The organism is Bacillus sp. 3255 (assembly GCF_031456485.1).
Taxonomy (GTDB): Bacteria; Bacillota; Bacilli; order Paenibacillales; family NBRC-103111; genus Paenibacillus_E.
On record NZ_JAVDUS010000015.1, the window covers coordinates 1 to 57671 of the forward strand.

Here is a 57671-nt window from a genome sequence, read left to right on the forward strand (position 1 = left end):
AATCGCCCTCGCAAACGGCAAATAGCGCCGCTGGTGTCCGTTAGAATCAGCAATCGGCGGAAACCAGCCGAATAAGCGACGCTGTGTCCGTTAGCTCCCGGCGCGGGCAGCCCGTGCTCTAACGCCACATCTACGCGCCGCTATTCGCCTGCTTTGAGGCGATACGCCCTCGCAATCGTCAAATTCAAGAAGTTGCGGCCATACCTGCTACTTCTTAATCAGCTTCAATTGAATCGCTTGCTCTTCCGTGAGGATGAATTCCTCTTTCGGCCAGATTTCCTCGTCTTTGTCGCGGCCGAACAGTCGAAGAATGTCCTTCCAGACGCCCTTCTCAATGGCTTCCGCTGCAGTGATCATGATCTTCATAGCAACCGCCTCCTTAAGTGCTTTCTATTAAGCTTAGTTCCTCCGTTTGCTTAATATGCTGCTCTCCCCAAGCACACATCGCATCCAGGATCGGCTTGAACGACCAGCCGTACGGCGTCAAGGAGTAGACCACCTTAGGCGGTACCTGGTCGTAGCTCGTACGCTTGACCATCCCGTCTTCCTCCAGCTCGCGGAGCTGCTGGGTCAACATTTTTTGCGTAATGTCGGGCATAAGCCGCTTTAATTCGCTTGTTCGTTTGTCACCTTTGTCCAAATGGCACAGGATAACGACCTTCCATTTTCCGCCGATCACCTCGAGCGTTGCTTCCACCGGTACGTTGTATGGCATCGGATAACCTCCCGTATAATTTTTATAGGTACTTAATAGTGCCTATAGTACTTATGAGTACCTATAGCACTTCATGGTATCTATGATACTTCAAAGTGCGTACTTATCAAAAAGTTTCTGTGATCCTATAATAGCACTCAGACAACAAATCATAAAGTGTTGCCGCCGGATCACATTCATATACAGGAGGTAATTATGAGTCAAACCATGACAACATCATCTTCAACCATAGAGCAAACAAGTAAGGTTCAATCTGGAAAATGGGCGCTGCTCGCGCTAGCCATCAGCGCATTCGGGATCGGAACGACAGAATTCGTTCCAGTCGGTCTGCTGGCATCAATTGCTGATGATTTGCACATCGGCATTACGCTGGCCGGGCTGCTCATTTCCGGTTACGCCATAGGAGTCGCGCTGGGCGCACCTATTTTGACGGCATTGACGAATCGGATGAACCGCAAGACGCTGCTGATGCTCTTAATGGTGATCTTCATCGTCGGCAATTCAGCGGCCGCGCTTTCCTCATCGTTCTCGCTGCTGTTGATTGCACGCTTCATCACCGCTTTCTCGCACGGCGTTTTCTTCTCCATCGGAGCCACGATCGCCGTTCAGCTCGTACCGCCTTCCAAGAAGGCCAGTGCGATCGCCCTTATGTTCACGGGACTAACGGTGGCAACCGTAACTGGGGTTCCACTGGGCACGTTCATCGGGCAAATGTTCGGATGGCGGGCGACATTCTGGGGAGTGGCCCTGCTAGGCGTCATCGCGGTTTTGGCCAGCGCCGCCTTGATCCCCAAAAATTTGAAGCAATCGCCTCCCGCCAAAATGTCCGATATGCTTCGTCTGGTAACGAATAGCCGCTTAGTGCTTGGCTATGCCATCACAGCGCTCGGGTATGGAGGCACGTTCGTCGCTTTTACTTATTTAACCCCGATATTGCAAGATGTAACAGGGTTGAGTCAGCATGTTATCTCCGTTGTGCTGCTGGTGTACGGGATCGCCGTGGCGATCGGCAATTCGGTCGGCGGCAAGTGGGCTAATGGCAATGCGCTGCGCGCATTATTCTGGATGTTTATCGGCCAGGCTGCGATCTTGATTATGCTGACTTTCATGCTGCCGTTCAAGACGGCCGGCTTGATTGGGGTCTTCCTGATGGGTCTGCTGGCCTTCATGAACGTGCCGGGCTTGCAGCTGAACATTGTACAGCTCGCCGAGAAATACGTGCCTTCGGCAGTCGATGTCGCTTCTGCACTGAACATCGCTGCGTTCAATATCGGTATCGCAGTAGGCTCTATTGTCGGAGGTGTGGTTGTCGACACCATCGGTCTCGGACATACGCCATGGATCGGCGGATTGATGGTTGTGGCTGCCGCACTTCTTACAGGCATTTCCGCCAAACTGGAACGAAAATAATGAAATGTAAAACCGTCACACGGGCTGTGGCGGTTTTTTCTCTATCATTCTTAAGAAATTTGTCATATTTTTAAATAGTTATTTGTAAATGTCATCCATTACTATAGGAATAGGGATGAACGTTTGCCGCGGCAGCATCCATTTCAGAGATGAGAGGTTAGAGCATGCAGAGATACAACATTCTCGTCGTGGACGATGAGCTCGAAATCCAGGACGCGATAGAGATCTATTTGAGAAACGAGAATATGAATATTTTCAAAGCCAATAACGGAAAGCAAGCCCTCCAAATGCTGGAGGAGCATGACATCCATCTGATGATTCTTGATGTTATGATGCCTCAAATGGATGGGATTCAAACGGCGTTTAAAGTGCGGGAGAGCCGGAATATTCCGATTCTGATGCTTTCGGCCAAGACGGAGGATACGGACAAAATCATAGGTTTGAACGTTGGCGCCGACGATTATATGGGAAAGCCGTTTAATCCGCTGGAGCTGGTGGCGCGGGTCAAATCGCAGCTGCGGAGATATATCCGTTTCGGAAATTATCAGCCGAGCGACAACGAGCTGGAGGTGCGCGGGCTGGTCTTGAACAAAGCGACTAAGAACGTATCCGTAGACGGCGAAGAAGTGCGCTTGACGGCAACGGAATATAAAATTCTTGAGCTGCTGTTGGAGAACAAAGGACGGGTTTTCTCAATTGAAGAGATTTATGAGAAAGTTTGGAAGGAAACCTGCTTCAATGCGGAGAACACCGTGGCCGTCCATGTGCGGCGAATTCGTGAGAAGATAGAAATCAATCCGCGGGAGCCAAAATATTTGAAGGTGGTATGGGGCATTGGTTACAAGATTGAGAAATAAATATGTGCGGGGGTTGTTGTGGGTTTCGTATATGTATGCGGCTGTTTTCGCCGTCTGCACAGCAGCCGACTTGCTGGTTCATAACGAGCTGTTGAGGAAAGAAGCTTATCTGCACAGCAAGGCGTTCAATGACGAGTTGGCGCTGCATTGGAATCTGATTCGTTACACGGTGGAAAATGCGAACTATCCGTCGCTTAAGGACGATGAGAAGATCGGCGATAAACGCATGGCAGCGTGGCAGGAGCAATACGCGGCGATGGAGCAGCGGGGAATCAACCGGGCACAAAGTCTGTATGAGGATCGCATTGCGGAAGCGAAGAACCGTGAAAAGCCGGAAGAAGTCAGACAGCTGGAAGAGCAACGGGACCGGCAGCTGGCGCAGATCCCCCTCGAAATTCCGAAATTGATGGAGATCCGAAAGGCGGAATATTTGGCGTACAAAAATAAAGAATGGAACGACGTGAAAGCCAGTCTCGCTGCGCGAAGCGGCGGCTTCCAGTATTACATACGTGACAAGAACGCCCATCGCACTTATACCAATTTGTCGAAGGAGCCCTCCGGCGCGGACGTGACGCAAGCTTTATTTGGATTAAAACTGCCGCAGGCGGATGCGAGCAGCCTGTTGCTGTCCGGGATCAATAAATATTTTCAGGCGAATGGTCTCGAAGGGTATCTGCTTATTCCGCGAACCGCCCCCGGCTTCAGCCAAATCCATGCCGATTATGCTTATTTGAACAACATCCGCGACCGGCTGCTTGTGGAGCTCGGCGTACTTGCTGTGAATCTGGCCGTTCTGGGACTGCTAACGTGGTATTTCGTAAGGGTACAGGAATTCCGCATCGTACGCGAGGAGCTATCTCTGACCTGGATCCGGCGTATGCCAGTCGATGTTCGTTTGTTGGCGGCTATCTTCATTATGGGCATCGGGCTGCTGCAGGTCGGCGGCAACTCGTTCTTTCAATTGCCGATCCGGTTCGGTCAATTCGTCGAATGGACTTGGCTGGTCATTACCGCGACACTGTTCATCTTGTTCGTTATCGACGCCATGCGCATGTCAGCCGGGAAGGGAGAGTGGCATGACCAGTGGAGCCGCAGCCTAGTCCGAAGAGCGTCCGCTCTGGTCGGGAGGCGGTTCATTAGCCAATCGGTTCTGTTCAAGGCCGGCTTCGTCGGCGGAGCGACGGTTCTATTAGGCGGATTTCTCATCATGGCTTTCATCGGAATGGCTGAAATAGACAGTGCGCCTGAACTTTTATTTTTCGGACTCCTCTATATCGTGCTCTACAGCGCTACGATCGTGCCGTACGTGTACCGAAGGTTGGTCCGGTTTCAGCGCATCATAACAACCGCCGAGCAGATGGCCTCAGGCCATATGACCGAGTCGATTCCCGAGAAGGGCCGAGGCCATCTGGCGCTCCTGGCAGGCCAATTGAACAATATGAAGGCCGGCTTCAAGCAGCTGCTCGATAAGGAAATGCGGAGCGAACGGCTGAAGACGGAGCTGATTACGAACGTTTCCCATGATCTCAAAACGCCGCTCACCTCCATCATCAATTATGTCGATCTGCTGAAACAGAAGGATTTGACGCCGGAGACCACAGAGCGCTATGTGGAGGTCCTGGACCGCAAGACGCAGAGGCTGAAGGTGCTCATTGACGATCTGTTCGAAGCTTCCAAAATGTCGAGCGGAGCTGTCGAGCTGCAAGTGGAAACCGTTAACGTTTCCTCCTTACTGAGCCAGGCTTTGGCCGAATTCAGCGATAAAATCGAAAGCTCCGCAGCCGGTTTCCGCATACATATTGAACATCCGCAGATTACCGCGGCTCTGGACGGACGTAAAACGTGGCGCATCTTTGAAAATTTGATTTCCAACGCATTGAAGTATGCGATGCCGCACACGAGAGTGCATCTGAACCTGCGCGAAGAGCAGGAGAACGTTATTTTCACGATCAAAAACGTGTCCGCGTACGAGCTCGATTTCGAGGCGGAGGAGCTGTTCGAGCGCTTCAAGCGCGGGGATCAGTCCCGCCATACGGAGGGCTCCGGATTGGGGTTATCCATTGCCAAAAGCATCGCCGAGCTGCAAGGCGGTGAGCTGCACATTGAGATGGACGGCGATTTGTTCAAAGTGACCGTGTTATTTCGGAAGACGAAGGTATGATTCGGTAAAAAACGGGTAAAGTATTCCATGAGTAAACTTGGAAAGGATAAACTTTGTGGATCAAACAACAACCTTATATGATAAACTTGGCGGAGAACAGGCCATTGGCAAAGTGGTGGACTATTTCTACGAACTCATTCTAGCGGATGATACGATCAATGACTTCTTCAAAAACACCGACATGGAGAAACAGCGCAAGCACCAAACGAAGTTCATTTCCTTCGCATTAGGCGGGCCGAATCAATATTCCGGGCTCTCCATGGCGAAGGCGCATACGGGGATGAATCTGCAGCCGGAGCATTTTCAGGCGGTTGCGGGGCATCTCGCGAATGCTCTTGCACATTTCGGTGTGCCGCAGTTAGACATTGATCAAGTGATTGGGCATGTGGCTGCGCTGAAGGATGATATTCTGTACAAATAGGCGAAGGGCTCCCGCCAAGTTAACACGACTTGGCGGGAGCCCTTTTGATTTTATTTATGAATCCAGATTAACCCGGCGGAATTATCTTTCGCTTCGCCGACGACATGGAACTTCAGGCCGTAGTTCGGGACAAGGCGTCCGGCATCCGGGATTAATTGATCCATATACACTTTGGAGTCTGAGAACTGCTCGACACCAGGCTGCGATTTGTAGGTATACTCGCCTCTCAATTCATTGTTCACATACCAGGATGGTGTTTTGTCCAAAGAGAAAGCGGCATCCGCAACTTGATAGCGGGTCGTTTGGGAGACGGAGTCCTGACCGTCCTTCTGGAATATCATGGCTTTCGGATGGGAATCGACGACCCCGAGGAACCCTTGGCCGGGATGGATGCCGACCCAGTTGTCGAGGTAGCTGTCATCCGCGTACCAGACGACGAGTCCTGTATTGTATTTGACACCGCGGCTGAATGCCAATGCTTTATCCGAACCCGCATAATTTCGCCACTCGAGGTAGTAATAGTGCTTCTTCATTTCCACTCCATTCGATTGGATGAAGCCGTTCAAGGCAAAGCCGGATGGGCCTTCCGCATCGTCGGAGAAGACGGTTTGGCCGTCTACCGTTAATTTGGCATTATCCATGGCGAATCCGTTCAGAGCCAGACCGCCGTCCGTGACATAATCGAAGTGCAGGGACACTTTGGAGCCGGCGAACGGCGTTAAGTCGTAGGACTTGTCGACCCAAGTCCCGTTCGTCGTTTCCGCTTTGGCATCGCCATTCGTATCCTCGTCGCCGATCACATCCAGCGTCACTTCCTGCCCTGTGTAAGTGACTGCTGTAACGGTAAGATAATCGTATTCGAATTCAACCTCGTATAAGGATTTAAAATCAAATGATGCCGTTTGGGCATGGGTCAAATCGAACTCAGGTGTAGAAAGCGTCGTGTGCAGATTATCGCCTTTCGTACTGTAATAGTAGCGCGAACCGAACGCCGGCTGTATGCCAGGCACCGCTTTATCCGGCAAATTCACCTTGACGATTCCCGGATTGTTGGATTTCGTCACGCTTTGATCGATGATCGCCGCAGTGCCCAGCTGATTAATGTCGGATGCGTTGATTTCCGTCACCTTCGCCCAATTACCGCCCATCGTCCTCTGGAAGAAATCTTTGTTCTGCGGGGAGAAGGAGGTCGGAGTCGTGCCTGCAATGTTCCCGTTCCAGCTGCCGCCGCTCATGATCGACCAGGATGCAACGGGCTCTCCTTGTCCGGTATATTGGGTGTCGTATTCATCCGGAAGTCCGAGATCGTGACCGAACTCGTGGGCGAATACGCCTACCGCTCCGTCTTCGGGCTGGATGGTGTAATCATAGGCCGCCATGCGGCCGCCCCAATAATCTACACCGGCCGTCGTGCCGGGCACCGGGTATACGCCGTTCAAGGTCCAACGATGGGACCAGATGGCATTGTCGCCCAAGGCGCCTCCGCCGGCTTCTTGTCCGGTTCCGGCGTGAATGATCATCAAGTGATCGACCAAACCGTCCGGTTCGTTCTGATTACCGTCGCCGTCGAGATCATAGAGATCGAACTTGTCGTAATCCGCCAGATTAAGCCCATTGGCAACAGCGGCATTGAGCGCATCCTTCACAAGATCGCGAGGGCCTAGCGGATTTAAGTTGTCGTGGCCCCCGGCCGGATTGTCGTCCCCGTATTGCGCAGCGCTGCCCGGCACCGTCAACCAGTCGGACACATAGCCGTCCACCGTATAGCTGCCGCCGGATTGTTCCTCATAATACTGCTTGAACGTTTGAATTTTGGAGCCGTCGAACAGTTTGAAATCCTTATCTCCGAACATCAAATTCTGGTAGTGCTCGCGGTTGAAATCCTTGGCATACATGAAGCCGGGCTCCTGCTTCACATTGTTATGCTTCAGATCCGCGAATTCCGCCAAAAGAACAAGCACCTTGTCTTCGCGCACGGGGCCGTTATAGCCGCTTTGCTTGGCCGACGGGATCGGGATGCCGTTACCGTTGCCTTTCTTCAGGTTATCGAGGCCTCGGTTCATTTGCGAGGAAAGCTGAGCTTTCTGCTTGGCTAGGAACGCCTTCGACTTTTGGTCGATTTCGTTGTGAAGCCTGCTTTGCGGATCCGTTTTCGGATTGGCAAGTTTATTATTTTTGATAGATAAATAGGATTTTACCGCTTTGGATATTTGTTCCGGAGTTGCTGCTTTGCTTAGGATCCCGCGGTCCATCAGTCCCTTGGCCAGTCTCTCGTCATTGACCACCATCGCGTCGATTGGCGGCGATTCGAGAGCTTCCAGCGATTCCGGGGTGCCGGCTTCCGCTCCGGCAGCGGCTGCTGCGGTGGCGAAGAGGCCTAGCGTTAAGCTTGTTGCGAACAGCACGTTAGTCATTTTCAAGATGCGTTTTGTCAAATAAGGCAACCTCCTACTAGTGGATTTAATTGACCGTTGTACAGTTAAATTAAATAATAGATTGCCAAATCTAGTAAGTGCTGCTAGACCTGCGCAGATAGGCCTACCACATATTTCCTCTTTCGACTTTTTGTGAGCGGAAAAGGAGGAATTTGTAGAATAAATAGAGGGAGAAGCGGATAATTTATCCAAAAGAGGTTTTTCAGGAGGCTATGATCATGTCAATCGAATCGACTAAGCCGGCACTGCCGCAGTTTCCCAAATCGCTGTGGCTAAGCACGGCCCATATAGACAGCTATCCCAAGCTGGACAAGGATTTGCAGGTGGACGTGACCGTCGTTGGAGCGGGTATAACGGGGATGACAACGGCTTATCTCCTCGCGACGAAGGGGCTCAAGGTCGCTCTGCTGGATGCAGGGCGGATTTATCACGGCACAACCGGCCATACGACGGCAAAAATCACGGCGCAGCACAATCTTGTGTACGATGAATTTATTTCTCACTTCGGAATGGAGAACGCCCGGCTTTATTACGAGGCGAATCACGAAGCGCTGCAGTGGGTCAAGCAGCTTGTCGCCGAACATCACATTGCGTGCCAGCTCAAGGAGGAGGATGCCTATATCTACACGGGCTCGGAGTCCGGCGTCAAGAAAATCATGGACGAGTGCAGCGCTTACGACAAGCTGGGTATTCCCGGCGGATTGGCCGAGCATGTGCCGCTTCCTTACGAGACACGTGCGGCTGTCGTCATGAGAAAGCAAGCGCAATTCGATCCCATACCATTCCTGAACCATCTGAAGGAACATTTCCTCCGGCTGGGCGGGCAATTGTTCGAACAAACGACCGTCACAGGCATGGAGAAGGGACCTCCGGCTGTCGTCAAAACAAGCGACGGCTTCCGCGTCACGAGCCCCTATGTCATTGTCTGCTCGCATTTCCCTTGTATCGACAAGGGCGGCTTCTACTTTGCACGGCTGCACGCGGAGCGCTCCTATGCACTCGCAGCCCGGACAGGGAAGAAGCTTGCCGGCGGCATGTACCTTAGCAGCGACAATCCGGCCCGCTCGCTCCGCACGGTGACGGCGAACGGCGAGGAGCTGCTGCTGATCGGCGGAGAAGGCCACAAAACGGGGCAAGGCATCTGCACGTTTCAATATTATGAGAAGCTCCGGGAGTTCGGAGCGGAACATTTTGATCTGCAGGAGGTCGTATACCATTGGTCGGCACAAGATTTGTTTACGCTCGACAAGCTGCCTTATATCGGCAAGGAGCTGAAAGATCAGCCTCATATTTTACTGGCTACAGGCTTTAAGAAATGGGGCATGACCACAAGCGTTGCGGCCGCTTTATTAAACGCCCGCTTGGTAACCGGTGAATCGAGCCCGTATGAGGAGCTGTTCTCGCCATCGCGTTTTCACGCAGATCCCGACATCAAGACGTTTGTCGTTCAAAATGCCGATGTCGCCAAGCATCTGATCGCAGGCAAAGTTGATATCGTTCACCGCAAGGCGGAGGAGCTTGCTCCCGATGAGGGAGCGGTTGTCCGTGTGAACGGGCGCAGAGCCGGCGCCTACCGGGATGCAGCCGGCGAGCTGCATGTCGTGGATACGACTTGCACGCACATGGGCTGCGAGGTCGAGTGGAATGAGGCGGAGCGGACGTGGGACTGTCCGTGTCACGGGTCGCGGTTTGCGTATAATGGCGACGTCATGGAAGGGCCGGCCAAGAAACCGCTCAGCCAAGTGAACATGGCGTCCGCGCAAAATAAATAACGATGTGCCTCCATATTTTCGGTATAATAGGTGCAGGAAGTGGACTTATGCCTATTTATGGAGGACTGATATGAACGTTGTCAAGAAAGTAACCTGGCTGGAGTTATTTTACGATTTACTGTTTGTTGCGGCGGTTTCCAAATCCACCCATGTGCTGCTGCATGCGGATCACGGGACGATTCATCTGGAATATCTCGTCAAATTCGTGCTGATTTTTATCCCGATCTGGTGGGCATGGGTTGGACAAACACTGTTCAATAACCGGTATGGCGAGGATGTTTTCGCCCATCGTATTTATATGATTTTGCAGCTGTTCTTCGTGCTGATCATGACCTTTAGCTTATCAACCGATTTCGATCGCTACTATGTGCCGTTTTTCATAGGGTATATCGGATCAAGAGTGCTTACCGCACTGCAATACTTAGCTGTTCAAAAGGGAGAAACCTCCCACCGGGCCGCGACCGCACGGTACCTGGGAAGCCGGTTCTGGATCGGTATCGTAATCTCGAGCGCTTCGCTTTTCTTCGATTCGTGGGTCCGGTATTTAATTCTTTACGCGGGCATTGCCGTTGATGTGCTTCTGCCTGTCATCGGAAGACGCATTCTGGTACATACACCCATCAACACGCATCATTTGTTGGAACGCTTCGCCTTGTTCACGCTGATTTTGCTTGGCGAGTCCGTGGTCAGTACGTTGGCCGTTCTGCAGTCGAGCAATGGGTCATGGTCTTCCGTTGTGTTCGCGGCTCTGGCATTCGTGGTCGTGATTGCGATTTGGTGGCAGTATTTTGAAAATATCGAGAGGAAAGTGGACAAGGGGCTGCAAACAGCGGGCCAAACGATCATCTATGGGCATTTGTTCGTTTATTTATCGCTAAGCACCGTAGCAGCGTCCATTCAGCTCTTATTTATGGAGCAGTTGTCCTACAGATTTATACTGGGCATGGTGTTTCTCTCCGTGCTGCTATATTTCGCGTCGACGACAGCCATATTCCACCGTTACAGGCATAAACATTTACAGCTGAAGCCTGCTCATTTGTTTCTTTTTCTTGGCGTATGGGGCGCGTTCCTGCTGTTTGATTGGTTTGTCGTTGTCCCCAGCTATATCATTCTCGGTGAAGTGGCCGTTTTCTTCATGCTGTACGCGCGAATAGCGACTCGCTGAACGCTTGATGGCAGTGTCATGACAAGGGAGGCTGTTGTGAAATGATTTCTTATCCGAACTTATCGCAAAGTAAATTGCTGGAGCGTTTGTCCCGTCCCGATCCAGGCCGTCAACTCCGCATGGTGCTGGACACGGATACCTTCAATGAAATTGATGACCAATTCGCGGTCGTCTATGCGTTGAAATCGCCGGAAAAGCTGCGGATCGAAGCATTCTATGCGGCGCCGTTCCATAATGAATTGTCAGAGGGACCCGAGGACGGCATGGAGAAAAGCTACCAAGAGCTGTTGAAGATCGCTGCGCTTCTACCGGAGATGTCAGGCATTCCGGTTTACCGGGGGTCGACAGCTTATTTGGCGGGGCCGGAAGCTCCGCAGAAGAGCGCTGCGGCCTTGAATCTCGTGGAACGGGCGATGGCTTCGCCTGACGATGACCCGCTCTATGTCGTAGCTATCGGCGCTATCACGAATGTGGCATCCGCCATATTGTTGGAGCCCCGCATCATCGAGAAAATCGTCGTCGTCTGGCTGGGCGGGCATTCGCTGCAGTGGCCGGATACGAGGGAGTTCAACCTGGCGCAGGACTTGCATGCTTCTCGAACCGTGCTGAATTGCGGCGTTCCGCTCGTGCTGATTCCTTGCATGGGTGTCACCTCACACCTGCTGACTACACTGCCGGAAGTACGCGAGTTCGTGAAGGACAAGGGAGAGATCGGCAACTATTTGTATGAAACGTACGAAGGTTGTGCCGATGACCATTTCGCTTATTCCCGCGTCATCTGGGATATCGCTACGATCGCCTACCTGATCGATGAAAGCTGGCTGCCCAATGAGCTGGTGCACAGTCCCATTTTATCGGAGGATTTCCGGTACAGCTTCGACGCTTCCCGGCATTTTATCCGCTATGTCCATTTCGTCCGGCGGGACCGGGTGTTTAAGGATTTGTTTCAAAAGCTGGCGAGGTGAAACCTCAACCAGGAGCAGCAGGCGCTGCCGCATGAAGCGCGATGCTTCGTTGATCGGCAGCGCGCTAAGACAGACGCGGATCATCGGCAGCCCGGCCGGTGCTGCGCGTTGTTGCTCCGACGCATGAAGGGGGGCGTGGCGTGGCTTCGTCCTGTAGGCGGGGGCGTAGCTTCGTCATCTATATGATTTTTCGAATACAAAAAGAGATAACCGGCCAGAAGCATATGATTTTTCATATAGAATCGAGCGAGTAGGGACTGACACCTGACAATTTTGAGTTTCCATGTGAACCAGCTGCGAAGCACAACGCGCGACTGGCACTGAGCGTTATAGCGCTGTCTTCTCGCCAGTAAGAAAGTAACAATCCCCGATTATTCACCTCACATCTGCCATTGCAGAGCGTAACTTCACCAAACACCAACGACACTATCACCACCCAAGTAGCTAATCTCCCAATGTTACACAAAAAACAACAATTGCAGCTTCCCGCAGCCCGGAACACAGTAGAACAGCCAGAACGCAGTAGGACAGGCCAATTGCAGATACCACAGAAGTCCCATATGGAGCACAAAGCCCCGAGGTCGGCCCCCCCTAGATAGCAGTCGCTCCCCTCAGATCCCTCCCTAGCCGGAGCGGAGTAGAACAGCCGGAAAACAGTAGGACAGACCAATTGCAGATACCACAGAAAGTCCCATAAGAAGCACAGAGCCCCGGAGTCGGTCCCCCCTAGATACTAATCGCTCTCCTCAAATCTCTCCCCAGCCCGGAACGGAGTACAGCCGAAACGCAGTAGGACAGGCCAATTGCAGATACCACAGAAAGTCCCATATGGAGCACAAAGCCCCGGAGTCGGTCCCCCTAGATAGCAATCGCTCCCCTCAGATCCCGCCCGCAACCCGGATTCAGTAAACCACCGTATTAGTCACTTAAGGGGGCAGCAGCATAGGTAGCGCGAGTGTAACTACCGCTCTCGATTTGTGTCGGATTATCTAGTATATACGCGGTTTCTTGAGGGTTGTTCGCATCAATACCACAACAACACATATGTAAGCGCTTAAGATTTTGTTGACATCTGAGGGATTGTGGGTAATATATAGCTATAGGCTTCATGAAGCCACATTGGAAGCGTTTAACTTTGTGGGGTTCTAAACTTCTGTTGTGGGATCCGTCATCCATGATGTGGAGTTGATCCGTATGTGGCATTAGGTGTCTAACCATTTTATTAGGGGGAATGAAACCGTATGAAGAGAGCAAACAAGTCCATGTTGGTTCTAATGAGTACAGCGCTTACAACCGGGATCGTGTTGACGGCATGCAGCTCGAACCAAAGCCAAAGCCCGAGCGCAAGCGCAGGCGCAACGACGGCAGCTCCGGCTGCGAGTACAGCCGCAGAGAAACCGAAGGGCAAAGTGACATTGGATTTCTGGACGCACTGGGGTTCAACGACACGCCGTCCGATCATTGAGAAGATTATTAGCGATTTCAATGCATCTCAAGACCGCATCACGGTGAAACACACTTTCCTGCCATACGGAGACGGTTGGACGAAAGAGCTTGCGGCCATCGCAGCAGGCAATCCGCCTGATGTTATCATTCACGATATTTCGCAAGTCGCACAGCGCGCAAGCAAAAAGCAAGTCACGAACCTAACGCCTTACCTGGCCAAGGATAATATTCAAGACCGCTTCTTCCCGAACTTATATAATGCTATGAAATACAAAGACGAAGTATATGCGCTGCCATTCGTAACGGACACACGCGTATTGTTCTACAACAAAGCGATATTCAAGGAAGCGGGACTGGATTCGGAGAAGCCGCCGAAAACTTGGGCTGAACTCGAAGAGTACGCCAAGAAAATCGATAAGATCAACAATGGCAAAATCGAGCGCTTAGGTTATCACCCGCGTTTGGCAGGCGGTCAGGATATTTTCCTGAACAATGCCGATGGCGGCAGACCTTGGTTGGATGACAAAGGCATTTATATCAACTCGCCGAACCGCATCGCCGCTCTGGAATGGTATAACAGCTGGGATGCCCGCCTAGGCAAAAAAGAAGTCGATGCCTTCAAAGCAAGCTTCGGCAGCAAAACGAACGATCCGCTGATCGCCGGCAAGCTGGCAATGAAAATCGATGCGGGCACGTTCTGGACACAAATTCGCGACTTTGCCCCTAAGAAAGAGGATTTCGGCATCGCGCCAATACCTGAGTTCAAAGAGGGAAGCGGCAACTGGAGCATCGGCGGCGGCTTTACGATCGAAATCCCGTACGGTGCCAAGCATCCCGAAGAAAGCTGGGAGTTCATGAAGTATATGACGGATGTGGATGCGCAGAAGTATTGGGCTCAGTTCAATTTTGATAACGTTTCCAATATTAAAGCGTCCAATGATCCGGAATTGATTAAGGATCCCGTATACAAATTCACAGTCGATAACTTGAAATCCACTGTACTTGCACCGGTTCCCGTCGCAGCGCCTGATTTCTTAAATCTGGTGAACCCGCAGATCGATGAAGCGATCCTGGGCAAGCAGTCTGCCAAGGATGCGCTCGACAAAGCGCAGAAAGCGGTCGAGGACCTCGTCAAGTCAAATACGAAATAGGCTGAAGTCACAAGGGTGGAGCAGGTAGGATTACTTCTCCGCCCTTTCCTTATAGCTGAAGACTACGTTTAGGAGGGACAACTGTGAATCCCCAATTGATGGAAGAGAAGGCTGCCCAGCCAAGAAAAAGAAAATGGTCGCTGGAGAAAAGGGAAGCGCTTGAGGGCTACGGCTTCGTGGCTCCGTGGTTTATCGGATTTCTGATTTTTACGGCAGGGCCTCTATTGTTCTCTTTGTACGCCAGCTTTACGAACTATGACATTACCTCCCGTATGGACTTTATCGGGCTTGATAACTATAAACGCATGTTCACGGAGGATCCGCTGTTCTGGAAATCGCTCCGAAATACCCTGTACTACGTAGCCCTTGCCGTACCTTTATCCACGATGGGCTCGGTGGTTCTGGCTGTTCTGCTCAATGTGAAAATCCCCGGTATGCGCTGGTTCCGGACGATCTACTATCTCCCGACCGTCTTGTCCGGTGTAGCTGTTTATATGCTTTGGATGATGCTGCTCAATCCGGATTCCGGTCTCGTTAACACGGTGCTCGGTTGGGTTGGCATCGAAGGCCCGTCCTGGCTGACGGATCCGGCATGGACGAAGAATGCGATCATTATGATGAAAATGTGGGCGGTCGGCGGAGGCATGCTGCTGTTTCTGGCAGCGCTGCAGGGCGTGTCCGATCATCTGTACGAAGCCGCCGAGATCGACGGCGCTTCCAGCCTTCGCAAGCTGTGGCACATCACGGTGCCGATGATCACGCCGGTCATTTTCTTCGATGTCATTACAAGTTTGATCAGCGGATTCCAAATTTTCCAGGAAGGCTATGTAATGGCCGACGATCCTGGGGCACCGGGCTCCCCGGCGAACTCGCTTTTATTTTTCAACCTGCACATGTTCTTGAAAGCTTTCAAAATTTTCGATATGGGATACGCCATGGCGATGGCTTGGTTCCTGTTCGTTATCGCCATTATCGTGACGATCATTAACATGGTGATGTCCAAGTACTGGGTTCACTATGAAGGAGGAGATTCCCGATGACGGTTGCCGCAGCAGCTCCCAAAAAATCTTACTACCAGAGCCGCAGAACGAAGCAGAGAATATCGAAATGGGTAGTAACGCTCATCTTGATTGCAGGCAGCTTGTCCTTCCTCATGCCGTTCTGGTGGATGATTCAAACTTCCTTGAAATCGCTTACGGAAGTTGTTACGTATCCTCCGACCTGGTTTCCGAAGAAATTCGAATGGTCCAACTATAGAGAAGCCTGGCAAGCGGGCAACTTCGCCAAATATTCGGCGAACTCGCTGCTCATCGCCTTAGTTGCGGTATGCGCCCATGTCATTTCGAACTCATTCATCGCTTACGGCTTCGCAAAGATCAAGTTTCCCGGCAAAGGGCTGCTGTTCTCCATCATTTTAGGGACGATGATCATCCCGGGCTTCGTGACGCTAATTCCTCAGTATATTTTGTTCTCGAAATTGCACTGGGTCGGGACTTATTTGCCGCTTGTCGTTCCAGGCTTTTTCGGAAGCGCGTTTCACATATTTTTGATTCGCCAATTTTATTTGGGCATCCCGAATGATTTGGTTGAAGCTGCCAAAATTGACGGCGCCAACCACCTCTACATCTGGCGCTCCATTATGCTCCCGCTTGCCAAGCCTGCGCTTGCGACGGTCGCCATCGGGACTTTCACCGGAGCATGGAACGATTTCCTCGGACCGCTGTTGTATGTGAACGATGAGTCCAAATACACGCTGCAGCTCGGCCTGCAGGCTTTCAAGGTCAGCTCGGGCGTGAGCCAATGGCATTTGCTGATGGCGGGCTCGGTGATGGTGATGATTCCGGTTATTGCGATTTTCTTTATATTCCAGAGATATTTCATTGAAGGCATGAACATTAGCGCGGGCACCAAGGGTTAACGCGACAAACAACCGAGTTAAGGAGAGATAACGATGACAGCTGGATTAAGACCGAAAAATGTACTTACTTTGAAACAAGCCTTGGAGGTTGCCGAGAAATACGGCTTCGCGATCGGGTCGTTTTCCCCGAGATATACGCCTATGATTACCCCGGTGCTGCGGGCGGCGGAAAAGATGAAATCGCCTGCGATCGTGCAGATTTCGCATAAAGAATTGGTGCGTTACGGGATTACGCCGAAAGAGTTTGCGGATGAATTTTATGCCAAAGTGGCGGAGGAAGGCATCACGGTACCGCTCGTACTGCATCTTGATCATACGAAAGAGCTGGATACGATTGCAGAAGCGATTGCAGCCGGCTTCACGTCGGTCATGATCGACGCTTCCGAGAAAAACTTGGAGGATAATATCGCGATATCCAGAGAGGTTGCCGAATATGCGAAGGCCCGCGGCGTCTCCGTGGAAGCGGAGCTCGGCATGATCGGTACGACCGATTTCGTGGAGACGGATAAGGACGAAGAGCTGTACACCGATCCGCAGGAAGCCCGCCGCTTCGTGGAAGAAACGGGAATAGATGCGCTGGCGGTATCCTGCGGCACTGCGCACGGCGTGTACATGGTCCGGCAGCCGAAGATCGATGTTGAGCGGCTGCAGGCGATCCGCTCGCTCACGCCGGTCCATCTCGTGCTGCACGGCGGCTCCGGTGTGCCGGCTGAAATGATGGCCGGTGCGATTCGTCTTCCCGGCGGCGGCGTGAGCAAAGTGAACATTGCCACGGATCTCGAGCTTGCCTTCTTAGGGGCTATCGGCCGGGAGGAGCGGCTGACGAACGCCGAATGCCAAGCATTGGAAGCCTCGCAGCTGGAACAGGGCAGAAGCGCCGTAGAGAAGACGGTTATCGATAAAATGAGCCATTTCCTCAGCAGCAAAGATCAAGCGAAGCAATTCGCTTAAGCAAAACGGAGCGGGGTGGGCGGAGGTGAGGCAGCATGGCGCAAGCCGTTAAATTATTGGAACATTTCTATGCCGTCAGCGGTGACAAAATTACGCATCCGTGGGATGCGAGCGCCTATCTGATTACAGGAGACGAGCCGGTGCTGATTGATTGCGGCGGCGCGGACGGTTATCCGGCCTTGAAGCGCAATCTCGCAGAGCTCGGTCTGCAGCCGCGGCAAATCACGAAGGTGATCGCTACGCATGGCCACTGGGATCATGTATCCGGCTTCGCGCCGCTCGCCGAGGAAAGCGATGCGGAGCTGTGGATACATGAGAACGACAGGGAGCAGGTGGAGCAGGGCGACTATGACCGCACGGGGGCTTTCCTGTACGGCAAACCCTTTCCTCCCGTGAAGGTGCACCGCACGCTGGTCCATGGCGAGACGCTGGCGGCGGGCGGGTTCCGCCTTGAAGTCATTCACACCCCGGGGCATTCTCCGGGGAGTGTCTGCTTCCTGCTCACAGGCGGTGCGCACAAAGTGCTTGTTGCCGGCGATACGTTATGGGGCGGCTATCATGACAGGGTCAGATCCGATTTGGAAGCGTGGCAAGCTTCGCTCGATCTGCTGCTGACGCACGATTTCGAGCTGATGACCTTCGGCCATTTGCCGCCGACCCTCGTGTACGATGCCAAGAAGAAGGTAGCGGAAGCGCGCAAGCAGCTTGGCGTGTATTTCACCCCTTGGTTTAAACCGATGTACGAAACCTTTCAGTACTAATTCTTATTAATAGGTGAAAAGGCAGGTAGAGGCATGAAACAGAAAAAACTGTATATGATCGGCAACGCGCATCTCGATCCGGTATGGCTGTGGCAGTGGCAGGAAGGCTTTCAGGAGACGAAGGCGACGTTCCGTTCGGCGCTTGACCGGATGAAGGAGTATGACGATTTCATCTTCACGTCCAGCTCCGCGGCGAACTACGAATGGGTGGAGAACAACGACCCCAAGATGTTCGAGGAGATCAAGGAGCGCGTGAAGGAAGGCCGCTGGCAGATCGTCGGCGGCTGGTGGATCCAGCCGGACTGCAACATTCCGGGCGGGGAGTCTTTTGTCCGTCAAGGCTTGTACGGTCAGCGGTATTTCCAAGAGAAATTGGGCGTCACCGCCAAGGTCGGCTATAACGTCGACAGCTTCGGACATCACGGCATGCTGCCGCAAATTTTGCGTAAAAGCGGGATGCCTTATTACATTTTCATGCGTCCGATGCCGAATGAGAAAGGCTTGCCGGGGCGGCTGTTCCACTGGGAATCGGATGACGGCAGCCGGGTGTTGACGTACCGGATTCCGTTCGAATACTGCACATGGGGCAAAGACCTGGAGAAGCATGTCCGGCGCTGCATGGAAGAGCTGAAGGATCCGTTCGGCAACCTGATGGTGTTCTACGGCGTAGGCAACCATGGCGGCGGACCGACGAAGGAGAATATCAACAGCATTAAGCGCATGGACGCGCTGCCTGAGTTTCCGCGGCTGGAGATGTCGGGGCCGAATGCCTACTTTGCCGACATGGAAGCTCTGCAATTGCCCGTTCCGGTCGTGCACGACGATTTGCAGCATCATGCCAGCGGCTGCTACGCCGTTCATTCCGGCATTAAGCATTGGAACCGCCAAGCGGAGAACACCTTGATGACGGCGGAGAAATGGTCTTCGTTCGCCCAAATGGTCACCGGCCAGCCATATCCGCTCGACTATCACCGGGCATGGAAAAATGTGTTGTTCAACCAATTCCATGATATTCTCGCCGGAACCAGCCTGGAAGCGGCTTATAACGATGCGCGGAACATGCACGGCGAAGCGATGTCGATCGCGGAACGCGGCTTGAATTATGCCATTCAATCGCTCTCTTGGAGCATCGGGATCGAGCAGGAAGAAGGCTTGAAGCCGGTCGTCGTCTTCAACCCGCATGCCTGGGACAGCCGCATTAACGTGGAGCTGGAGATCGGCGGCATGAAGGAGACGGCCATCGTGACGGATGAGACCGGCAAGCAGATTCCGTTCCAGCTGGTGCAGTCGCAAGCGACATCCGGAGGCCGCTACAGGTTGAGCTTTATCGCCGAGCTTCCGGCGATGGGCTACCGCGTGTATAAGGTGCTGACGGCTTCGCAGCAGCCGAAATTAGCCGTACAAGGGATCAAAGCGAACGATTATGCGCTCGAGAACGACCGCTTCCGGGTGGAGTTCGATCCGAAAACGGGCTTCATCGCCAGCTTATTCGATAAAAAGGTGCAGTACGAGGTGTTCCGCGGTCCTGCGGCCCGACCTGTCGTCATCGAAGACAAGTCGGATACATGGAGTCATAATGTGTTTCACTTCCAGCAGAAGATCGGCGACTTCCTCGCGACAAGCGTACAGCGCGTAGAGCACGGTCCGGTCAAATCGGTCATCCGCGTGATGAGCGAATACGGCAGATCGACGTTGGTGCAAGATTTTACGCTGTATAAGGAATTGGATTATATCGATGTCAAAGTGACTGTAGACTGGCGCGAACAGTTCAAAATGCTGAAGCTCGTATTCCCGATTAATCTGGTCTTCACGAAGCAGACGTATGAAATTCCGTACGGCTTCAAAGAACGGGAGCATAACGGTGAGGAAGAACCGGGGCAAAGCTGGGTCGATTACGGCGGCATTACGCGGGATATCGGTGAACATGGCGGCACCTCCTATGGTGTCTCCCTCATGAACGACGCCAAATACAGCTACAGTATAATGAACAAAGAGCTGGCTTTGACGGTGCTCCGCAGCCCGATCTTCGCGCATCATGATCCGCTCGTTCCCGAGCCGCACGGTCATTACTCGTTCATTGATCAAGGGATCCAAACGTTTCATTACAGGCTGCTGCCCCACCAAGGAAGCTGGGAGCAGGCCGGGACTGTGAAGCGCGCTCTTGAGCTGAATCAGCGTCCGACGATGATTATCGAGTCCTACCATGAAGGCGAGCTGCCGCAGAAGGATTCTTTCTTAAGCGTTGACCGGGACAACATTATTGTGACGGTGGTCAAAAAAGCCGAGGAAGGCAGCGACCTGATCGTCCGCGCTTATGAAACGACGCGCGAAACAACGCAGGCCGTCATCCGTCTGCCGCGGCTGAACCGCGAGATCGCAGCGCAGTTCGGCCCCTGCGAGATCAAAACGTTCCGCATACCCGCCGACCCCGGCTTGCCGGTAACGGAAACGGATCTGATCGAATGGTAGGGCGGTGGCTAGGATGAATGCGATGCGAATCGATTTAAACGGCAGCGACTGGCTGTTCAAGGATTTCCTGGGCGAAGACTGGGTATGGCGAAACGCGGAGAAGCCGGACACCAAGGATTCCCGCTGGTGGAGGAAAGGGACGGTTCCGGGAACCGTCCTCTACGACCTTTGGCACAACGGGGAGGTCGCGGATCCTTATTATGAAAGGAACAGTCTGCTCGCGGAGTGGGTGCCGGAACGCACCTGGGTATATAAGAAATGGTTCGATATCGACGGTGCCTTAAAAGGAAGCCGGGTGCAGCTGCATGTCAAGGGGGTTGATCATGAAGCTCAGTTTTTCTTGAACGGCTTGCGGATCGGCCATCATAAAGGCATGTTCACGGCCGCGGTATTCGATGTGACCGACGCTCTCGAATACGGTGCGGCGAATCTGCTCGCTGTCGTCATTGAGAAAGCGCCCGACGAGCAGCCGCAGGTCAGCAAGACGAGCTACGTGCGCGAGCATAAAAGCCGCATGACGTACTGGTGGGATTTCTGTCCGCGCATGATTCATCAAGGCATCTGGGACGATGTGTATTTGGATGTAACCGGCGGAATCCGAATTGAGGATGTCCATGTGAAGACGGAGCTGTCCGATGGTTATCAGACGGCGGATCTATCGATTGCGGCCAAATTATCTGCGAGCCTGCCAGGAGAGGTGCGCGTAGAGACGCGCATTGTTCATGAAGGGGAAACCGTATTCGCTTCGGTGAATGAATACCGCCTTCCAGAAGGGGAAACTGAGCTCGCGTTAGCCGTGCGGCTTAATGAGCCTCGGCTGTGGCAGCCTAACGGATCAGGGGAAGCGCATTTGTACTACGTTCTAATGGAGGTATATGACAAAGAAGCGGCGCCGGAAGGAAACGGACATTTCCCGCTAAGCGCTTCAGAGGCGATCACCTTCGGCATCCGCAAGGTGGCGTGGCAGCGCAACGAGACGCCGGATGCCTCGGCGAGACCTTATGTGATGACCGTTAATGGCCGGCGGACGTACATCAAAGGCTGGAATTGGGTGCCGATGGACGTGATGTACGGCAGGCCGCAGCCAGAGAAGCTGGAGCGGCTGCTGACGCTGGCCCGGGCAGCCGGCGTCAATATGCTGCGGGTATGGGGCGGAGGCCTCATCGAGAAGGATGCTTTCTACGAGCTGTGCGACCGCTTCGGCATTATGGTGTGGCAGGAGTTCATCCAGTCCTCCTCAGGTATAGCGAATAAGCCGAGCGAAGAGCCGGCATTCGTCGAGATGATGGCGCGGGAGGCGGAAAGCATCGCGCCGCGCAAACGCAATCATCCTTCGCTCGTCCTCTGGTGCGGCGGCAACGAGCTGCAGGATGGCGAGGGCCGGCCGCTTGACGATACCGAGCCGGTGCTCGGGGCGCTTCGCGGCGTTGTCGAGCGGCTGCATCCGGGCGCCTTGTGGCTGCCGACATCGCCGAGCGGAAGATGCTTCCTGAACAGTCTGGAAGCGATCGAGCAAGATCCGGAAGGACAGCATGATGTGCACGGGCCTTGGGAATATCAGGGGCTGACGGAGCACTATACGCTGTACAATCAAGGCACCTCGCTCTTGCACAGCGAGTTCGGCGTTGAAGGTATGACGCATCTGAAGACGCTGAATCATACTGTGCGTGCAGACAACCAATGGCCGGCAACGAGGGAAAATCCGGTCTATTTCCACCGCGGATCCTGGTGGAATAACGAAGGCATGATCCAGCGCTCCTTCGGACATGCGCTGACCGAACCCGCTGCGCTGATTCGCGCCAGCCAGCTGCTGCAAGCCGAGGGATTGCGTTATGCCGTGGAATCCAACATCCGGCGGATGTGGCAAAACAGCGGCACGCTGCCGTGGCAGTTCAACGAGCCTTATCCGAACGCCTACTGCACTTCCGCGCTTGATTACTACACGCTGCCGAAGCCTGCGTATTACGCTGTGGCCAGAGCCTATCGCCCCGTCTATGTGTCGGCCAGCTTCAGCCGAATGGCTTGGGAAGGGCAGCAGGCTTTCAAGGCGGAGCTGTGGGGCGTCCAGACGCTTAGTCACAGGACCGGCAAGCTTGTCACGCATTGGAGCGTGACCGGCGCGAGCGGGAACGTTTATGCCGAGGGGAGCTGGCAGGGAGATTTGGAACCAGGCCATGTGAAAAGGTTGGGGGTCATGGAATTGCCGCTCAGCAAGCTGACGGAAGATGTGTTCTTCCTTCGGGTGCAGCTCGCGCAAGAAGATGAGGCCGGAGCTCATGAGCTCGTTAGCGACAGCTGCTATCCTTTTAGCAGGAAAGCGGACTTGACGCCTTATCTGGAGCTGCCTCAGACGCACCTGCAAGCGGAGCGAATACAGTCCGGAGAGGAACCGGGGACTGACTGGCTGGTGCGGATCACGAATACAGGCGCACATGCCGCATTCGATGTGCAGTTGACGGATGCACGTCCTATTCTGGAGGCCGGGTTTGTTTATTTGTCCGACAATGCGTTTCCTATATTCCCTGGCGAAAGCAAGCTGATCCGCGTAACCTGGAGCGCTGTTGCCGAAACGAGCAGACAGCTGGAGCTTACCGCCTGGAACAGCGCCGTGCAGCATTTGTAAAGCTGTTCTATTGACAACTTTTCGAAGAAAAGCGATAGTAGAAACTGCATCTAACGGGAACTATGGACGTATCAACGTACTTTTGACTGAAGCCAAGCAAATCCCCAATCAGAAGTCCCTTTCTGATACGGAAACTAATAGGTGAGAAGGTATTCGAGACAGAGAGGGGGACCAGAGATGATCGCCATACACCGCAGAACCAAAATAAGAGAAATGCTCTTCCAGGAGCGCAGCGTCAAGGTTGCTGAACTGGTGAAGGAGTTCGGCGTGTCGGAAGAAACGATCCGCCGGGATTTGAATCAGCTGGAGCAGGAAGGCATCATTCAGAAAAATTATGGCGGTGCCATCCTGCTCGAAGAATTGCAGAGCGGCGCACAAGCGATCCCGCCGGTCGAGCAGCGGAGGTTTCAATATTATGAGGAGAAGGATGCGATCGGCAAGCTGGCCGCATCCCTCGTGGAAGGCCGGCAAATCGTCATCCTCGATTCCGGTTCGACGACGTGGTGCATTGCCCGCCATCTGCGCTCCGTTCAGGACCTGATGGTCGTGACCAACGGGCTGGATGTGGCGGAGGAGAGCAGCCAGAATGAGGATGCGTCTGTCTTCGTCATCGGCGGCAAGCTCATCAAGAAGTCGAGAAGCCTTGTCGGCCCGCAGGCCGAGCTGGAGCTGCAGAAGTATAACGCAGACTTCTCGTTCCTGGGCGCTTCGGGCATCTCCATGCGGAAGGGCTTCACAAGCTCGGATCTGTATGAAGCCGAGGTGAAGCGGGCGATGATTGCCGCGGGACAGAAGATTGTCATCGTGGCCGATCACACGAAGTTCGAGCGCGGCGGGCTCATTTCCTTCGCGAGCTTTCAGGATGTGGATATTCTGGTTACGAGCGACTTGGTGGAGCCGAGCATGCTCGATGAAATCCGGAATAGCGGGGTTCAGGTCATGGTGTGCCAGGTGAAGCGCGAGATGCAGGGTTTGGAGTAGAAAGTGATGCCAAGAAGTCCCGGAAGCTGTTCGATGCTTCCGGGACTTCTTGGCGTGCTAACGGACACCGATGACCTTATTCGGTGGGAAATGGCTTGTTTTCGAGCGCTAACAGACAGGCGCGCCGTTATTTGCTCTTTACTGGACAGATTCTCCCGAAATTGGCAAATAGGATCCGCTGTGTCCGTTAGAGCCGAAGCGCGGCGGTTTTCGCGAAATAACGTCTGCTGAGTCCGTTAGAAAGAGGAGCCGGGTAAGTTCCAATCGTGCGCGAAATTGAACGTTGACATTCTTCGCGGTAAGCGTTAGCATAGAGATGTGGAAAGCAACGAAACACAAATGGGAACGATCCCAAAAGTTGCAGCAGTTCGTGTATGAGGGTTGTCCTATTTTTTAGCAGCAAATGGGAACGGTCCCACTCCGATTGGATGATCGGCAGAAGCATGGAGAATTCGAAGAGGATTCTGTAATTCCTAGAAGCTGCGTATTTATTTCGGCACATTTGGGAACGATCCCAAATAAGGGAAAGCGTCAATCGCTTCATAATAGACAGTTCCTATTCTTTAAAATGGGAACGTTCCCAAAATAAGCATACGGTGGCGAATCAAACCGCATATGGCGGCGAAGCACACCGAAGCACAACATTGAAATGTAACATTTGAAGAATCCGCATGAAAATTAGAAACCGCAAACAATCGGGATAGCCATGACAGAAACAAATTGAAAAGGGGGCAGGTCCATGGGGCCAACGATACACGATGTGGCCAGGGTAGCGAACACATCGAAGAGCACCGTTTCCAGATATTTGAACGGACAGAAAGTAAAGAAAGAGACGCAAGAGGCGCTGGAGAAAGCGATCCTCGAATTGAACTATCACCGTAATGAAAATGCGAGAAGGCTCGTGATGAGCCGGACGAATACGATCGGTATCGTGGTCGATAATATTTCGAATATTTTCTACTCCGGCATCATTCGCGGCATCGAGGAAGTCGCGAATCGCAAAGGTTATAACTGTATTTTTTACAGTGGAACATCAAACGCTAAACGGGAGGCATCGTTCCTTCATCTGCTTTTCGAAGGTCAGGTAGACGGCATTATTTTGCTCAGCTTCCAGAAGCGTGATCGGAAAGACCTGGAACAAATGCTGGATATGCCATACCCGCTTGCGCTGATCGGCGATCATGGAGAAATGGACGGATTGTTCTCGGTGGACATTGACAACGCCTCGGGCGTGTCGGATCTGGTGACTTACCTGCACGGGTTAGGCCACCGCAAAGTCGCGTATATCTCGGGTCCGCCGCACATGGGACCGATCAAATACAGGTTCAAAGGCTTGGAACAGACGATGAAGGAGCTGCAGATGGAATGCAAGCCGGAATGGATCGTCACCTCGGATTGGAGCAATCAAGGCGGTTACGAGGCCATGAAGGAGCTGCTGAAGCAGGATGGCTATACAGCCGTCATCGCCTCCAACGACGAAACGGCTATTGGCGCGCTGCGCGCGATGCAGGAAGCCGGCATCCAGGTGCCGGAGCAGATGTCGATCGTCGGCTTCGACGATATTACGCAGGCGAGCTGGGTGTATCCGCCGCTCACGACGGTCAAGCAGCCTCTGAAGCAGGTGGGATTAACCGCGGCTGAAGGGCTTTTCGCCCAGATCGAAGGCTTAGATGAGGTTAAGCGAACATCACAATTGTACAAACCGACGCTAATCGTTCGCCAATCATGTACCAAACTGTAGAAAAGGGTTGAGGCCGATGAGTTCCAAAATTAATAAATCGAATTACGGATATCTGTTTGTAGCGCCATTTTTCATAGGCTTCGGTATTTTCGGGCTAATCCCCATCCTATACACGTTCTATTTAAGCTTTACCAAATGGGACGGGTTCACGGACCCGATTTATATCGGAGTTGCCAACTACACGCGGCTGCTGCATGATACGTACTTTTATCAGACGATCGGGAACACGCTCATTATATGGCTGATGTCGATTATACCGCAGTTGACGATTGCGCTCATTCTGGCGATCGTCCTCAATGAGAAATTCATTCGCGGGAAACATTTCTACCGGGCTGTCTACTATTTCCCGCATATTATTACGCCGATCACACTCGGTGTTATGTTCAGTCTCATGTTCGATTGGCAGACCGGCTCAGTCAACAAGGTGCTGATGGACCTCGGCATTGTCGATCAGCCTGTCAACTGGTTCAGCAGTCCTTGGTGGTCCAGAGCGATCGTGTCCGGCGTCATCTGCTGGCAGTATTTCGGCTTCAACTTAATTGTTTTCATCGCAGGTTTGCAATCGATTTCAGACGAGGTCTATGAAGCGGCCAAGATGGACGGCGCCGGCAAATGGAAGAGCACGCTGTACATTACGCTCCCGATGCTGCGTCCGGTATTCTTGTTCACATTCATCACCTCCGTGATCGGCGGCCTGCAATTATTCGATGCTCCGCTCATGCTAGGCGACGGCCCTAACAACACGACGAGAACGATGGTGATGTATCTGTACCAAACCGCGTTCAAAAATTTCGATTACAGCTATGGCGCAACAGTGGCGTACGGCATTTTCATTGTCGTCATGATTTTGACCGCCATTACGGCTAAGGCATCAAAGCTTAATGAGTAGGAGGTGAGGGTTCTATGGTCGGAACAGAAAAGAAAGCGTTTGATTTTCCGATATTTGCTTTAAAAGTCATAATTTATGCCGTGTTGATTCTCATTGCTCTAACTTGTTTGCTGCCATTCTACAGCATGCTCATCACGTCCACGCATACCAATTCGGACATTGCGCGCAAGCTGCTCTTGCTCCCCGGCAACCAGTTCTTCGCCAATTATGAGCGGCTGATGGATACGGTGAATATATGGCGCGGGCTGGCGAATACCGTCTTCATTACCGTCACCGCGACGATCATCAATGTGTATTTCGCATCTCTGGCGGGGTACGGATTCTCCAAGTACAACTTCAAGTACAAAGGCGTACTGTTCATGATCACGCTCGGAACGATGATGATTCCCGGCCAGCTCGGCATTATCGGTTTCTATAAGCTGATGGACGTTTTCCATATGCTCAATACGTACTATCCGCTTTTGCTGACATCGTTATATAACGCTTTCGGTATTTTCCTGGTCAAGCAGTTCGCCGACAGCTCCGTTCCGACGGAAATCATCGAGTCCGGGCGGATTGACGGGTACGGGGAAGTGCAGATTTTCCACCGCATCATTTTGCCGTTGATGAGTCCGGCGCTTGCGACGCTTGCGATTTTCGCCTTCATTGGCAAATGGAACGATTTCCTCGTGCCGATGATCATCCTGTTCGATGGCGATATGCAGACGCTGCCGGTCATGATCGCGAGCGTAAAATCGCAGTTTTCCTCCGACTTCGGCGCGCAGTATGTCGGGATCGTCATTTCCGTCATTCCGATTCTGGTCTTTTTCTCCTTCATGTCCAAACGAATTATTAGCGGAGTAGCAGCAGGCGCTGTAAAAGGTTGATCGGACGTTGCGCCATTGAGAGGGGGAATGCCTGCACGGTTGAAGGATGCCGGGCCATGCACACCATGCAAAACCATGCAAAACCATGAAAGCCAAGCAAGATCAATCGATGTCATGATGTAAACTAACCAAATACATGTAAGGGGCGAATTGTCTTGAAAGCACACAAATGGACTTCTCTTTTAATGACCATGGTACTTACTACAGGCGTTTTGACAGCATGCGGCACGAAAAAAGATACGAACCAAGCATCCTCACCGGCACCTGCGGCATCCGCGGCGCCGGTCGATCCGGCCAAGCTGTCCGGAACGCTGTCCCTCTGGACGTTCTTCGACGGAACGAAGGGCATTGCGACGGCTTTTGAGAAGAAATACCCGAATGTCAAAGTGGACGTCAAAGTATTCCCAGGCGATCAATACCAAATTAAATTGCTGTCTGCGCTGCAGTCCGGCAAAGATGTACCCGACGTATTGGACCTTGAAAGAAGTTATGTAGGCAAATTCATCGAATCCCCGTTCCTGATGGATTTGACATCGATCGGCGCCAACGATCTGGTGAAAGGCTATATTCCTTATGTATCTGAGCTGGGCAAGTCATCCGACGGCAAAATGAAAGCGATCTCCGACCAATCGTCGCCGGGCGGCTTCTGGTATTTGAAAGAGAACGCCAAGAAATATCTCGGTACGGACGACTCGGCCAAAATCAGCGAAATGGTAAACTCCTATGACAAAATGATCGAGCTCGGCAAGAAGGTGGCGAAAGACAGCGACGGTAAAGTCCATCTGATTGCCAATTCCGGCGATTTGTTCGATATTGCGGGGTACAATACGCAGCCATTCTACTTGAACGGCAAGTTGAACATCGATCCGAAATGGGAGCAAGTGTACAACAGCCAGAAAAACATTCGTGCCAATAACGTAGACGCCAAGCTGCCGTTCATGTCGGCAGGCTGGGGCAACGCCCTAAACGACGGAAGCGTTGTACTGACGGCGATGCCGGCTTGGGCGACGTTCATGATCGGCAACAAGGATAACAAAGCGGCCGGCAAATACGGCGTTGCCAAAACACCGGAGGGCTTCTACAACGGAGGTACGTTCCGCGCCATTTACAGCAAAACGCCTAACAAAGAGATTGCCGCTGAGTTCATCAAGTTCTCGGCCGGCTCCGAATGGCAATCCGCCGATTTGGCGGCTAGAGGGAACATGCCGGCGCTGCAAAGCGTGTACGAGTCCAACTCGGATAAATATACGTCTCCGCTGACCGGCGATCAGAAAGTGCTTCAGCCTTACTACGAAATGATGAAGTCGATGCCGGTTATTAAGTCCGACAAGTACAGCGATTCCATCCTCAGCCTGTGGAGAAAAGTAGCAGGCCAAGGGGTTACCGACAATAAGAGCTATGCGGATGTTGTAACAGCTTTCCAGAAAGAAGTGAAGGCGGCATTCCCAGAGCTTCAATAACAGCATAAACAAAGAAAGCGGCTGCTTCAGGAAGGAGCAGCCGCGTATTTAGAGGGAGAGAGACCAGCTAATGAGCACCCTTCATAATTATGTTAACTCCATCCGCATCATTGACGGTCATGAGCACTTGGCAACACCGCAAATCCGACAAAGAGAAAACCATGATCTATTTTCCTTGCTGCATTATCTGGATTCTGATTTCTACAGTGCCGGGATGCCGGCAGGCGCTCTGGGGAGACAGAGCAGACGAAGCGCGGAGGAGAAAGCCGCCTTATTCATCGAGTATTGGCATAAAGCGAAAAACACCACGTACGCCCGCATGTTCCGCACCGCTATGGAGGATCTGCACGGGTTGACCGAGTGGACCGTTCAAGGGCTGCTGGAAACGAACGAGAAAGTGTGCGCGGCAACAAAAGACCCGAACTGGTATGAGCATGTCATGGTGCAGAAGTCGGGCATCGACTTGGCCTTTACGCTTATTCAAACAACGAACTTGGAATACGATCGTTTCCGTCCCATTATGTTTATGGATTTCACATTTAAACTTCGAACATTGAAGGATATTGCTGCAGTAGAGCGGATGTCTGGCGTTACGGTTCACAGCTTGCGCCATTACTTGGATGCAGTGGATGCCTTATTGCATAAATATGTCCAAGAAGGCATGGTTGCGACCAAATTGGGGCACGCCTATTGGCGATCCTTATCCAGCGGCAAACCGACCTTCTACGAAGCGGAGCTGGCGTTCAACCGGCTGCTCGGATGCAAGCTCGAAGAGTCGCTGTCGCAAGCGGAAACGTTGGCGCTTCAGGATTATTTGATTCATTTTATCATTCAGCGTTCCACCGCTTACGGCCTTCCTATTCAAATTCATACCGGACATCATGAAGTCAGCGTTTCGTCCAACGGCAACACGATTACGAATTCCAACGTAGAATTGCTTATTCCGCTGCTGCTCGAGTATAGCGATGCGAAATTTGTGCTGCTGCACAGCGGCTATCCGTATCATTTGCCCTATTTAAGCATTGTCAAAAATTTTCCTAACGTGTACGCGGATATGACGTGGGTGTATGTCATCTCGCCGACGGCGGCCAAACAAATCATGCATCAATTCGTCGAGATGGTGCCAATGAGCAAAATTCAAGGGTTTGGCGGCGACTATAACCACATCGAGGGCACCTACGCTCACCAGAAGCTGGCTCGTAAAATAGTTGCGGACGTCTTAACGGAGAAGGTGGCGGACGGAGCCCTGGACGAATCCGAGGCAAGGGTGTTCGCCGACCGGATCTTCCGTGACAACCTGATTGACATTTATCAGCTCAAAGGTTTGGAGGAGAAGGGATGAACTGGACAATTTCCGGCAGCGGCTTACAGCAGGAAGGGCGGACCTTCCATATAGCTCATGACCCCTCCGCGGGGCAGGGAAGACTGGCATTTTCCCGCTTGTTGACGGCAACGGCTCGAAGCGGCATGCAAGAAGTCGTACCGGTCAACGGGATTACCGAGACGCCGGACGGCTGGCACCTGACAGGAGACTCGGCTAACTTTCTAGTAAGCGCGAAGTGGCAGCGCAAGAATGACGTGTGCAGCTATGATGAAGTGCTGCTCGACGTTCATTACACAGGTGAGGCCGAATCGGAGATGAATCTGCAGTTCGGCTGCGTATTGGAAGGGACGGGCAAGCCGGATTGGATGATCCCCGGAGCTTTCTATAAGGAAAATCGCTTTGAGAAAAATCTTCGTCCTTATCCGCGTTATGACTTTAACGGCGGCGACCCGCAGCAAATGGTGTCCGATTATTGGTCCTTCCGGGCCGACAGAGCAGCGCTTCCGGCCGTATTCGCCTGGAACGACGGCGTTTGCGGCGCGCTATGCACGGATGAAATGTCGCCGCTCGGTCTTAGCGGCCTCGGCTTCCGGGGCAATGCTTCGGGAACGGAAATATGGCTGAATTTCCCTTACCGGGAAGAGCCGGTCACCTTCATCGGCAGCGCAGTGCCTGCCCCGGCGGACCTGCACATGCATGCGTGGAAGCCCGGGGACAAGGTTCAGCTGCGAATCTATGTGTATGCAGGTTCGCCGGACGCACATAGTTATAATCCGTTCGTCCGGCAAATGTATGCCATTCACCGTGAAGAGCACGGACTCAACCCGTGGATGGGACTTGAGCAGGCGGCGGAGCTGACCGCATACGGGCTGTACCAATGGCATTATGATCAAGAGAACGCCATTTTGCGCGAGACGGCTGCCTTCGACCGCGAGTTCAACAACAATGTCAAAGGCATGGGCGACCGTCCGCATATGCATGTCAGCTGGGTTAGCGGCGTTCCCTATGCATTCGCCTTACTGACCTACGGACGAAGTCATGGCAACGCCTCTTACGCAGAAGCCGGACTCGCGGTATTGGATAAAATCGCATCAGGCCTTGCCCCGAGCGGAACGTTCTGGGCTTCATGGGAGCTGGGGCGCGGCTGGACGGCCGGTTGGAACCCGAAGCGGACGTGGCTGCAGGCTCGAACGGTCTCGGAAGCGACGCTATTCCTGGTGCGGGCGCTAGCCTTCGAGAGGGAGTCAGGGAACCGCCACCCCGAGTGGGAGCGCGCAGCGCTATCCAATCTGCGGTATGCGGCGGAGCATCAGCGCGCTGACGGCAATTTCGGCTCCTACTACGATTGCGAGACGGGCGAAGTGCAGGAATGGGACGGCGCAGGCGGGATGCTGTGGATTGCCGCCCTCTTGGAAGGAGCGGCCTACTTCGGCGAAGAGACGTTCGCGGACAGCGCGGTTCGCGCAGGGGATTACTATGAACGTTTCATCCGCGACGAATATATTTATGGCGCTCCGGAAGACGTGCATTTAACGCCGACCTCCGAAGATGCGTATAATGCGGTCGTTTCCTATGTGCTCTTATACGAGCGGGATCGCAAGCCGCTATGGCTGGAGCTTGCGTCGAGCGCAGCGGATTGGATGATGACCTTCCGCTGGACCTATAACCTGCAGTTTCCGAAGCATTCGCTGCTCACGCAATACGGATACTGCTCCCGCGGAGCCGATCAAGCTTCCGCCTCCAATCAGCACTTGCACAACTACGGCTTGTTCGCCGTACCGGAAATGCTTCGCCTATGGACGTATACGGGCGACGATTATTATTTGGACCGTACACGCGATCACATCGCCTGTTTCTTACAGTTTATTGCGCGGGAGGACGGAGACTTCAATGCTTATAAAGGCATGGTCACCGAGAGATTTTACAATACGAATTGCTTCCAACCTAAGGGCATGATGCTTACGCTGTCCCACTCCTGGTGTATCGGCTTGATTCTATACGCGGCGCAAGCGTCCCTTCCTTATGAGAAAGATCTGGCTCTGTAGTAATCGGTTGAAGGGAGAGTCTCTATGTACACGGCAGGTATTGATATAGGTACAACCTCCATCTGTGTCGTCGTCACCGGGATAGCCGATGGCCGTGTGGCGGCCGTCCGATCTATGGCGAACGATGCTTCCCTGTATTCGAAATGCGATTGGGAACGTACCCAAAGTGCGGAGCGAATCACAGCAGTTGTGCGGGCACTCATCGAGGCGTGCGGGGACGTCTGGAACGACGTTCGAACGATTGGCATTTCGTGCCAAATGCACGGCGTTCTGTATGTGAACGAGGAAGGCAAGGCCGTTAGCCCGCTATACACGTGGCAGGACGGCCGCGGCGATCTCCCTGCGCGGTCGGGAGGCACATATGCGTCTGAACTGCAGGCCCGCACGGGTTATGAGCTACACACCGGCTATGGCTTGACGACGCACTATTATTTGACGGAGCAAGCTCAAATCCCGCGCGGAGCGGTCAAGCTCTGTACGATCGGCGATTATGTGGCCATGCAGCTTGCAGGCGCGAAGACGCCGCGAATCGACAGCTCGAACGCTGCGAGTCTGGGGCTGTATGACTTGCAAGCGGGCCGGTTCGACCGGGAGCAAGCGGAAGCCGCCGGAATGGACGCCGGGTATTTGCCGGAGCTTGCCAACGGCAGCCCGATTGCCGGCGAGACGGCTGACGGGAAACGGGTGCACTGGGCGATTGGCGACAATCAAGCCAGCTTCCTGGGCGCAGTTCCTGCCTTCGAAGGCACCCTGCTCCTCAATATCGGAACCGGGTCGCAGGTATCCGTATATTCGCCCCGGTATCTGACATGTCCGAGGCTGGAAACCCGTCCGTTCATGGATGGCGGCTACCTGCTCGTGGGAGCTTCGCTGAGCGGCGGGAAGTCGTATGAGCTGCTGGAGCGATTCTTCCGCGAAGTCGTTGCGGTATTCGGCGGAGATGCGCAGCGAACCTTGTACGAGACCATGAACCGTCTGGCCGAAGAAGCGTTGGCGGATCCGGCGGCGGGATTGCGCGTCGGCACCCAGTTTTACGGAACTCGCGAGGAGCCTGGCCGAAGAGGTACCATTGCCGGGATCGGGCCGGACAATTTCCATCCGAGGGCGCTGACGGCAGCATGTCTCCACGGCATTCTGGAGGAATTGGACGGGTACACGAAAGAGCTGCCACCTGCCGTGATCGCCGGGCTGACGAGACTGGCGGCTTCCGGTAACGGGATCCGCAAGAACAAGGCACTGCAGCGAATGGCAGCCGCTCAATGGGCGCTGCCGCTGAGCGTGGCCGGCGTGAACGAGGAAGCTGCCTTCGGCGCAGCCGTTCATGCCGCCGTCGGCAGCGGGTACTTCGGCAATTACGAGAAAGCACTGCAAACGATGCAAAGGAGCGACTCATATGACAACGAAACTTGCCATCATTCACACGACCCCGGTAACGGTGGATAGTTTAAAGGCGCTGGCTGCGGAATTGCTGCCCGGCGTTCCCGTTATGAACTGGGTGGACGATTCCATCCTGCCGCAGCTTGCGGCGAACGGCGGGAATATCGGCGAGATTGAAGACCGCTTCCGCCAATATGCGCTGATCGCCCAGCGGACAGGCGCGTCCTGCATACTCAGCGCATGCTCTTCGATCGGCGAGCTGGCGGCCCGCGTGCAGCCGCATCTCGATATTCCGATCGTCCGCATTGACGAGGCGATGGCGGAATACGCCGTTAATTCGGCTCACACTGTCGGTGTCGCCGCAACGTTGGAGACGACGCTACAGCCGACGCAGCGGCTGATCTCCGGGAAAGCCGAACAAGCCGGCAAATCCGTTCGCATCGAATCGGTCGTGGCGAAGTCCGCGTACCAGAAGCTGCTCGCCGGAGACAAAGAGGGACATGACGAGGAGCTAGCCGCCGTTCTTCGCAATTTGGCGGCCAAGACGGACATTGTCGTGCTGGCGCAAGCTTCAATGGCCAGAGTCATCTCGCAGTTTGCACCCGAAGAGCAAACGAAGTTCCTCAGCTCGCCGCGTCTGGGCATGCTGCGGGTGAAACAGGTAATCGGGCAATTGTAGGCATTTATATATAGTAGTTTATAGACCGTATAGAAAGCTTATAGAAAGCTTATAGAGCGTATAGAGAGAAAACAACGGATAACAAAGGAGAGCAAACCATGACTAAACTATCTGCGAATTCACACGTTATTACTTTGAAAGAAGCTTTGGAGGTGGCGGAATCCAATCATTTTGCCATCGGTTCCTTCTCGCCGCGTTATACGCCGATGATTGCCGCCGTTCTGAAGGCCGGCCAGCTGGCCAATTCGCCGATGATCGTGCAAATTTCGCATAAAGAACTGATCCGTTACGGCATTACGCCTGCGGAATTCGGGGAAGAATTTTATCGCCAGGTGGAGGAGCTGCACATTACGGTGCCTGTTGTCCTTCACTTGGACCACACCAAAGAGCTGGAAACGATTAAAGACGCGATTGAAGCCGGCTTTACATCGGTTATGATCGATGCTTCGGAGAAGCCCTTTGATGAGAACGCCGCCATATCCAAAGAAGTTGCCGATTATGCCCACACGAAGGGTGTTTCCGTTGAAGCGGAACTCGGCATGATCGGAACGACCGATTTCGTCGAAACGGACAAGGATGAAGAGCTGTATACGGACCCGGAGGAAGCACAGAAGTTCGTAGGCATGACCGGCGTTGATGCGCTTGCGGTATCTTGCGGCACGGCGCACGGCGTCTATGTCGTGAAGCAGCCGAAGATCGACTACGAACGGCTGATGAAAATCCGCGAGCTGACACCTGTCCATCTCGTGCTGCACGGCGGCTCCGGGGTGCCTTCGGAGATGATGCGCAAGGCCTACCGGCTGCCGGGCGGGGGCGTCAGCAAAGTGAATATCGCCACGGATCTGGAGCTTTCCCTGCTGAAGGCGCTCGGGCGCGAAGAGCGGATGACGAATGAAGAGTGCAAGAACTTGCCGCCGGAGCAGCTGCAGGCCGGACGCGACGCCGTGACGCAGACGGTGATGGAAAAGATGCGGGAGTTTCTGAGCTCTGCAGGCCAAGCGAATGTGTTCAGCAAATAACGAGGAGGATTCCCGAGATGAAAGAAAATAAATTGTACATGATAGGCAACGCGCATCTGGATCCGGTATGGCTGTGGCAATGGCAGGAAGGATTTCAAGAAGCGAAAGCCACTTTCCGTTCGGCGCTTGACCGGATGAATGAATCGGAAGATTTTATTTTCACATCCAGCTCGGCTGCGATGTACGAATGGATCGAGAACAACGAGCCGTCCATGTTCGCGGAGATCAAGCAGCGCGTGAAGGAAGGGCGCTGGAACATTGTCGGCGGCTGGTGGATTCAACCGGATTGCAACATTCCGAGCGGTGAATCGTTCGTTCGCCAAGGGCTGTACGGACAGCATTATTTTAAAGAGAAATTCGGCGTAACGGCGAAGGTCGGTTACAACGTGGACAGCTTCGGACATAACGGCATGCTGCCGCAAATTTTGAAGAAGAGCGGTATGGACTACTATGTCATGATGCGCCCGATGCCGAATGAGAAAGGGCTGCCAAGCCGCCTGTTCATCTGGGAATCGGATGACGGCTCACAAGTGATGACGTTCCGCATCATGTATGAATATTTGTCTTGGGGCAAAGATTTGGAAAATCATGTCCGCAGATGTCTGGGCGAATTCAAAGAGCCGCTGAACGAATTGATGCTTTTCTACGGTGTCGGCAATCATGGCGGCGGACCGACGAAGGAAAATATCGAGAGCATTCGCCGCATGAATGCGGACCCGTCCTTGCCGAAGCTGGAGTTCTCCACGCCGGATGCGTATTTCAAAGAAATGGAAAATAGGAATTTGCAGCTTCCGGTCGTTCACGATGATCTGCAGCACCATGCCAGCGGCTGTTATGCGGCGCACTCCGGGATCAAACACTGGAACCGCAAGGCGGAAAACCGTCTGATAACGGCAGAGAAATATTCAGCTTTGGCTTCTTGGATTACGGGCCAGAAGTACCCGGCTGAGTTCAAGCAAGCTTGGAAAAATGTGCTGTTCAATCAATTCCACGACATCTTGGCGGGAACGAGTCTTGAGCCTGCATATGAGGATGCGATGTATCTGTACGGGGAAGCGATGGCGATTGCCGACCGTTCCTTGAACTATGCGGTTCAGTCGCTGTCATGGAGCATTGGCATCGAACAGGACGTCGCGATGAAGCCGATCGTCGTCTTCAACCCGCATGCTTGGGAGAGCCGGGTGAACGTCGAGCTCGAAGTCGGCGGCATCAAGCCGACGACCGTTCTGCTTGACGACCAGGGCAATCAGGTGGCGTTCCAGACGGTTCAATCCCAAGCGTCCGCGAATGGCCGCTTCCGCTTGAGCTTCATGGCCGATCTTCCGTCGATGGGCTACCGCGTCTACAAACTGTTCGCAGAATCCGCTTCGCATAAAGCGGTTGGCGAGCCCATTCAGGCCAGCGATTTAGTAATGGAAAACAAACGTTTCCGCTTGGAGTTCGATAAAGAAACGGGATATATCAAAAGCTTGTACGACAAGAAGAACGATCATGAAGTGCTGAAAGGCGACGGCGCGAAGCCGGTCGTCTTGGACGACAAATCGGATACTTGGAGCCACGATGTGCTGCACTTCAACCAAGCGGCCGGCGCTTTCACGGCGAAGAGAGTGTTCCGCGTCGAGCACGGACCGGTGAAATCGGTCATCCGCGTTGTCAGCGAATACGGCAATTCCAAGCTCGTACAGGATTTCGCCATGTATCCGGACCGCGATCAGATCGATGTGCAAGTGATGGTCGATTGGCGCGAATCGTTCAAAATGCTGAAGCTTGTGTTCCCGGTGAACGTGATTTTCAGCAAGCAAACGTATGAAATCCCTTATGGGACGATTGAGCGCGAACATAACGGCGAAGAAGAGCCGGGCTTGACGTGGATCGATTACTCGGGCGTCACGCGCAAAGGAAATATCATGTACGGATTAAGCCTAATGAACGATGCCAAATACAGCTACAGCATGCATAATCAAGATATGGCGATGACGGTGCTGAGAAGTCCGATTTATGCGCATCATGTGCCTTATGAGCCGGATCCGAACGGGGAATACTCGTTCATTGATCAAGGGATTCAACGCTTCTCTTACGCGCTGCTGCCGCATGAAGGCACGTGGGAGCAGGCGGGTACGGTGAAGCGCGCTGCGGAACTGAACTGCAAGCCGGTCGCTGTCATCGAATCGTTCCATGAAGGCCCGCTCGCCCAAACCGATTCGTTCGTTCGGGTGAACAAGGAGAACATCATCGTGAGTGCGATCAAGCAAGCGGAAGATAACGACGATCTTATCGTGCGGGTCTACGAAACGAACAAATCGGCGACAACCGCGACCGTCGAACTGCCAAGATGGAAGCGCGTCATCAAAGCGGACTTCAAGCCATGTGAAATCAAGACGTTTCGTGTGCCGCACAATCCGGAATTGCCGGTCAAGGAAACCAATATGCTGGAATGGGATGTGGAATAAATGGAAGCATCGGTTTGGCGGCAGCTGCAAGAAGCCGGTCGTTACATGCTGAACAATGGATTAGCTTGGGGAAACGCCGGCAACATCAGTGCGCGAACCACTGACGACCATTATTTGATTACGGCAAGCGGAACCGACCTCGGGGAGCTGAGCGAGCATGACTTCGTCGAATGCTCGCTATCGCAGGGCACCCTGGCCGCCGCCTCGGGCAAGAAGCCGTCGAAGGAAGTACCTATGCATCAGGCGATCTACGAGTTGCGTCCGGATGTCGGTGCGGTGCTGCATGCATCACCGTTCTACAGCACGATGCTCGCCTGCTCGGATGAGAAGATTCCCTCGGAATGGTTTGTCGAAACGATGTACTACCTGGAGCGCATCGAACGTGTTCCGTATTTTCACCCGGGCTCCCGCGAGCTGGGTGAAGCGGTGCGGGACAAAGCTTGCAAAGCGAACGTATTATTTCTTGACAATCACGGGGTGCTTGTTTACGACAAGAATGTGAAGGAAGCGCGTATGGCGATGCATACGCTCGAAATGGCTTGCCGCATGTACGTCACGGCGAAGAGCTCGGGGATCTCCCTGCGCAAGCTGCCGGAGGACGTCGTGCAAAGCTTCTTGAACGAATCGGGCTACAGGCCGAGAAGGAGGTTCGCCGAATGATCGGAATTGTTGCCGACGATATTACGGGAGCTAATGATATCGGCATTATGTACGCCAAGGCGGGGCTTTCCACGCACGTCTATCCGATGGAAATGTGGGACAGCCAGAGCGCGAACGAGCCTGATGTGCTTGTGCTGGATACGCACTCCCGACTGGATATGCAAGATGAGGCGTACCGCAAAGTTTATGAGATGACATGCAAGCTGCGGGAAGCGGGATGCACACGGTTCATTAACAAAACGTGCTCTGTATTTCGTGGCAATATCGGTGCTGAATTTGATGCGATGCTGGATGCCTTAGGGGCATCCTTTGCCGTTGTGGCGCTCGGCTTCCCCAAGAACGGGCGAACGACATTAGGCGGCATCCATTATGTGCATGGCAAAAAATTGGAGGAATCGGAATTCCGTCACGATCCCGTGCATCCGATGCTTCAGTCCGATTTGGTTCATATTCTACAGGCGCAAACGGATCGCTCCGTAGGACTTGTAACCATCGAGAAGGTGGATGCGGGGGAAGAGGAATTGAAAGCCGATTTGGCCGCTATGAAGCAGGCCGGCTTTCACTATGTCATCGTGGATGTGCGGGACCAGCAGTCGTTGAAAACGATTGCGAGAGCGGTACGGCATGAGCCGATTGTATGCGGAAGCTCAGCTTTGGCCGAGGAGCTCGCTCTGCTTGAACAGCCGCATGCAGCTGCCGGCACGGCGGAGCAGGCGCTTCCCGAGCTGGGAAGAACGGCTGTGCTGTGCGCCGCAGGAAGCTTGATGCCGCAGAGCGCCGCGCAGATCGCTTACGCGAAGCAGGCCGGCGTCCATACGCTGGAGCTGGAGTCCATGCAGCTCTTCGTTGAGTCGGAGAAGCGTGCGCACTGCAAGCATTTGGTGCAGGAGGCTTCCAAGCTGCTGGAGGGAGGGCGCGATGTGCTCATTCACGCCTCGAACAGCCCGCTCCATGTGGCGGCAACGAAGACGAGAGGCCGTGAGCTGGGCTTCAGCAACACGGAGGTGTCGAGGCTCGTCTCCGATGCGCTATCCAGCGTCGTGCAGGCGGTTGTCGAAGCGACGGACCAGAGGAGGCTGCTTATTGCCGGCGGGGAAACATCGGCTGCGGTATGCGGGAAGCTGGGTGTCAGCGGCCACCGCATCTGGCAGGAAATCGAGCCGGGGCTGCCTTCCTGCCTGTCGCTTCAGACGCCGCCTCGCTTCCTGGTGCTGAAATCAGGCAGCTTCGGCAGCGAATCCTTTTTCATAGAAGCAATCAACCATTTGAAACAAACTTCAATTTAACGGTAGAGAGGAGCATGGCATATGAGTGAGACGTTCGAGAGGCTGATGGTGAAATATCCGGACTTGGAGCCTTGCCGTGAGTCGATAAAAGCTGCATTCGAGGCGATGAAGCTGTCGTATGACAGAGGAGGCAAGATGCTGTTGGCCGGCAACGGAGGCAGCGCTGCGGACTGCGAGCATGTCGTAGGCGAACTGATGAAGGGCTTCATGTCTCCGCGCAAGCTTCCCAAGGAGAAGAGAGAGCTGATGATGATCCACGGGGAGGAGCAGGGACGCTACTTGGCGGACCATCTGCAGGGCGCGCTGCCGGCTATTTCGCTCGTGAGCCATACGGCTTATGCAACGGCATTCAATAACGATGTGGCGGCCGACATGGTATTTGCGCAGCAAGTGTACGGGTATGGCCGGCCGGAAGACACGCTCGTCGTATTCAGCACATCCGGCAACTCCTCCAATATCGTCCATGCGGTACAAGTAGCCAAAGCGCTGGGCGTTACGACGATCGGTCTGACCGGAGCAGGCGGAGGCCGGCTGAACGAGCTTTGCGACGTCATCGTCCGCGTTCCTTACAGCTCGACCCCGGACATCCAGGAGCGCCATCTGCCGATTTACCATGTGCTGTGCATGATGCTGGAGGAGGCTTTCTTCGCATGAGCCTCTTACTCGGCGGTATCGATATCGGAGGAACGAAATGTGCGGCCGTACTCGGTACGAGCACGGAGAATTCCGTACAAATTCTGGATAAAATCGCTTTCCCGACGCCGGGAACGCCGGCGGAAGCGCTGGCCAAGCTCGCGGATGCGCTGGAGCAGCTGCTTGAGCGTCATCGGGGATCCCTGCAGGCGATCGGCATCTCCTGCGGCGGCCCCCTGAGCAGTAAAGACGGCCTTGTACTCTCTCCCCCTAATCTCCCGGGATGGGACCGGATTGATGTCTGTACGCCATTCCGCACGCGCTTCGGCGTGCCCGCCGGCCTGCAGAATGATGCGAATGCTTGCGGACTTGCCGAGTGGAAATGGGGAGCCGGCCGAGGATCGCAGAACATGGTGTTCCTGACGTTCGGAACCGGCATGGGTGCCGGACTCATTCTTGGCGGCCGCCTGCATGCGGGAGCGAACGATATGGCCGGCGAAGTCGGACATATCCGGTTGACGGAAGACGGGCCGGCCGGTTACGGGAAGAATGGCTCTTTCGAAGGGTACTGCAGCGGAGGCGGCATCGCCAAATTGGCGCAGCAATTGTTGGATAACGGGGGAAGCGCTGCGGCGGCGTCCAGCCTAGGGGCAGGCGAATTGTCAGCCAAGGCGGTGTTCGAAGCCGCACATGCCGGCGATGCGCTCGCCCTGGAGGCCGTGCGTATCGTCGGCAAGCAGTTGGGCCGCGGGCTGGCGATTCTCGTCGATGTGCTCAACCCCGATACGATTGTGATCGGCAGCATTTATGAACGGCAGGAGTCGCTGCTCGCCCCGCTGGTGCAAGAAGAGCTCGCCCGTGAAGCTTTGCCGCTGCCGCTCAGCGTCTGCCGGATCGTTCCGTCCGGACTTCGGGACCACGTCGGCGATGCGGCCAGTTTGTCGGTCGCGCTTCATGAATATGAATTACAGCGGAAGTAGAGGAGAGGTATCCATGGTGCAAAGTGATAAAGATCTAAGGGGCGTACTTGGCCGTATCGCCGTTTCGGTGACGCCGGACTCCGGCCCCGTTCTGCCGCTGCCTGGCAAAGAGAGTGTAGAGCATTCGGGCATGGATTCATTCGGGGCCTATTTGGAATCGCAGCAAATATACCGGAACGAAGAAGAGACCGCTGTCGTGACGTTGAAGCTTCGCGTCTATGACACCTTCGTTTTGGGCTCCGTCCAAGGCCAGTTCAATAACGCGAACGATTTTGGCAAGCAGCTTTGTTTTGCCGGACAGAACGGCATCATCCTACAGGCTGGGGAGATGGCTCAAGCGGACGGCTTAATGGCCAACTACCAGCATAAAGATTGGTGGACGCGGCCTCACTTCAGCCGAGAGTGGTCCGCCTTGCCGGAACGCACGCAATCCGTGCTGTGGCGGCAAGGGGAAGCTTACTACCACTTGCTGCCGGTATGCGGTCCCGTGTTCCGCACGGACGTATGCGGCGGAACGTCCGGGTTGCAGGTTCGCGTCTCTTCCCATCAAGGCGGAAGAACGGCGTGCGAGGCATTCTCGTTCGTGCTCGGAACAGGCAGCGATCCGTACGAGCTCGTAGAGCGCCATGTGCAGATTGCGCTCCAAACGCTCGATTACCCTACGCTGCCTCGCGCGCAGAAGCCGTACCCGGAGATCCTCGATTCCTTGGGCTGGTGCTCTTGGGATGCCTTCTATCATCAAGTCAACGAAGAAGGGTTGCTTCGCAAAGCGGAGGAAATGAAAGCGGCAGGCCTGCCTGTCCGCTGGGTCATGATTGACGACGGTTGGTCGCAAATTACAGACAGGAAGCTGGCCGGCTTCGATGCGGATCCGGACAAGTTCCCGCAAGGGCTGGGGCATACGGTCCGTGAGCTCAAGACGCAGTTCGGCATACGTTGGGTCGGTGTATGGCATACGATTGCCGGTTATTGGGGCGGGATTCATCCCGAGTCTCCGCTGGCCAAACAATACAGCGGCTACTTGTACAGCAACGCCAAAGGCAGCTTGATTCCGTATCCGGACGCCGGCCGGGGATTCGGCTTCTGGCATGCCTGGCATTCCTACCTGGAGCGGCAAGGGGTCGATTTCGTCAAAGTCGACAGCCAGAGCGCTGTTTTGAATTTCACCAAGCACGAGAAGGCGATCGGCGAGGCGGCGGCTGCCGCTCATCAAGCATTGGAAGCTTCGGCATCGCTGCATTTCAACAATACGATCATCAACTGCATGGGGATGGCTGCAGAGAATATGTGGCACCGCCCCAAATCGTCCGTTTCCCGCAATAGCGACGATTTTGTTCCGCAGGATGCATACGGCTTCGCCGAACACGCCTTGCAGAATGCTTACAATTCGTATTATCACGGCGCGTTCTACTATGGCGATTGGGACATGTACTGGACCAAGAACCACGACGATATTCAAAATGCGGTGCTTCGCTCCGTTAGCGGAGGTCCTGTCTATTTCAGCGACGCGCCGGGGAATACGGACGCTTCGAAAATATGGCCGCTCATTTACCGCGACGGCAGCATCATTCGCTGCGAGCAGCCGCCAAGCCCGACGGCGGATTGCTTGTTCCTGGATCCGATGCAGGAGAAGGTGCCGCTCAAGCTGTGGAACAAGGCGCAGGGCTCGGGTGTCGTCGCCGCTTTCCATATCGGCAAATTCACGGATGCCGTGACAGGCACTGTCGGTCCGTCCGACGTTCCGGGGCTGTCTGGCGATTCCTTTGTTCTGTACGAGCATTTCTCAGGCCGTATGCACAAGCTGCGTGCGGGCGAAAGAATGACTTTCGAGCTGCAGCCAGGGCAATGTGCGCTGTATGTCATTGTGCCGGCTAGGGGTGCGGTGACGCCGATCGGTTTGACCGAGAAATACATCGCGACCGACGCCGTGCAGCATGTGAAGGATGAGGGGAATACCGTTTCTCTTCAATTGAAGGAAGGCGGTAAGTTCCGTTTCGCCGCAGTCTCCGGCTCCGCAGACGTGAGCGTAAACGGGAAGGCGCTTGCCGTTAAAGCTGTCGGCGGCGGTCTCTTCGAGGTGGAAGTGCCGCAGGATGGCGACAATTGGCAGGTTATTCTGACTGCCAAGCCTTAATGGGGATAACGGGGTGAGCTGGCATGAACAAGACGATGAGATGGGAAGCCCGCATTCCGCAGCTGGGAGCGGCGGACGTCGTCATTATCGGGGGATCTCTGGCAATGGAAGAGGATAGCGAATCCATCCTGCGGGAAGTGAAGGTGCATTCGAACGTTTTGTCATTTTTGCATAGATGAGGTGGCTTCATGTTAGTAGCGCTGGATATCGGAACGACGAATATCAAAGCCGGGGTTGTCAGTGAAGACGGGAAGCTGCTGGCTGCTGCGAGCAGGCCGAACCGGAAGCATCAACACGAGCAGGGTTATATGTATTATGACCCGCAGGAGCTGTGGGGGACGCTCTGTGAATTAATTCGTGAAGTCTCCGGGACAACAGCCGGTATAGGAGCAGTACGGGCTATCGGCATTACGAGCATGGCGGAGAGCGGCATGCTGGTGGATCGCCGGACGGGAGCCGCCAAGTCGCTGATCATCCCCTGGTTCGAAACATGCTCGATCCCCCAGGAAGCCCGGATCAAACGGGAACTGGACACGTACGAGCTTTTCTGTCAAAGCGGTCTGCACCCTTCCTTCAAGCAAGGGCTCTCGAAGCTGCTGTGGATCCGGGAGACGCAGGAAGATGCGCTGAGGGATTGCGTATGGCTGTCGGTATCGGCGTTTGCAGCGTACCAGCTCACAGGCCGCTTCGCCGAAGAAGAGACGCTTGCAGCCCGCACGCTTGCTTACCGCATCGATGAGCGGAAGTGGAACGCTCCGCTGCTGCGGCATTTCGGCCTGGACGCAAGTTTGTTTCCGCCGGCGGTGGAGACCGGAGCTTCCGTCGGAAGCGTGCAGCCTGATATCGCCGGCCATCTCGGACTCGGCGCGGATACGGCCGTATGCCTCGCCGGACATGACCATGTCTGCGCTTCGCTCTCTATCGGGGAGCGGGAGCGCGGGCAGGTCTATAACTCGATGGGCACGGCCGAGACGCTCGTCGGCAGCTTGGCAACACGGCCGCTCGGGCAGGCGGATTATGATTCGGGCCTGGCGTTCGGCCTGCACCCGCTGCCGGGGCAAATGTTCTGGATGGGCGGCCACTCCGCCTCCGGCGGCTCGATCGAGTGGCTGAGGGGCTTGCTGGATGCGGGCGATATGTCGTATGCCGATATCATGAGCCTTCTGGACCGCGTGCCGGCGGGACCGACGGGGATTCTGTTCTACCCGTACTTGTCCGGCTGCGGGGCGCCTTCCGTCGACGCCTCGGCGAGGGCGGCGTGGATCGGACTGTCCGCACGCCATCAGCGCGGAGACATGTTCAAGGCAATTCTGGAAGGCAACGCCTTCCAGATGGAATGGATGCGGCAGGAAGCCGAGCTCATCGGCGGCGAGCCGGTTCGCCGGCTGGTCGTTGTCGGCGGCGGCGCCAAGAACCGCCACTGGCTGCAGATCAAAGCCGATGTATCCGGCATCGAGCTGGAGCAGCCGGAGCTGCCCGAGGCGACGCTGCTTGGGGCTGCGCTAACCGCAGGTGTCGGCTGCGGCGTGTACGCTTCATACAGCGAGGCGATTAGGGCGCTCCCTGCCGGGAACTCGCACGTGTATAAGCCCGACCCTGCGGGGCATGAGGCGTATCGCGCCATGATGGAGGCTGGCTTCTCGCCGCTGCGGCCGCTGCTGCTCGGCTATGACCGGTGGCTGAGCGGGCAGATGCAGCGATGAGAACGCATCGCTGTATGCCGTTTCTGCCACGAGTGCCTGCTATCGGACACCAGTGCGCTTATTTGGGCATTTTGAGGCGATTACGCCTCGAAAATGCCCAATAGCGTTCCTGGTGTCCGTTCCATTTACCGCCGATTAACGAATACGGTCCGTAAGCCGCAAGCCGGCCGAGGGACCGCGCCGTTCACCCCCCGTTCTTCTTCCTTCGAAACCGCGTGACGATATACATCAACGGCAAATAGCCGAAAATTAAGATCATCCCGATCCGCTCATAGACGTTGTTCAACGCTTGCAGCCGGGAGTAGTCTTTGACAACGAGCTGCGCGATCACGAACAACGCGAGGATGATCCATAATGTAACGGATGGCTTCGCCCGCACGGACAGCTTCAAACTATGGCATGCTGCCCATAGACTTAATGAAATGTTGGCCAGCATCTTAATAAACCAAATGGAGATGACGAGATATTCCACCCGCTGCATGAGCGGGAATTGCATAATGGATATCATGTTCAAGGTCGGCCAGATGATATGAACGATTTGACCTTCACTGTAGTACATGAACGAACTCAAGCCCACTTGCAAATACATGAGCGTTGCCGTGAGAACGGCGCCATGCGCCCATTTTTGCGATTTGGCCGGTGTCTGAATGAACGGATAGACGAGCAGCAGCACCTCGAACCCCAGGAAATAAGGAATCATGGTATGCGTGGACCTGACTATTTGTTCAGCGGAATGATTCCAGACCGGCAGTAAATTTTGCGGATGAAATTCAGGGATCAGCCGTATCGTCAGCGGAGCGATAAAGAGGAATGTGCTGACAGCCCCCCAGAAGCACAGACCGGCAACCGTACGAAAGCCGCCGGATACCGCATAATAAATGAGCAGGAAGATGATGAGCGCAATCGGCATCATTTGCATGGCGGGAAATATCCACACCTGGAGCACTTCCAAATACGTGCGGAACGTCGAGAAAGCGCCAAGGATGAAATGGCAGGCGAGAGCCAGATTCAACACGGTCCCCGCCAGCTTGCCGAACGTAGTCCGGTTTATCTCGACGATCGTCGTATTCGGCGTATGCCGGCTGGATAATATTTGGAACATCAACCAGATGAAAACGTGCATCGTGACTCCGGTAATTAATATTGAAGTCCAGGCATCGTATCCGGCGCTCTTCACAATTTCCCTTTGAAAATACATCATGCCGGCATCGACAATGCTCGTATAGATCACAAAAAAGAGCAAATAAGGAGAAGCGGCGAATTTGTCACGAACTGTGTTCGGCATGCTTGGAATTCCCCCTGTACATATAACCTTGCTGCCACCCTATAGCTCTCCGACACCGCTCTGCACGATCGCTAAGTCGACGTTAACCTTTGTTTTTAGCTGTGAATAGGAAGCCTGAAAATCTTGTTCATTCCAGTTCCTCGTTCTGCTTCTGACGAAGTCGCCAAGCCCGAGCGGATCGACCATCTTGGTTTGACACAGCTGAATGAAGTCCTCACATTGTTGGGCCAAATAAGAAGATAGCTGTTGTTCAAACTGATTCATCTCGCTTTGGGTCTCCAAATGCAGCCAACTGGGGATATCTTTGACGAGCACCTTGAGCTTCAGTTGAAAAACCACGGCAGGCTCCGTATTTGACGTATCGTAACGATAGCGTATGGATGAGGAGATGTTCTTCACGAGCACGTAATCATGAATCGTTGATTTGTCGCCTTTCATCGGCATGAGCAGACTCCCGCTGCGGGTTGATTGGGTGAGCAGCTTCAGCAGGAATGCTTCGCGGATGCTCACTTTGGTTTCAAATTTGTCACCCTTGAACAGGGCTAGCCCGTCAATCTTCACGGTGCCGCTCTCTAATGTGAAGAAGGGAAGGTAGAAGTCCCGCCCCTTACCATAATGGTCGAACAGGATCTGCTGAAAATTCATTTTGGGAAGATTGCCGGATTCAATGTTTTGCTCGACCATGTTCGTCAAATAGAGCGATTCCTGCGATTTATTAGCTATCGCGAGCAGCTTGTGAGCCTCGATCTCCGACACGCCCATCTGGATGCGGGCGGAAATTTTGGCGTCACGGCAGAAGCTGCCGATAACGGGACCGATGCCTTGCTCTGCGTATGTTTTAGAGAAGAGCACCAATCCCATTTGGCCGTACTGTATCGTTTTGTTCGTCTTCGTGTTCAACCGGGGAATCATATCGAAGCTGGAATCAGAGCTCGTCATCAGCAGCTGCGGATTCGCTTTTCCTTTTTCCGTATAGTTGGCTGTATTGACCGAGCAGAGCGAACGGCCGTCTATCAGGTCATAGCCTGCAGTTTGGACAAGCTGGATTTTGTTGATGACTTGCTGGTTGCCGCACGCGGACACAGTCAAACAAGCGATCAAAGTGATTGCCGCTCTAGAGATCATACAGCGTTCATTTTCCTTTCTGACGGTCATTCCTGTTCCCAATCGCTTTTCTTTTTGATCCGTTTCGGAATATAGCGCAGGATCGTTTCGGGCTTCAAATAAGAGGGCCGCATATTGGTAATTTCATAGTTGGAACGTATGAAGCTGTCTCTCAGATCCTTAGGCCGCAGCGGATAGATCGGGACGGTATACGGGCTGCCCACCGATTTCAGTCTTGTGATATGGATCAAAATAAAACAAATTCCGAAGAACAAGCCGATGCTGCCCCAGAACGAGGCCAAAATGATGACCGGAAACCGCAAGAAGCGGATGGTGTTGGACATCTTGTAGATCGGAGTTGCGAACGAAGCCAAGGCGGATAAGGACACGATGATGATCAAAATATTGCTGCATAAAGCCGCTTCAACCGCTGCTTGTCCGACAATAATACCGCCGACGATACCGAGCGTCTGGCCGATCTTGGTGGGCAGCCGGGCTCCGGCCTCGCGGAGGAACTCGATCGTGATCTCCAGGAAGAGCACCTCCAGCACGGGCGGGAACGGCACATTTTGCCTGGAGAGAATCAACGGCGGAAGCAAGTCCTGCGGAATAACCTCGTAGTGAAACGTCGTGATCGCGACATACAAGGCCGAGGCGAACACCGAGAAGAGGACGCCGAGAATGCGGATTATCCGGAAAAAAGAGCCGAGCATCCAAGGCAAATAGTAGTCTTCCGGCGAGATGAAGAAATCGTACAGGGTGGATGGTCCTGTGATGAAATAAGGAGACCCGTCGCTGATCACGGCGACCTGGCCGGAGATCAGCGAATAGATCACCCGGTCTCTGCGTTCGGTGGAGACGAACAGCGGAAAAGGGGACCACGAATTGTCCGAAATGATCTGGTCGAGCTGCGATGTATCGAATACAACCTCAAAATCGAGCGTGCGCAGCCTGTCTTCAATGACAGCCACGTTATCTTGATTGGTTACGCCATCGATATATACGATCGCTACCCGGGAATTGGACATGCTGCCGAGACTCAACGTCTTCACAATCAGATTGGGAACGGCGATTTGACTGCGAATGAGGTGCAGGTTAATGTCCAAATCCTCGACGAAGCCGACCTTCGGACCGACTACGCTAAATTCGTTATCCGTGTCGTTGTTTTTGCGCAGCCCTTCTTTGCTTGTTAACGGAACCAAGGCGCAGAGCCCGCTATGCTCCGTCAACCTGACGATGGCGGACCCTTTGAACAGCATGCTCTGAATGTCTTGTATGCAATCCGTAATTTGAATGCCGTCGATCGTGAGGAGACGCTTAAGATCCTCTAAGTCGTGAATCTCCGCCGCGCAGCTCTCCATCGCGCGCAGCAGCTGCTCCTGCAGCAGTTTCTCGTCGATCAACGTCTTGTAATAGCAAATGCTCAGCGGAGGCTGTGTGAATGAAACCGTACTGACGGTGAAGTCGCTGGACCGCTTGGCGAGCGCGAGGAGGTGTTCGATATCCTGGGCTTCCGTTTTCAGCATCGCGCATGTCATCCATTCATTCTTTTTGTTGGTATTTTTTTGTAAAGGCCCTTTTTTTATACATCGGCTCCCGGGAAAATTGCACTGGCAGATCTGAAGATACGCTAACTTCTAAGTAAGAAACGATAAGCTCTGCGTGTGCTCTGGAAGTATAGTAGACATGTAAGCATAAATAGTCTGGGGAGGCATAAGACGATGAGCGGATTGACGAATGAAGAGGTAGCATTTTATCGGAAGAACGGGTATTTGCTTCACCATAAGCCTTTATTTTCAGCGGACCAACTGGCGGAATTGACTGGTATTTTCGAGGATCAGCTTGCGCAGAAGGGCAGCAAACTGTCCGATGAGCTGGATACGCCGCATTTCCGCGATGAGAGGCTGCTGAAGTTTCTGCTATCGGATGAAGCCCTTGATTTGGTCGAGCCGCTTCTTGGAGCGAATATCGGGTTATGGTCGAGCCATTTCATCTGTAAGGATCCTTTCGTCGGCCGAGCGACGCCATGGCATGAGGATTCCGCTTATTGGAAGGGCCGTGTAGACCGGCTGGATAAAATTGTGACGATCTGGCTCGCGATTGACCCGAGCACGAAGGAGAACGGCTGCATGCAGGTGCTTCCGGGCACGCATGACAACGAGTTCTCGGAGTATGAGGCCGTGGACGGGACGAAAAATTTGTTCAGCACGCAAATTAAAAATTTGGATAAATCCGGAGCCGTCCATTTCGAGCTGGCGAGAGGCGAATGCTCGCTGCACGACGCACGGATTGCGCACGGGGCGGATGCCAATAAGAGTCCGTACCGCCGGTGCGGCTATACGATGCGTTATTTCGCAACGGATACGAAGGTATTTCCCGAGAAGAACCGCAATTTCAAGGTTTGGCTGGCCAGGGGCAAAGATCTGGCAGGAAATCAGTATGCCAATGTGTAAGTGAGTTAGAAAAAGAAAGGAGGAGGCTACATGCGCAGAAAAGTTCAGCCTCAGCGGTTAATGAACGACAAGTACATGCATCCGTCCGCATCCTTTCATATCTATTCTCAACAGGTAGACCGTCTGTGTGAGCTTCATTGGCATGAATTCTATGAGCTCTGCTTCGTTCTATCCGGACATGGGCGCAACGTCGTGAACGGTGTCTGTTATGAGCTGCATCCGGGCAGCTTGTTCCTGCTGACTCCGGCCGATTTCCACGAAATCGGTCCTCATGGTTCGGAGACGCTGCATCTATATAACCTCGTATTTTCCGACGAGCTGTTCAGCGAAGAGCTGAAAGCCGTGTTTTTTCAAGAAGCGGGAGCCTACTGGAATGCCGATATGACGGGATGTTATCCGGCTGTCGAGTCCGAGTTCCGGCTCATTTGGGAAGAATCGCAAGCCCTGGGCATCGGACACAAGCTGATCGTCAGAGGTGCATTGGAGCGTATTTTGCTGTATACGGCAAGACAGACGAGAACCGGCGGGGATAAAAAAAGAAACCCGCAGCACCCCGACGTGCACCGGGCTTTGCTCCATATTCATCATCATTTCCGGGAAACGATTTCCTTGGAAGAAGCGGCTAAGCATGCAGGGCTTGCGCCTAACTATTTCTCCCAGCTGTTCCGCCAAACGACCGGTATCCCGTTTCAAACGTATTTGCAGGATCTCCGGCTGAAATTCGCGAAGTCGCTGCTGATTTCCTCGGATTATCCGGTTACGGAAATATGCTATGCCTCAGGCTTTCATACGTTGACGCATTTCGAGCGGGTGTTCAAGCAGCGCTTCGGAGAGACGCCGAGAACGGTGCAGAAGGCGAGAAAACAAGGTTGATAGGTAAGGTAGGCTGTGCTATACTCTAGGCAACTTTTGGAAACAGAAGGGATCATGGGATTACAGGGGAGGAAGCATCGCATGTCAGCATGGATTAGTCAAGGAGACATCGTTTTATTTCAAGGGGACAGCATTACGGATGCAAACCGCAACCGCGATAACGGCAGTGATCTGGGCAGAGGCTATGCCTTGATGGCAGCAGGCCAATTTGCGGCCAAATATCCGGAGAAGCAGGTTCAATTCCTGAACCGGGGAATTTCCGGCAACCGCGTCGTCGATTTGCAAAATCGTTGGGAGCAGGATTGCTTGAATTTGAAACCGAATGTCGTATCCATCTATATCGGAATTAACGACACTTGGAGACGATATGATCGCAATGACCCGACTTCAACGGAGAAGTTTCAAGCAGGCTACCGCGATATTTTGACGCAAACGGCAGAGACAGGCGCCAAGATCGTCATGATCGAGCCATTCGTGCTGCCCGTTCCGGAAGACCGCACAACGTGGAGAGAAGATCTGGATCCGAAAATTACCGTCGTACGTGAGCTGGCCAGAGAGTTCGGCGCTCGTCTTGTCTGCTTGGACGGTCTATTCGCCGCTGCTTCGACTCGAGCTGAAAGCGCATTCTGGGCGCCGGACGGCGTGCATCCGTCTCCTGCCGGACATGCTCTGATCGCCAAAGCTTGGCTGCAGGCTGTCGGGGCCATCGAATAAGGCTGGCTCATTCATTCAGCCACAGGCCATATTGCTGGCGATACTGCACGGGAGTGAGACCGGATTTGGCTTTGAACATCCGGGTGAAATAGTTGGCGTTGTCGACGCCAAGCTCATACGAAATTTGTGAGATAGGCTTCACGCTTGTAGCGAGAAGCCTTTTTGCTTGTTCAATTTTCAAGCTATGAACGAAGTGCAGCGGTGCTTGTCCCGTCTGCTTGATGAACAGCTTGCGCAGATGCGAATCGCTGAGCTGCACCAGCTCGGCAAGTTCCCTGATTTCGGGCATGCGAGACGGATGGGAGAGCAAATAGTGAATAATCGTATGAATCCGGTTATCCATATGCGAATAAGGAGAGATCGGCTGCTCCGGCATCTCGCGGTTCATGAGCTCATACAGCATACGCAGGAGCGATGATTGCATCAGTAAGGAAACGAATGGGGACGTATCCCCGATATGCGTGACCATATCTTGGATTAAGGGCCCCAAGCTGTGCACGTTTTGATCGAAAACAACCGGCAAATTCAGCACATGCCCCCAGCTCCGGTTGCTGAGCAGCGCAATCTCCGCATCGAAATTAATGCTCGTTAGCGACAGCTCGCTGGATATGGCCCGGTAGCTGATATCCGTATGGGCCGGCAAAATGCAGAGCTGGTTTTCCTTGCACGTATACCGGATTTGATCGACCTCGAGCAGGAAGCTGCCCTTCTGCACGATCCAAAGCACCGAATGATGAAGCGTACGGTGGCTGGCCTGCCATTTGTAATCCAATTCATAGTGTTTGATATGCAGAAACCGGATGCTGAGCGAATCGATGATCAATTGATAGGAGTTCAAAGAACCAGCCACCTCGCTTTATATGGAATCGTTTGTGCTCATTGTAGCATGACCGTAAGTTGGATTGAAAGCGTTCTCGCGTCTAGTCTTGTGTTTGCGGAACGACGCCTCGGATCGCTTCATTGCGATTGAGACGGTCTTCTCCGTGTACCAGGTACGTGCGGATTCTGGACGTATCTCCACCCCATTCGTCCATCAGAAATTTCACTTCAGGCGTCGTATACCGCACCGAGAAGGCGACGCGCGGGATATTGGAGTTGTTTCTCTCCGAACCGTGGAACGTCGCTTCATTGAAGAAGGCGATTTGGCCGGGTGACATCTCCAGATCGACGGCTTTCGATTCATCGATCGCTTCCGCCGGCAAGCCTTCGGAGAACGCGCTTTGATCCGTTCCGGTATCGACATGCTCCACATGATCTCGGTGCGTTCCCGGAATGACGCGCAGACAACCGTTCTCACGAATCGACCAGCCCAGACTTACCCAAGCGGTAGCATTGATGGCGGGGTCCATCGGCCAGTAATTGATATCCTGATGCCAAGGGATGAACTTATCGTTATTCGGCTCTTTGTACCAGAAATGCATGGCCCACAGGACCAAATCCTCGCCGAGAATTTGTTTCATGGCTGCGACAATGCTCGGGTGCGTGGCAAGTTCGTAAGCCCAGCGATGGCGTTGATGCCATGCGGATAAATTCACTTTGGTCGGCCCCGGTTCGAATTTGGACTGCTGAATGACCTCGAAGAAACGGTTATAGTACATATCGGCTTCCTGAAGAGATAGCCCTTGAATCGGGCCGCTGTAGCCCTCCTCGCGGAATTGTTCGATGGAAAAGGCGCTTCCTTTGGTAATCATACATATAACCTCCCGTAGGATATGATTTAGATTCGTTGAATTACCTTCATTGTAAAACGCAGCCAGCGGAATGATAAGTGATGAAAACGATCAAGAGTAGCACAAAACGATCATTGGAAGACGGGGGATGAACGGGAGCTGCACATATGTAGAAAAAGGGAGGACTTTGTAAAGAATTGGCGAATAGTATACGTTGCAAACATAAGGATGTTGTTAACGTTAAGGGGTCGGCAGATGAAAAAGACACTAGATATTGAGTTACTCCTGCACATGCTGGATGATATAGAGGATTCGATTTATGTGATGAGCGTGGATGGTTCCGATTTACGATACTTTTATGTCAATCGTGCGGCGTCCAGATTTAGCGGCGTTACGATGGAAGAAGCCGGGCGGACATTTTTTGAAGCGAACACCAGCCAAATGGCGAACTATTTATATAAAAAATATAAGCGAGCTGTCGATGAACGGCGAAGAATTCGATACGAGGATGGCGTCGTATTGCCTAACGGCCTGCTTAGCGGGGAAAGCATTCTGACGCCGATCTTTGGCGAGGACGGCCAAGTCCGGTTCATTTTCTCGGTGACCAGGGATATTACGGAGCGTAAGAAGCACGAAAATTTGTTGTATGAATACGCCTATCACGACGAGCTGAGCAAACTGGTTAACCGCCGGTATTTGATGGAGCATGTATCGGGAGCTTCTGCCCTGTATTTGTTGGATTTGGACTATTTCAAAAATATTAACGATATGTTCGGTCACGATGTAGGCGATACCGTGCTGATCCAAGTCGCGGACCGGCTTACGGAACAATTCGGAGAGCCCTACACGCTTGTACGGCTGGGCGGAGACGAATTCATCGTGGTGGAGCAGCGCAATTCCGGCACCGTGGAAGATACGGCCGAACGAATCATTCGGCTGTTTCACGAGCCGTTTAGCGTGAATGACCGGTCTTTGAAGCTTAGCGCCAGCATCGGCGTGTCCCGGCGCACCGAGAATGAAACGCTGCAGACGCTGTTGAAGCAAGCGGATATCGCCTTATATAAGGCGAAGAGCGCGGGCAGGAGAAGGTTCCACATTTACGAAGCCGCTTACAAATACGATCATGTCGAAAATTTCATCCATGAGTTGGCGCTCTCTCAAGCTATCGAGAAAGAGGAGCTGCATCTGCAATATCAGCTCATCTGCCATCCGGGGCGCCGGGAGGTTATCGGTGCGGAAGCGCTGCTGAGGTGGAACTGCGGGAAGCAGGGGTTCATTCAGCCGAATCGGTTTATTCCGGTAGCGGAGGATACGGGCTTAATCGTGGAGATCGGCTACTGGGTCATCCGGCAAGCTTGCAAGGATTGGCACCGGCTAATGAAGGCGTACGGTCCGGCGTTCAAAGTGTCGGTCAATATATCCAGGGTGCAATTGAATGAACCGGATTTTGGAAGCCGGGTGATGCGCATTACAGCCGAGGAGGGCGTGACTCCCCAGTCGGTGGAGCTGGAAATTACGGAGAGCGCCACCGTTCACTCCATGCAGGACGTGAAAATGACGCTGCGCGAGCTGCGGGCGCACGGCTTTACGATTGCGCTGGACGATTTCGGCACCGGCTATTCGTCGCTAAGCATGCTAACCTTGCTGCCGATCGATAAATTGAAAATCGACCGATCCTTCATCGCCGACGGCAATGTGCCGTTGATTACGGCGATCCTGGCGATGGCACAAGCGCTCAACCTGCTCGTCATTGCGGAGGGCATTGAGACGGAGGAGCAGTGTGCGATGCTGCAGGAATTGAACTGCTGGGGGCTGCAGGGCTATTACTTCAATAAGCCGGTTGATTGGGGAGACCTGCCTGCGCCGGGGGATTTGTTCGGGAAGGTGCAGGTCGGTAATTGAAGGAAGGTGCCGAGGGGGGGGCGGTGTGTGGGATGAGTCGGCCCCTACGCACCTGCGCCGCGTGTCCAAAGGAGAGGCCGTCTGTTGTGACGACAACAAGCATTCCGGTGAGTCACGCAGCAATCCTGGCTTATCTGGCAACGTGATGCGCCAAGGGATGATGTCATGTCCTCCTGACGGCGAATAACAGGAAATACTCCCTCTAATCGCTGAGCGATTGCGTTATGTTGGATGCATAACTGGAAAAACTTCCGCCAGGCACATACCGATCGCGTTATGTTGGATGCATAACTGGAAAAACTCCCGCTAATCGCTTCCCGATCGCGTAGTTTGGGTTGCATAACAGGAAATAGTCCTGTTATTTCGCATGAAAAGCTCGCAAAGCGAGGAAATGACGGCAAATTAACGGGAGAAATTCCAGTAATGCCGCCTCCATCGCTCAAAAATGCTGCGAATAACAGGAGAAATTCCCGTTATTCGGAGACGGTAGCCCCACGCCCTCGGTTTTCATAAACGTTCCTTCATGCATCCATTAACCTAGCCGCTGCAAGTTACCCCTCTCGGCGAATAACCGGAAAAGCTCCCTTTAAACACATACCGATGGCCGTTATATTAGATGCATAACAGGAAATACTCCCATTATTTCCCACGAAAAGCCCGCTAAGCGAGGAATGCCGGCAAATTGCATGAATCTCTGCCAGGGTGAGCTTTGCGGATTTTGGATTTGGGTGAAGATCCTATGTCGCCCGCTGCACCTCGAGTCCGCGCTCGGTGTATCTGGCGACAACCTCGTCGTCCGTCTGCGCATCGGTGATCAAAAGGTCGATCTCCTTCAACGAGGCGAAGGAGACAAGCGCGGTCTGATCGAATTTGGTGTGGTCGGTCAACAAAATCGTTTTCTTGGAGGCGCGGATCATTCGTTTCTTCAGCTCGGCCTCGTCCCGGTGAAACACGGAAATGCCGCGCTCCGCGTCGATCCCTGTGCAGCCCAGGAAAGCGATGTCCACATTCAACTCATCCACCATCTGGATAGCGCTTGGCCCAATGATGGTATAGGTGCCTTTGCGGCGGTATCCGCCTAACAGGCATAGCTCGATCTGCTGGCAATCCGCCAGTACCGAGGCGATCTTCGTGTCGTTCGTAATGACCGTCAAGGTCCTGTGGACGATCAGCTTGGCAAGCTCCAGCGTTGTTGAACCGCCGTCAAGCAGAAGGATTTGGCCGTCTTCAATCCACCGGCAGGCGCTTGCCGCGATCTGCTCTTTCTCCGCTTGCTGGCGGACCCGCCGCTTGTGAATGGGCAGCAGCGAGCTCGAGCTTTCGACCAGGACCGCGCCGCCATGCACTCTTTTCAGGATGCCGGAGGCTTCCAGCTTCTCCAGATCCTCGCGAATCGTTTTCTCCGTGACTTGATACGCTTTGCTAAGCTCGGAAACCTTAATGGAACCGGTTTGGTTCAGCAATTCGATCATTTTGGAATGTCTTACTTCGGGTAACATTCGGTCACCGGCCTTTCTATATGGTTCACCGTATGATGGGCTATGTGCATGAATGTTTGTTATGGTTTGGTTGGTTCGATCAGTGAGATGAGTATATCAAAAAAAACAACAACAATATACCCAAGCCCATATAAAGAAAGTCCATAGGCAGCCCCGGCCGAATCCGTTATGTTGGTGAGATGTGAGAAAACACATCGAAGAAGGAAACGGGGAAAAGTAATGATACAACCATTGAAAAAGCTAACATCTATCAAGCTGCCCTTCTGGGTTATGTTCTTGAATACGTTCAGCATGGCGGTGGGGTTCTACATGATGATTCCGCTGCTTGCCTCGTATTTGCTGCACGATCTGCTGCTTAGCGTCACTGTTGTCGGCGTCATTTCGGCGATTCGCAGCTTAAGCCAGCAGGGGCTTTCAGCCCTCTGCGGCACGCTAGCCGACCGGCTTGGCTACAAGCGAACGATTCTGATCGGCTTATTCATCCGTACGTTCGGGTTCGGTATGTTCGGCTTCGTCGATCAGGTGCCGGGTCTCGTCCTCGCCTGTTTCTTCTCAGGCCTTGGCGCGGCGCTGTTTCAACCGGCCAGCTATGCGTACTACGCGGCACTCTCCACACCGCAGAACCGGATAACGGTCTATGCGATCCGCGAGATGCTCAGTAACATGGGATTTGTTGTAGGTCCGGTCGCAGGGGCTCTTCTGATGGGATTCCATTTCAAATATG

General features: G+C 53.7%; 46 protein-coding genes (1 of these 46 running past the window's edge). 37 read left to right on the forward strand and 9 right to left on the reverse strand.

Annotation, left to right across the window (positions count from 1 at the left end; genetic code table 11):
• Nucleotides 1-207: 207 nt before the first annotated feature.
• Both J2X61_RS21405 and J2X61_RS21410 read right to left on the reverse strand, forming a co-directional pair.
• A complete protein-coding gene (locus J2X61_RS21405) occupies nt 208-366 on the reverse strand; it encodes a hypothetical protein (protein WP_274467788.1) in 159 nt (52 codons plus the stop codon).
• 13 nt (nt 367-379) lie between these two features.
• Nucleotides 380-715 (reverse strand): winged helix-turn-helix transcriptional regulator, encoded by a 336-nt coding sequence (locus J2X61_RS21410; RefSeq protein WP_274467789.1) that lies wholly within the window; start codon nt 713-715, stop codon nt 380-382.
• A 207-nt stretch (nt 716-922) separates the two neighbouring features.
• On the opposite strand from J2X61_RS21410, the gene J2X61_RS21415 reads away from it, so the two are divergent.
• The 4 genes from J2X61_RS21415 (at nt 923) to J2X61_RS21430 (ending at nt 5564) form a co-directional block, all read left to right on the forward strand.
• Nucleotides 923-2125 carry an MFS transporter gene (locus J2X61_RS21415; protein WP_274469271.1) on the forward strand — a complete coding sequence of 401 codons (1203 nt, stop codon included), beginning with the start codon at nt 923-925 and terminating at the stop codon, nt 2123-2125.
• Between the two features lie 164 nt (nt 2126-2289).
• Complete coding sequence (locus J2X61_RS21420; protein ID WP_310190434.1) at nt 2290-2982, forward strand: response regulator transcription factor; 693 nt, start codon at nt 2290-2292, stop codon at nt 2980-2982.
• Nucleotides 2960-5143, forward strand: a complete 2184-nt coding sequence (locus tag J2X61_RS21425; RefSeq protein ID WP_310190436.1) for a sensor histidine kinase — start codon at nt 2960-2962, stop codon at nt 5141-5143. Before J2X61_RS21420 ends, J2X61_RS21425 begins: the two co-directional genes overlap by 23 nt.
• A gap of 55 nt (nt 5144-5198) precedes the next feature.
• Nucleotides 5199-5564 (forward strand): group I truncated hemoglobin, encoded by a 366-nt coding sequence (locus J2X61_RS21430; RefSeq protein WP_310190438.1) that lies wholly within the window; start codon nt 5199-5201, stop codon nt 5562-5564.
• A 50-nt stretch (nt 5565-5614) separates the two neighbouring features.
• Here the strand turns inward: J2X61_RS21430 and J2X61_RS21435 are convergent, their stop codons facing one another.
• On the reverse strand, nt 5615-7999 hold the full coding sequence (locus J2X61_RS21435; RefSeq protein ID WP_396135480.1) for an immune inhibitor A domain-containing protein: 2385 nt from the start codon (nt 7997-7999) through the stop codon (nt 5615-5617).
• Between the two features lie 218 nt (nt 8000-8217).
• On the opposite strand from J2X61_RS21435, the gene J2X61_RS21440 reads away from it, so the two are divergent.
• The 28 genes from J2X61_RS21440 to J2X61_RS21575 all read left to right on the forward strand — a co-directional run bounded on the left by J2X61_RS21440 (nt 8218) and on the right by J2X61_RS21575 (nt 45447).
• Nucleotides 8218-9771 (forward strand): FAD-dependent oxidoreductase, encoded by a 1554-nt coding sequence (locus J2X61_RS21440; RefSeq protein ID WP_310190441.1) that lies wholly within the window; start codon nt 8218-8220, stop codon nt 9769-9771.
• 70 nt (nt 9772-9841) lie between these two features.
• On the forward strand, nt 9842-10936 hold the full coding sequence (locus J2X61_RS21445) for a low temperature requirement protein A (protein WP_274467795.1): 1095 nt from the start codon (nt 9842-9844) through the stop codon (nt 10934-10936).
• A 41-nt stretch (nt 10937-10977) separates the two neighbouring features.
• Complete coding sequence (locus tag J2X61_RS21450; protein ID WP_310190445.1) at nt 10978-11901, forward strand: nucleoside hydrolase; 924 nt, start codon at nt 10978-10980, stop codon at nt 11899-11901.
• Between the two features lie 1241 nt (nt 11902-13142).
• Entirely contained in the window at nt 13143-14498 is a 1356-nt protein-coding gene (locus J2X61_RS21455; RefSeq protein WP_310190448.1) for an ABC transporter substrate-binding protein, read from the forward strand.
• Nucleotides 14499-14581: 83 nt separating this feature from the next.
• Nucleotides 14582-15538: a carbohydrate ABC transporter permease gene (locus J2X61_RS21460; RefSeq protein ID WP_274467798.1), complete on the forward strand. Its 957-nt coding sequence runs from the start codon at nt 14582-14584 to the stop codon at nt 15536-15538.
• A complete protein-coding gene (locus J2X61_RS21465; protein ID WP_274467799.1) occupies nt 15535-16416 on the forward strand; it encodes a carbohydrate ABC transporter permease in 882 nt (293 codons plus the stop codon). The genes J2X61_RS21460 and J2X61_RS21465 overlap by 4 nt, the downstream gene beginning before the upstream one ends.
• A gap of 33 nt (nt 16417-16449) precedes the next feature.
• Nucleotides 16450-17367, forward strand: a complete 918-nt coding sequence (locus tag J2X61_RS21470) for a class II fructose-bisphosphate aldolase (protein WP_310190452.1) — start codon at nt 16450-16452, stop codon at nt 17365-17367.
• 35 nt (nt 17368-17402) lie between these two features.
• On the forward strand, nt 17403-18128 hold the full coding sequence (locus J2X61_RS21475) for an MBL fold metallo-hydrolase (RefSeq protein WP_274467801.1): 726 nt from the start codon (nt 17403-17405) through the stop codon (nt 18126-18128).
• 33 nt (nt 18129-18161) lie between these two features.
• The gene (locus J2X61_RS21480) at nt 18162-20597 is read left to right on the forward strand and encodes an alpha-mannosidase (RefSeq protein ID WP_274467802.1); all 2436 of its coding nucleotides are present in this window, start codon (nt 18162-18164) and stop codon (nt 20595-20597) included.
• Nucleotides 20598-20619: 22 nt separating this feature from the next.
• Nucleotides 20620-23220: a glycoside hydrolase family 2 protein gene (locus tag J2X61_RS21485; RefSeq protein WP_310190458.1), complete on the forward strand. Its 2601-nt coding sequence runs from the start codon at nt 20620-20622 to the stop codon at nt 23218-23220.
• A 177-nt stretch (nt 23221-23397) separates the two neighbouring features.
• Nucleotides 23398-24201: a DeoR/GlpR family DNA-binding transcription regulator gene (locus J2X61_RS21490; RefSeq protein ID WP_274467804.1), complete on the forward strand. Its 804-nt coding sequence runs from the start codon at nt 23398-23400 to the stop codon at nt 24199-24201.
• 739 nt (nt 24202-24940) lie between these two features.
• Nucleotides 24941-25942: a LacI family DNA-binding transcriptional regulator gene (locus J2X61_RS21495; protein ID WP_274467805.1), complete on the forward strand. Its 1002-nt coding sequence runs from the start codon at nt 24941-24943 to the stop codon at nt 25940-25942.
• A gap of 16 nt (nt 25943-25958) precedes the next feature.
• Nucleotides 25959-26831 (forward strand): carbohydrate ABC transporter permease, encoded by an 873-nt coding sequence (locus tag J2X61_RS21500; protein WP_310190460.1) that lies wholly within the window; start codon nt 25959-25961, stop codon nt 26829-26831.
• A 14-nt stretch (nt 26832-26845) separates the two neighbouring features.
• The gene (locus J2X61_RS21505; protein WP_274467807.1) at nt 26846-27697 is read left to right on the forward strand and encodes a carbohydrate ABC transporter permease; all 852 of its coding nucleotides are present in this window, start codon (nt 26846-26848) and stop codon (nt 27695-27697) included.
• Nucleotides 27698-27882: 185 nt separating this feature from the next.
• Nucleotides 27883-29157, forward strand: a complete 1275-nt coding sequence (locus tag J2X61_RS21510) for an extracellular solute-binding protein (RefSeq protein ID WP_310190463.1) — start codon at nt 27883-27885, stop codon at nt 29155-29157.
• Nucleotides 29158-29227: 70 nt separating this feature from the next.
• Complete coding sequence (locus J2X61_RS21515) at nt 29228-30499, forward strand: amidohydrolase family protein (protein ID WP_274467809.1); 1272 nt, start codon at nt 29228-29230, stop codon at nt 30497-30499.
• Nucleotides 30496-32526 (forward strand): YyaL domain-containing protein, encoded by a 2031-nt coding sequence (locus tag J2X61_RS21520; protein WP_310190466.1) that lies wholly within the window; start codon nt 30496-30498, stop codon nt 32524-32526. The genes J2X61_RS21515 and J2X61_RS21520 overlap by 4 nt, the downstream gene beginning before the upstream one ends.
• Before the next feature lie 24 nt (nt 32527-32550).
• Entirely contained in the window at nt 32551-33969 is a 1419-nt protein-coding gene (locus J2X61_RS21525) for a sedoheptulokinase (protein ID WP_310190469.1), read from the forward strand.
• The gene (locus J2X61_RS21530) at nt 33920-34582 is read left to right on the forward strand and encodes an aspartate/glutamate racemase family protein (protein ID WP_274467812.1); all 663 of its coding nucleotides are present in this window, start codon (nt 33920-33922) and stop codon (nt 34580-34582) included. Before J2X61_RS21525 ends, J2X61_RS21530 begins: the two co-directional genes overlap by 50 nt.
• A 98-nt stretch (nt 34583-34680) precedes the next feature.
• Nucleotides 34681-35601 carry a class II fructose-bisphosphate aldolase gene (locus J2X61_RS21535; protein WP_274467813.1) on the forward strand — a complete coding sequence of 307 codons (921 nt, stop codon included), beginning with the start codon at nt 34681-34683 and terminating at the stop codon, nt 35599-35601.
• Nucleotides 35602-35618: 17 nt separating this feature from the next.
• Nucleotides 35619-38051 carry an alpha-mannosidase gene (locus tag J2X61_RS21540; RefSeq protein ID WP_274467814.1) on the forward strand — a complete coding sequence of 811 codons (2433 nt, stop codon included), beginning with the start codon at nt 35619-35621 and terminating at the stop codon, nt 38049-38051.
• Nucleotides 38052-38711, forward strand: coding sequence for a class II aldolase/adducin family protein (locus J2X61_RS21545; protein ID WP_310190473.1), 660 nt, complete (start codon nt 38052-38054; stop codon nt 38709-38711).
• Complete coding sequence (locus J2X61_RS21550) at nt 38708-39997, forward strand: four-carbon acid sugar kinase family protein (protein WP_310190476.1); 1290 nt, start codon at nt 38708-38710, stop codon at nt 39995-39997. The genes J2X61_RS21545 and J2X61_RS21550 overlap by 4 nt, the downstream gene beginning before the upstream one ends.
• A 21-nt stretch (nt 39998-40018) precedes the next feature.
• Nucleotides 40019-40651: a D-sedoheptulose-7-phosphate isomerase gene (locus J2X61_RS21555; protein WP_310190479.1), complete on the forward strand. Its 633-nt coding sequence runs from the start codon at nt 40019-40021 to the stop codon at nt 40649-40651.
• Nucleotides 40648-41610, forward strand: a complete 963-nt coding sequence (locus J2X61_RS21560) for an ROK family protein (RefSeq protein ID WP_274467818.1) — start codon at nt 40648-40650, stop codon at nt 41608-41610. The genes J2X61_RS21555 and J2X61_RS21560 overlap by 4 nt, the downstream gene beginning before the upstream one ends.
• 13 nt (nt 41611-41623) lie before the next feature.
• A complete protein-coding gene (locus J2X61_RS21565) occupies nt 41624-43744 on the forward strand; it encodes a Sip1-related alpha-galactosidase (RefSeq protein WP_310190482.1) in 2121 nt (706 codons plus the stop codon).
• Nucleotides 43745-43767: 23 nt separating this feature from the next.
• Nucleotides 43768-43923 carry a hypothetical protein gene (locus J2X61_RS21570; protein WP_310190484.1) on the forward strand — a complete coding sequence of 52 codons (156 nt, stop codon included), beginning with the start codon at nt 43768-43770 and terminating at the stop codon, nt 43921-43923.
• A 9-nt stretch (nt 43924-43932) separates the two neighbouring features.
• Entirely contained in the window at nt 43933-45447 is a 1515-nt protein-coding gene (locus tag J2X61_RS21575) for an FGGY-family carbohydrate kinase (protein ID WP_310190487.1), read from the forward strand.
• Between the two features lie 184 nt (nt 45448-45631).
• Here the strand turns inward: J2X61_RS21575 and J2X61_RS21580 are convergent, their stop codons facing one another.
• The 3 genes from J2X61_RS21580 to J2X61_RS21590 are packed head-to-tail and all read right to left on the reverse strand — an operon-like array spanning nt 45632 to nt 49362.
• Entirely contained in the window at nt 45632-46732 is a 1101-nt protein-coding gene (locus J2X61_RS21580) for a GerAB/ArcD/ProY family transporter (protein ID WP_310190490.1), read from the reverse strand.
• Between the two features lie 39 nt (nt 46733-46771).
• Nucleotides 46772-47887, reverse strand: a complete 1116-nt coding sequence (locus J2X61_RS21585) for a Ger(x)C family spore germination protein (protein WP_310190492.1) — start codon at nt 47885-47887, stop codon at nt 46772-46774.
• Nucleotides 47884-49362, reverse strand: a complete 1479-nt coding sequence (locus tag J2X61_RS21590; protein ID WP_274467824.1) for a spore germination protein — start codon at nt 49360-49362, stop codon at nt 47884-47886. Before J2X61_RS21590 ends, J2X61_RS21585 begins: the two co-directional genes overlap by 4 nt.
• 195 nt (nt 49363-49557) lie before the next feature.
• Here J2X61_RS21590 and J2X61_RS21595 point away from each other — a divergent pair, with 195 nt between their 5' ends.
• The 3 genes from J2X61_RS21595 to J2X61_RS21605 all read left to right on the forward strand — a co-directional run bounded on the left by J2X61_RS21595 (nt 49558) and on the right by J2X61_RS21605 (nt 51876).
• Nucleotides 49558-50289 (forward strand): phytanoyl-CoA dioxygenase family protein, encoded by a 732-nt coding sequence (locus J2X61_RS21595; RefSeq protein WP_310190495.1) that lies wholly within the window; start codon nt 49558-49560, stop codon nt 50287-50289.
• A 30-nt stretch (nt 50290-50319) separates the two neighbouring features.
• On the forward strand, nt 50320-51162 hold the full coding sequence (locus J2X61_RS21600; RefSeq protein WP_310190497.1) for a helix-turn-helix domain-containing protein: 843 nt from the start codon (nt 50320-50322) through the stop codon (nt 51160-51162).
• Nucleotides 51163-51243: 81 nt separating this feature from the next.
• The gene (locus J2X61_RS21605) at nt 51244-51876 is read left to right on the forward strand and encodes an SGNH/GDSL hydrolase family protein (RefSeq protein WP_310190500.1); all 633 of its coding nucleotides are present in this window, start codon (nt 51244-51246) and stop codon (nt 51874-51876) included.
• Nucleotides 51877-51883: 7 nt separating this feature from the next.
• Here the strand turns inward: J2X61_RS21605 and J2X61_RS21610 are convergent, their stop codons facing one another.
• Nucleotides 51884-52714 carry a helix-turn-helix domain-containing protein gene (locus J2X61_RS21610; RefSeq protein WP_274467828.1) on the reverse strand — a complete coding sequence of 277 codons (831 nt, stop codon included), beginning with the start codon at nt 52712-52714 and terminating at the stop codon, nt 51884-51886.
• A gap of 82 nt (nt 52715-52796) precedes the next feature.
• Nucleotides 52797-53567 carry a phytanoyl-CoA dioxygenase family protein gene (locus J2X61_RS21615; RefSeq protein WP_274467829.1) on the reverse strand — a complete coding sequence of 257 codons (771 nt, stop codon included), beginning with the start codon at nt 53565-53567 and terminating at the stop codon, nt 52797-52799.
• A gap of 234 nt (nt 53568-53801) precedes the next feature.
• On the opposite strand from J2X61_RS21615, the gene J2X61_RS21620 reads away from it, so the two are divergent.
• Complete coding sequence (locus J2X61_RS21620; RefSeq protein WP_274467830.1) at nt 53802-55448, forward strand: putative bifunctional diguanylate cyclase/phosphodiesterase; 1647 nt, start codon at nt 53802-53804, stop codon at nt 55446-55448.
• Between the two features lie 737 nt (nt 55449-56185).
• Here the strand turns inward: J2X61_RS21620 and J2X61_RS21625 are convergent.
• Nucleotides 56186-56947 (reverse strand): DeoR/GlpR family DNA-binding transcription regulator, encoded by a 762-nt coding sequence (locus tag J2X61_RS21625; RefSeq protein ID WP_274467831.1) that lies wholly within the window; start codon nt 56945-56947, stop codon nt 56186-56188.
• A 231-nt stretch (nt 56948-57178) separates the two neighbouring features.
• On the opposite strand from J2X61_RS21625, the gene J2X61_RS21630 reads away from it, so the two are divergent.
• On the forward strand, nt 57179-57671 hold the start of the coding sequence (locus tag J2X61_RS21630) for an MDR family MFS transporter (protein WP_310190503.1). 710 nt of this gene lie beyond the right edge of the window; only the first 493 of its 1203 coding nucleotides appear in the window; the start codon lies at nt 57179-57181; its stop codon lies beyond the right edge, outside the window.

Coding starts and splice junctions, on each gene's coding strand:
- J2X61_RS21570 (WP_310190484.1), top strand. CDS start 43,768: ATGAACAAGACGATGAGATGGGAAGCCCGCATTCCGCAGCTGGGAGCG.
- J2X61_RS21405 (WP_274467788.1), bottom strand. CDS start 366: ATGAAGATCATGATCACTGCAGCGGAAGCCATTGAGAAGGGCGTCTGG.
- J2X61_RS21485 (WP_310190458.1), top strand. CDS start 20,620: ATGCGAATCGATTTAAACGGCAGCGACTGGCTGTTCAAGGATTTCCTG.
- J2X61_RS21480 (WP_274467802.1), top strand. CDS start 18,162: ATGAAACAGAAAAAACTGTATATGATCGGCAACGCGCATCTCGATCCG.
- J2X61_RS21510 (WP_310190463.1), top strand. CDS start 27,883: ATGACCATGGTACTTACTACAGGCGTTTTGACAGCATGCGGCACGAAA.
- J2X61_RS21565 (WP_310190482.1), top strand. CDS start 41,624: ATGGTGCAAAGTGATAAAGATCTAAGGGGCGTACTTGGCCGTATCGCC.
- J2X61_RS21475 (WP_274467801.1), top strand. CDS start 17,403: ATGGCGCAAGCCGTTAAATTATTGGAACATTTCTATGCCGTCAGCGGT.
- J2X61_RS21590 (WP_274467824.1), bottom strand. CDS start 49,362: ATGCTGAAAACGGAAGCCCAGGATATCGAACACCTCCTCGCGCTCGCC.
- J2X61_RS21625 (WP_274467831.1), bottom strand. CDS start 56,947: ATGTTACCCGAAGTAAGACATTCCAAAATGATCGAATTGCTGAACCAA.
- J2X61_RS21545 (WP_310190473.1), top strand. CDS start 38,052: ATGGAAGCATCGGTTTGGCGGCAGCTGCAAGAAGCCGGTCGTTACATG.
- J2X61_RS21420 (WP_310190434.1), top strand. CDS start 2,290: ATGCAGAGATACAACATTCTCGTCGTGGACGATGAGCTCGAAATCCAG.
- J2X61_RS21505 (WP_274467807.1), top strand. CDS start 26,846: ATGGTCGGAACAGAAAAGAAAGCGTTTGATTTTCCGATATTTGCTTTA.
- J2X61_RS21555 (WP_310190479.1), top strand. CDS start 40,019: ATGAGTGAGACGTTCGAGAGGCTGATGGTGAAATATCCGGACTTGGAG.
- J2X61_RS21575 (WP_310190487.1), top strand. CDS start 43,933: ATGTTAGTAGCGCTGGATATCGGAACGACGAATATCAAAGCCGGGGTT.
- J2X61_RS21450 (WP_310190445.1), top strand. CDS start 10,978: ATGATTTCTTATCCGAACTTATCGCAAAGTAAATTGCTGGAGCGTTTG.
- J2X61_RS21470 (WP_310190452.1), top strand. CDS start 16,450: ATGACAGCTGGATTAAGACCGAAAAATGTACTTACTTTGAAACAAGCC.
- J2X61_RS21535 (WP_274467813.1), top strand. CDS start 34,681: ATGACTAAACTATCTGCGAATTCACACGTTATTACTTTGAAAGAAGCT.
- J2X61_RS21520 (WP_310190466.1), top strand. CDS start 30,496: ATGAACTGGACAATTTCCGGCAGCGGCTTACAGCAGGAAGGGCGGACC.
- J2X61_RS21540 (WP_274467814.1), top strand. CDS start 35,619: ATGAAAGAAAATAAATTGTACATGATAGGCAACGCGCATCTGGATCCG.
- J2X61_RS21445 (WP_274467795.1), top strand. CDS start 9,842: ATGAACGTTGTCAAGAAAGTAACCTGGCTGGAGTTATTTTACGATTTA.
- J2X61_RS21465 (WP_274467799.1), top strand. CDS start 15,535: ATGACGGTTGCCGCAGCAGCTCCCAAAAAATCTTACTACCAGAGCCGC.
- J2X61_RS21595 (WP_310190495.1), top strand. CDS start 49,558: ATGAGCGGATTGACGAATGAAGAGGTAGCATTTTATCGGAAGAACGGG.
- J2X61_RS21415 (WP_274469271.1), top strand. CDS start 923: ATGACAACATCATCTTCAACCATAGAGCAAACAAGTAAGGTTCAATCT.
- J2X61_RS21440 (WP_310190441.1), top strand. CDS start 8,218: ATGTCAATCGAATCGACTAAGCCGGCACTGCCGCAGTTTCCCAAATCG.
- J2X61_RS21530 (WP_274467812.1), top strand. CDS start 33,920: ATGACAACGAAACTTGCCATCATTCACACGACCCCGGTAACGGTGGAT.
- J2X61_RS21585 (WP_310190492.1), bottom strand. CDS start 47,887: ATGACCGTCAGAAAGGAAAATGAACGCTGTATGATCTCTAGAGCGGCA.
- J2X61_RS21550 (WP_310190476.1), top strand. CDS start 38,708: ATGATCGGAATTGTTGCCGACGATATTACGGGAGCTAATGATATCGGC.
- J2X61_RS21605 (WP_310190500.1), top strand. CDS start 51,244: ATGTCAGCATGGATTAGTCAAGGAGACATCGTTTTATTTCAAGGGGAC.
- J2X61_RS21600 (WP_310190497.1), top strand. CDS start 50,320: ATGCGCAGAAAAGTTCAGCCTCAGCGGTTAATGAACGACAAGTACATG.
- J2X61_RS21410 (WP_274467789.1), bottom strand. CDS start 715: ATGCCATACAACGTACCGGTGGAAGCAACGCTCGAGGTGATCGGCGGA.
- J2X61_RS21455 (WP_310190448.1), top strand. CDS start 13,143: ATGAAGAGAGCAAACAAGTCCATGTTGGTTCTAATGAGTACAGCGCTT.
- J2X61_RS21490 (WP_274467804.1), top strand. CDS start 23,398: ATGATCGCCATACACCGCAGAACCAAAATAAGAGAAATGCTCTTCCAG.
- J2X61_RS21620 (WP_274467830.1), top strand. CDS start 53,802: ATGAAAAAGACACTAGATATTGAGTTACTCCTGCACATGCTGGATGAT.
- J2X61_RS21515 (WP_274467809.1), top strand. CDS start 29,228: ATGAGCACCCTTCATAATTATGTTAACTCCATCCGCATCATTGACGGT.
- J2X61_RS21580 (WP_310190490.1), bottom strand. CDS start 46,732: ATGCCGAACACAGTTCGTGACAAATTCGCCGCTTCTCCTTATTTGCTC.
- J2X61_RS21525 (WP_310190469.1), top strand. CDS start 32,551: ATGTACACGGCAGGTATTGATATAGGTACAACCTCCATCTGTGTCGTC.
- J2X61_RS21560 (WP_274467818.1), top strand. CDS start 40,648: ATGAGCCTCTTACTCGGCGGTATCGATATCGGAGGAACGAAATGTGCG.
- J2X61_RS21615 (WP_274467829.1), bottom strand. CDS start 53,567: ATGATTACCAAAGGAAGCGCCTTTTCCATCGAACAATTCCGCGAGGAG.
- J2X61_RS21495 (WP_274467805.1), top strand. CDS start 24,941: ATGGGGCCAACGATACACGATGTGGCCAGGGTAGCGAACACATCGAAG.
- J2X61_RS21500 (WP_310190460.1), top strand. CDS start 25,959: ATGAGTTCCAAAATTAATAAATCGAATTACGGATATCTGTTTGTAGCG.